This window comes from Flavobacterium sp. AC274, from assembly GCF_979258275.1.
This window is the reverse complement of the sequence record NZ_OZ409852.1, coordinates 4,844,400-4,902,070: the sequence shown is the minus strand read 5'-3', so window position 1 is coordinate 4,902,070 and position 57,671 is coordinate 4,844,400. Positions and strand designations below refer to the sequence as shown.

The following is a 57,671-nucleotide window of genomic DNA, read 5'->3' as shown; positions in this document are numbered from 1 at the left end:
AAGTATACTGCAGATCTGGAGCCTTACAAAGAATATAAAATAGTCTACAAAAAACCTGGATTAACTGAAAAAATACAAGCTGTACCGGCATTTAAACCAGCAGAAAAACGCGAATATTCATTTGATTTTATTAATGAAATGGAAGTAATTGTTGATAATCATAAAGTTACTCTTCAGGAAGGAGATGATCTTACAGATAAATTAAAACTAAATCCTATTTATTTTGATTACAACGGATTTAAGATTAGAGAATCTTCTAAAATAGAATTGAACAAAGTGGTGGAATTAATGAAAACCCGTCCGAGTATTTCTTTAAAAATTAATTCGCATACAGATAGTAGAGGTAGAGATGATTTTAACATGAAGCTATCTGAAAACAGAGCTAAGGTAACTGTGGACTATATCGTAGCACATGGAATTGACGAAAGCCGTGTAACTGGACAAGGGTATGGTGAAACCCGCTTAATAAACAGATGTACGAATGGAGTAAAATGTTCTGAAGAGGAACATCAGGAAAACAGACGTTCTGAGTTTATAATTCATGTAAACCATTAATATTGGTGATTAAAAAAGGGTATTGTAAAAAATACCCTTTTTTTATTTAGAAACGAAGTTAAATTTTTTACTACATTGAATATTACAGAATATATTATTTAGTTTTTTTAATAAAATCATCCTTAGGTTTACGTTCAAAGATTTCAAAATACTTAGTTGTGAAATAACTAGTTTTGCTGTAACTCACTGTGTAAATAACATCATTTATAGTTTTATATTCGCCGCTTTTAAGCAATGTTTGAGCGAGAAGCATTTTTTCTTTTATAAAAAAATTATTTGGAGTATCATCAAAACATTTTCTAAAGAGAATTTTGTATTTCGATTCAGATACTCCTGCCATTGCTGCTATAAAAGTTACCGAAGGAAAAGGTCCGTATAAATTATTAAGCAAATATTCTTTAGTTTTTATAACAGCATCAAGATCCATCTGTGTAATATCTCTGGTATTGTCAAAAGATTTATAAAATTTATTAAAAAAATTCCCAAGCAATTTTAAGCAAATACCTTTAACTAAGGAATCAAAAGAAATATCATAGATAGATTTATTTTTAATTGATTGAATAAGTAATATACTGTTGCTGTCTATATTTCCATAATGATATAGAGAATCACTGTCAAATTGAACAGCGTTTTTTTTAATTTCTTTTTTAGGATATTTTTCTACGAAATCGTCCAGTAAAGTTTTATCAACCAATATACGTAATGCTATTATTCTTTCGTTGATAGCGGGCTGAAAAACACTGTCTAATTTATTGTCAATAATAGCTAGTTCTAATTTTTCAAAAGAACCAATTTCATAATTTATATTGTTGATTTTTATTAAGTTGATTTGTTCACTTATATCGTAATGAAAAATATATAAATGATGATTTGAATTTAATCGGGTTATTTTTAAAGAATCGGTTAATTCAAAATCAAAAAACAAAGCTGAAATGCTTGGTGTAACTTGTGTAAAATAGGTATGACCTTTACCTATTGTTTCAGGAAAAATCATTATTTTATTATCAATAACTTTTGTTCCTAATCCGTTTGCAAAATCTTTTTGCCATTCATGACTTAAGCTGTAATAATGTGTAATGTTTTTCATTAAAAAAATATTATAGTTGTCTGAGAAATGTTTTTGAAAAAAAATCATAGTATTTTTTTTAAATTTGAAACAGTAACTTATTGTTGCTGGTAAAAATGTAACTGATTAAATAAATCTGCATTGGAGAAGACCCTGTTTCTGAGGGAAACCTAAAGCAATTAGTTAATTTCTGCTTGCATCAAAATTTTTCTGCAAAAACAATCGAACCATCTTAAAATTTGAACCATAAATAGCGCTGAGTTATTAGCAATATTTTTTGTTAATTATTATAAAATTAATAATTTTTTTAATTACTTTTTTGATTTGCAGTCGTTTATGTTGTAGTGTTGTTTCGGTTTTTACTTTTTGAATGAAATATCTTAACTTATAAGAAGTTTAATCTGGCAGTTGTATTCTAAAATCACTCTTATTTTAAGTAGCCAAATTGTTTGATGAAGAAATTCGTAGCGAGATGATAAAAAGAATTTTTATATTAAAAAACCCCAAAAAGTTTGTAAAAACTTTTTGGGGTAAAAATAAATGTGATAGGTAATATATGTTTAAACCTGTTTGTAGTCACTATGCCAAACAGCTTCTTCAGGACCATCTCCTTTATGTCCATCTAATTGAATTACAAAGCTTTTAGCTGGAAAATATGGTGTGATATGGATATCTAATAAAATTCTGTCCTTTTGAGTTTTATCTTGTTCAATTTTCATCACTGTAAATTTTTCAATAAGATTAGTTGGACCTTTAATTCCATCTAAAAACTTAATGATTTGGCTTCTTAAATCAGCTTCTGTTCTTGTTGTCCAGTTTTCAAAAGCTCTTCTGTTTAAAAAGTCGAAAAGTACTTTTGTAATGTGGTCAAATACTCTTACTACAGAGTAAGTTTGTAAACCTAAGTTGTCTCCGTTAAATAATGTTTTAGCAGAGAAAGCCATAATTTTACTATACTCATTTACCATTGGTACAAGACCCATTTTTTCAAGTTCAGAAATTTCGCTCTTTTTCAAATCAAAACGAACACTTTCTACTTCGTTTAGACCTCCAAATTTTTTACCAGCAACAACCTGAGACATTAGCGTTTTGTAGATTTTACCGGCTAAAGAAGTGGATGGCGGTACATATAAATTATCTTCCTCTCCAACTTCATCATATTTACTTCTTCCCAGTAAATAGTTACAAGTCATGATTGTGTTAGATTTAAATACATCACCACCAGTATGATTTGCATTAAAGAAAATATCTATAACGTCATCTGGAGTTTCAAGATCTTGAAAATCAGTTAATAATACCGTTTTGTTTTCGTGTGCTATTTTAGACCATTTATCTAAAACGGCATTAGAACCTAAATAACCGGGTACTGAAAGAATGGAGTAGTTTTTTCTCAAATCTAGTCTGTCAAAATTTTGTTTTAATTCGTTTGAAACATAATCAATAAACAAAGTATTATCTAAATCTTTTAATTGAGATATATCTGCATTTACGATAGTTACATTTTTAATTTTATCGCTCTCAGCATTTTTATAGAATAAAGCGACACTGCGGTAAGATGTTTCCAGCTCTCTTGAAACATTTAATGCGTATTTTAAATTCCTGTTTAATGTTGAATCTGCAGATGTGGCTTTTGCATTTGCCACTTCAATCATTGATTCAACAGAATCGTTGCCTTTTAATAAATCCAACCATAACTCAAGTCTATTGGTTAGAGTTGTTCTCTCATTTTCCCATTGTGCATCATTAAGAAAAATATTTTTTCTCGCTTTTCTCGTAGGGTTTAAGTTTGACAATCCGTCGATTACATTTTCTAAAAAGGCAAAACCGCCATATTCATTTAATAAATTTATTTTGCTGCCTTGTTCCTGTAGCAATTGTTCGGTTGAAGAACCATGACTTTTTTGTTCTTTAGTTTGAGTTGCCATATTTATAGTTTATTGTTGTTAATTTCATTCTTAGCGTTTTCAAGTAATTCAATTATAGCCTCTTTAACAGCAGGGTCCTGAATTGCTTTAATTAATCCTCTGTTACTGGAAAGTTGACGCACAATTTTATAAGCTTGTTCTTTTTCAGTGTTTAATTTATTTAAAAAAGGACTATTCTCCTTAATTGATTTTGCTCCAAAATCGCCTAAGTTTTGAAATACCATAGATTCATTTAAATCTGAACCTTCTTCAGTAGTAAATTCAAAATCTACACTTGGTTTGTACTTTTCAAACACAGCTTCTACTGTCTGCAAATCATACACAGCTTCGGGTCCCACCGGTTGCTCATTTGTAAGTTTTTGAATTAGTAATGTTCTGTTTGAAGGAATTTCTAAAATTGATTCATTGGCATCAACCTTCACTTCATTGCCACCAATACCATAATTGAACATGCTCATAATTTTATAAGATTTTTAGTTAATTTTGTAAAACTAATAAAAAAAACTTCTAAATAATATTGATTTGTAAGTATTTTATTTGGATTTTTGTCGTACTATGTTAAAAAATTTAAAACACCATAATTTTGTTAAAAAACAACTTAATATTTTTTTAAGATGAAATATCTGAAATACCCCGTTAATTTTAAGTCTTTGCTTAAAGGTTCACAGGAGAATTTTTGTAAGATTGACGAGTCGATTGCGTACAATATTATGATGATAATTACAACTTCTTTTGGTGAGATTCCAGAGACACCAAGCTATGGCACGATTATTTGGGATTTAGAATTTAATCAACATATTAAAAAAAGAGACTGGGAAGATTTGGTCAGAAAATCATTATATGATTCAATTCAGGCTTTCGAAAAAAGACTAATTCTAAGTGAAGTTTCTATTTCTTTAGATGAAATTAATGATAAAGAACTAGGTTCAAGTATTAGAAGAAAAGCCAATATAGTCGTAAAAGGTTCCATCATAGAAAGTTTAATTCCATTTAATTTTCACACAAAGTTGAATATAAGCCCAATTTCGCAATAAAATAAAATATGAAAGACGTTAAGTTTATCGAAATAAAGAACAGGATACAAAAAAATGCCTGGAAATTTGGGGAATTGAAGATATCAATATGGCAGATCCTTTGGTGATGATGTTATTAGATGTTTTTGTTCATGAACTTTACTATTTGTATCAGGAAGGCGTAGAATCTGATAATAAAATTATCGAACGAATTGCTCAGGAGATTGTACCAAGTCAATGGAATTTGCCAATGCCGGCTCATACCCTGGCAAGTACAACAGCTACCAAAGGAATTGTTATGCTAAATAATGATACCGAATTTGTTGTAAAATCAGGAATGGTCACCAATGTTGATTATGATATCTATTTTACACCTTTTACCAATGAAAATATTGTAGAAGGAGAGATTAGTTTTCAAATGTATGACTCATTTTTAATAGATTCTTCAAAAACGGTACAGCATTTATCTGCACAAAATAAGGTTTTAGATCATCGTATTTGGGTTGGATTAGATGTTTCGAAAGAAAATCTGGAAAAGCTTAATTCAGTGAAATTTACTTTTATAACAGAAAACTCATCATTAGATAACTTTTTGCAATTTATAAAAGTAAAGGATTCTTTGGGGAATAATATTGAAATCGAAAATGAAACTTTTGATGAAGTTCAGGATAATAAACATTACGCCGAAAATATAAAATCATTCTATAAAAATTCTATTTACAAAGTAAAGCTTAACGCAGAAAACGTGATATACGAATCGATATTAGACAGATTTGAAATAGACAAAGAAGAGCTAAAAACCAGCAAAAAAGATACAGGATTGATTTGGTTAGAATTTATATTTCCTGAAATTTTTACTAAAACAGAATTCGATAAAATTCAAATAAAAATAAATACGTTTCCAATTGTCAATAGAAAGTTAAACAACAGAGTACATAATGCTCAGATCGAAGGGCGTCTTTTCCCGATGAAAGCGGAGAGGAATACCCATTTTCTTGATGTAATGAAAATTTTTAACGAAAAAAATATTGAGTTTACAAATGGTATAAAACAAGCTAATTCTCTTACCTCAAATACATTTACTATTTTTTATGGCGGATTAGAAAATTATGATTCAAGAAATGCAAAGTTTTTTCTTAAAAAATTAGCTAGGGCATTACGAGAAGATATTGGTTCTTTTTCTAATATAAATGCAGATTATATTGATGCTACAATGACCAGAATCAACGAAGAACTTAATTCGATTGAAAGTAAAATTAATAGCAGTTACAGTCAGGTTAATGAGGAGGAAGTATATGCTTTAATTCATGAAACTGAGAAATCTAAAATTCTTTATTACTCGTATTGGACTTCGAATGGACAAGTGGCCAATAATTTAAAAAAAGGCACCATTTTAAAACAAACCTCTATATCCGAATTAGCTCAGGATTCCACCATTTTTGAAACAAGTTCAATTGGAGGGATTTACAGGAATAACAAAGTCGAAAAACTAATTAATCTACGTTACGGTTTTTTGTCAAAAGAGCGCTTAGTAACCAAACAGGATATAAAATCAGCGGTGCACTATCATTTAAGAAATATTACTAAAGATGTTTTAATTACAGATGGAGTAGGGATAAGCAGCAATAGAAAACAAGGAGTATACAGAACCATTGATATCGAAGTTGTTTTACAGGAAAAATATGCTTTGCAGATAGAAAACAAGAAAAAAATAGAGATGTTTTTAAAAGAAACATTAGAAAAACAATCGGTTATGAACATTCCGTTTCAAATTACAATTAATTAAACTTATGAACGAATTAGATTATAGTCCAAGCTTATTATCTGCAATTAAATCAGCTAAATCATTAGCAATTCAGGATGGTCACAGTACATATGGGGTAGCTCATTTAGCGTATGCATTGTTATTTGAACCAACAGGATTAGTAGAAGTATTAAAATCACTATCTAAAGATATAGAGTATATAAAAGAATGGTTTGACGTGAGAAAAGAAGTGTACACTTCATCTCAAACCAATGATAATAGTATTACAAGTGATACCGAAGTTGAACACGTTTTTACAGAATCAAATTTCAATAAAATTAGATTAGGGGCCGATTCTATTGATGCATTTTGTGTTTTTATTGCCATCATTAAACCCGGATTGGTTTATAGCGACAAACAAATTGATGGCTTAAACTTAAGTGATAAGGAACTTTTGAAACACTTTGGACTTAGAAATAATCAAAAGAGTTTTAGTCTGGCAGACAATGCAGATGAGCAGGAAACGATCGACATTAGCTATTGCGATACTTTATATAAAAAAAATATTATTGAAGAAGGAAGCAGTATCATTGGCAGAAATAGAGAAGTTCGACTGATACTTGAAAATATAGAAAGGTATGAAAACCATGGTATTTTATTAATTGGAGAATCCGGTATTGGAAAAACAAGTATTATAAAAAACCTTATCCATAATTTACACGAAACAGATCCTAATTTCTTTGAAGAAACACTTGTTTTATCTTTAAATGTTTCTAAACTCGTTGCAAATTGCAGTAATGAAAATGAGATTTCGAAAAAGCTTATTGAAATTTTCGAAAAATTATCCAAAAACGGAAAAAGCATTCTTTTTATTGATGATATACAGGTATTGCTAAACTCATCAAACTCTAAATCAAATGCTGTCATCAATATTATTAATACACAATTAACCCAGGGCGATATTAATATTATTGCCTCAATTGATGCTGATTCTTATAGAAAATCAATTGAAGGAACTACAATAAACGGAAAATTTGAAAACATTTTTATTGAAGAACTGGATTATTCTTTATTGGTTGAATGTTTGGATATTTATAAAAATAAATTAGAAAAGCATTATAAAATAGCCATTAATGAAGAGGTAATACAGGAAGCAATTCATTTGTCTAAACGATTTTATAAGGAAAAAAACTGCCTTACGGAGCAATTGATTTATTAGACAGAACAGCTTCATCGGTAATTGTTTCCAATGCAAATTCATTAGTAGAAATTGTAAAAATAAAAGAACAGATAAAAGAATCTGATCCGGCTGATGAATCAAAAATGAGTTTGCTTGAAAAAGAAATATACAATCGAATAAGCTGTGTTGTAACCAGTAAAATTGATGTTACGGAAAATTCGAAAAGACAAAAAAATGAACCGGTTACTTTTGAAGATATCGAGAAATTAGCATCGAACATTGAAAATATAGCAAAAGAAAAAATTACAGTTGTAACAAAATCTGAGATTCTGGCAGTTGTTTCTAATGCGACCGGGATACCGTTAGGAAAAATAAGTGCGGGCGAAAAAGAAAAGCTTTTAACAATTGAGGATAAATTGCAGGAAAGGGTAAAAGGACAATCGCATGCTATAAAAACGTTATCCGAAGCTATTATCGAATCAAGAAGTGGTTTGAGTAATCCTAAACAACCTATTGGATCCTTCTTTTTCTTAGGACCAACAGGAACGGGAAAGACAGAATTGACAAAAACGCTGGCTGAATTGTTGTTTGATGATGAAAATGCGATGATTCGATTTGACATGTCAGAATTTAAAGAAGAACATTCGGCAGCTTTATTATATGGTGCTCCTCCGGGATATGTAGGGTATGAAGAAGGTGGTATGCTGGTTAATAAAATCAGGCAAAAACCGTATTCAGTTGTACTTTTTGACGAAATCGAAAAGGCACACAGCTCTGTTTACGATGTGTTTTTGCAAATTATGGATGAAGGAAAAATTCATGATAAATTAGGTCGTGAAGGTGATTTTTCTAATGCGATCATCATTTTTACTTCAAACATTGGAAGTCAATGGATTCAGGAGCAAATAGAAAGCGGTCATTTACCGACTTCTAATCAATTAATTGAGATAATGAGCCAGCATTTCAGACCTGAATTTTTAGGCCGTTTGACAGAGGTTGTTCCATTTGCCCCTATCAATATAGAAATTGCCAAAGCTATTTTTAAATTACACTTAAATCGCTTGCAAGAGCAATTGATAAGCATCAAAAATATTTCATTTGATCTATCAGATGGTGCTTTAGAATATCTGACAAATAAAGGATTTTCTAAAAAGTATGGCGCCAGACCTATTGCCGGAATCGTGAGAACGTATCTTAAGAAAACAATTTCAAAATTAATTATATCAGAAGCTATTCTTGAGAATGAAGCTATTGTTTTAGATATAAAAGAAGATGAGTTTATTTGGGAAAAAAGTAAGCTATGGAACAGGATATTACAGTTTTAAAACAACAGCTTAATTTTAATTTAAGAGGTGAAATCCTTTTTTATGAATTGCAGAATATTCTAAAAGATGATACCGAAGTCTTTGTTAGGCACAAAGGTCTTTCAAAAAGGAACAATTCCAGAGATGCTATTGATCTCTCTTCAATGTTATATCAGGAAGATTCCAGATTTACCAAGGAAGCGCTTGTTCTGCATTTGGCGAAAAACAGCATTTATCATAATTTACCTGAACTGCTTTTTCATCCCTTGTCTGTTAGCAATCCTACAATGTCAAACAAAGAGATTGTAGAGGCGGTTAAAGAAAATAAGGAAACAGAAAAGAATGCTTTAGATTTCTTTATGCCTTTTGATAATGAGATTTTTTTGCCAATACTCATTATGCGATCAGAAGCTTACACTTGTTTCAGGACAAGATTGATTTGTTTCTAAATATAGTAGATGAACTAGTTGGTATTGATTTTAATTTATCTAAAGAACAAAAAAAGAATCTGTTCATTTATCTGTGTGAGGCCGAAAAGCTAAAAGAAAATCTTCCGGAACTGGAAAAAGTTTTAGAAATGCTGTTAGGCAATGTAGTAAAACTAAAATATAAAAAACATGTATTTACGACATCTCCTTTTTTAAAACTAAGCGAAGGTACTTTAGGCTTTGATTTAGGACTTAGCGGAGCGGTAGAAAGTGAGATTGATGATGTTGAGGTGACCTTATATTTTGAAGGAAATATTAATTATCCCATTTTAGAAAACAAGATGGAACTCACGCGAAAAGTATTAGAATACTTTCTTATTAGCAACAGAAAAGTTGACATTGTTTTTTTTAATAACTATCAATTAGGGATAAAACTAAACGAAAACTATTTAGGTATAAATACCATTTTATAATTTTTAAACTATAATAAAAGAGATAACATTTACCTATGAATACAATACTACCCTTTTTTTAAAATACCTTTTAGCGCCGTTTTTGATACTTATTATAACACTCATTATGAGTCAGTTTTCGAGTATAAAAATAAAAGCCAAGGCGGCCATAATATTTATTTTATGCTTTTCGCTCATAGCAGCTTTACCTTGTTTGTTTGCCTTTTTTAACAATGAGTTTATTTGGTTTGGCTTATTGTTTTCAGTATTATGGTACTTAATACTCGGAGTTGGATTGTTGTACTTTATGGATTCTGCTTTGTTTCAAAAGATAGAAATACAAAATAGTGCCCCGGCAAAAGTTTTTCTTTTTTTAATCGTAGCAATTCTCTCCTCCTGGATTTACTATCTGGTGTTTAATTATATCGCGATTTCCAGTTATGCACATATCAGTATGCTTAATATCCTATGGTTATTTGCGCCAATCTTTTTTCAGGAATCAAAGAAAAAATATTTACAGATTCCGGAGTCATTTTATGAATATTGGAGGGTTGGAAAAGAACGTAAAGACATTGAGTATTGGGACAATATTGATAAGTTTCGTTTAATGCAGGTATCAATACATATAAAGAAAAAAGCAATTCTGAATTCTTTTCAAAATTTGATGTAAAAATTGCCCAGGATGTTAATCTGGGTAATTGGTTTGATAAGTTTATTGAAGATCAAAATTATAGATTTCCCAATGATGCCATTGAATCCAGTGCCGAGCATGAAGATAAGGGATGGACTTTTTATACGGCAAAATATTTCAGTTTCCCTTTATTTATTAGGAACCTAAGTCCTTATCAGACGATTTCAGAGGGTAAACTAAAAAACAAACAAACCATTTTTGCCAAGAGAGTTACTTTGAAAAAGCAAAATCCAATAGAGGAATAATTAAAATGAAGTATGGAATACTTCATTAACTAAAAAAACTAACTAATACCAGAATATAACACTTACCAATTATGAAATCAAACATACATTTACCAATTAACTGGACAGATGGTGTAAAACTAACAAAAGACCATTTTATCAATAATTATTTCAATTTTATAACAATTGTCAGTGATTATAATAAAGTTCAGTTAAACAACTTTAATTATGGGGCTATTCAGCCAGCAGGTAATATATCTATAGATGTTGAAATAAAAATTGAAGGCGGACAATTGGTTGCCTATTTAAAAAAATGCGATGTAATTGCTAAAAACGGATATGTAATTTCTTATAATCAGGATATTTATGGTACAAAACTTCCTGAAGCAAGTATCAATGCAAATGATTTAGACCGAAATTCTGCAGAGTATTATTATGTTATTGTTTCTATAAATCCTTACGATCTAATTCCTGTAGGTATTCCTGATCCGGAAATAATTCCGTTACATCATCCTCATGCTCTTCCGGAGATAAAGTTACATATTGTCAAAAAAATGAGGTGAATGATAATTTTTTATCCGGCTACTTTTTAATCGTAAAAAAATTAGCATTTCAAAACGGTACATTCCTTGACGACGGAAAATATATAGCTCCGGTTGTAAAAACAAAAAACAATGAAACTTTAAATCAATTCATTACAAAAGTTAATACCGAATTATATCAGTTAAACGATTTTTCGATAAAAATTCATAAAAAAAACGCGCACAGTTCCAGTAACAACAAATTAGTATCGAACACATTTAGTTTGTGTACCAAAATAATTGATTACTATGCAGAGCATTGCTTTTATCTTAAAAACATAGCTTCTGAAGAAGCTCCGGTGTATATGTTTGACAAAATAATTGTGTTGGCCAATCATCTTATCTCAACATTGACCCTAATGGACGACAAAGAGAAAGAAATGCTTTTACAATATTATTACGAATGGATTGATGTAAAACCTTCAGAATTACTTAGTGTATTGTTTGAAGCAAAAAGCGCTGTTTATGACCATAATGACATTGCGCAAACACTGGAAAAACTAAATCAGTTTCTAGGAATTTTAAAACGTTTATGGCAAAAATTAAGCGAATTAGAATACATCGGAATCAGAAAAGAAAATATTGTAATTAGTGAAGAAACCAAAGTGTCAGCCCCAAAAAGCAATACGTGGTCAATACTAGATTAAACATACAACTATGAAACCACTTAATCACGTTAAAATAGTCAGTAAAAAGCGCAAGTTTTTTATTATGTTTTTTATAACATTCGCTTTTGTTTTTGGTTGCCTCTATATCACGTTGATAACTGCAAACAAAGGCGTTGCCGAGTTAGAGCAAAAACATAAATATTACAATGATATCGCAGTAAAACAAGGCGAAATGAACCTGCTTTTAGATGAAATATTAATAGAAATCAACGATTTAAGATTTAAAGACAGAACTTTAAACGAACGCAAAAACCTTCAGTCTCTGATCAATGAGAAAAGATTTGCCATCAATAACGAGATTCAAAAATCAAAAACAAATTTGACAAATTCTTTTGTTTTATATGAAGAGTTTTTGGTCGAATTACAACATATACAGACTAAAATTGATGTTTTGAAAGAAGCCGAGACAAATTACGACATAAATAAAACTCAGCTAAAAAAATGTATTGATAAACACGATCAGGAAAATAAAAAAAATAATCCCATTTTATGAAGAAGGCAATAGAATTTGATGAAACATATTGGAAAAAGGTAAAATTCAACTTATTATTTATCATCAGTGCTTGTATTATATTTATTGTTGTTACCAAGTTTTTATTAAAAACACCCAATTTTAATAATACAGATATGCTCAACAGAATCAATGATTATGAAAAAATGCAGAAGATTAAAGTAGATTATGCTAATAAATCCAGAAAAATTTTCCAGACCATTGATACTATTAAATATGACATCAACCAGGTACAGCGTATTGATGAAGTAAAAAGAAGGATATCAGATTATAAGCGATTGTATAAGGATAACGAATTTCATTCGTCATATAACTTTTGTTTAATTGGCGGCAACCTGTTAAATGTTTTTTTAGAGATAAACCTTGAAGAAAGTACCGTGAAAAAAACGATACTCTTGTACAAACAAGTCTTAACGAATGTAAAGCAAATTTTAAAAATGAACATTAAAAATAAAACAGTAGTTATCGTTTTGTTTTGTATTGCAATAATTTTGTTTATAGTGGCATTATTATTCCCGTACAATAAAAGATTAAGTAATCTTGATTTTTCAATATTAGACGATAACGATAATCATCAGTATGAATTAAACGAAAAATTATCTTTTAAGATAAATGACAGTACATTAATATCAGATAAAAAAGCAGTCTGGTATTTTGGTAACGGTGATTCGATTGTTAGTAAAGGAAGCGTAAATTATATTTATGACCGATCAGGTAAATACTTAGTAACGCTAAAAATTGATAATAAATTCGATTTTTCAAAACAAATTAATATCGTCAATGGAAGAGCATTGACAGCAAAAGATTCTATTCCAAAAATATTTTGCTCAGAGTTTGGTTATGTGGGCGAAGAAATCGTGTTTACAGGATATTCTCCAAGTTCAAACAATTGGTATTGGGAATTTGGTGAAACCGGAACGATCGATTCTTATGAAAAGCAGGCTATTTATATTTTTACCCAGCCTGGTATTTATACCGTAAAATTGGAAACAGATAAAACCAGATATCCTATAACAAAAGAAATAGAGATTCTTCAATTGTACGAACCATTCAAAGAACCAGAAGTTGTAGATTCTGCAGGTATTGTTTTGAACGATATAAAAAAGCGCCTGCAAATTATTGCCAATCTGGGAGCAAGGGATACAAGAATGTATAAGGAACAGGTTAATTACTTGAAAAATAAATACATCTGCAATGATTTATCTGATGTTGTAGTAGTAGTAAACGAAGAAAAATACAATGATTTTTTAAGTTATTGTCAGGGACTTCATTACTTAGATGGAAATTCTACCATAATTCAGGAAGTAAAATTAGATACCATTAAATGCTTTAAGCAAATAAATGTTACTCAAAAAACTAAAAAACAAAGTAAATAGATGAAAATTAGTATTTTACTTCGATATACCTCGTTGATTTGCTTATTGGTAACAAATGGTGTTTTTTCTCAGGTTAAAAATAGTACAAGTGTTATCGAAAAAACAGGAAAAACAGTAAACACTTATGATAATGAAAAGCAAAAAGAAAGCGAAAAATCACAGCTTAAATTAGTTTTTTCAGATAGAAGTGATAATAATATTTACGAAGAACCTTATGGTGCCAAAGTAAACAATAAAGCAAATATTTTGTCTCCAATGTATGTGATCGATCAAGATAAAAACTATTATGAGGTTGTGGTTGCAGATAAAAAAATGATTGGGAAACCAAAAGGAACATTTTCTGTTTTACGCAGTAAAAAAATCATTTCTCTAATGCAAAAGAAGTGCAGTATCTGGGTTGGATTAAAAAAGAAAATGTCATTGAATACAGCAGAGCGATGCAAAATCAGGTCAATTTAAAGTATGTAAAATATTTTGTGGCTTCAAATACCTTAGACAACTTGTTTTCCAGTGGTAAAAATGTCAAAAAAAGCACACTTTTATTAAAGAACGATCCCAACTTAGAATCAGCATCTAAAAAAATATCAAACTAAATGATTTTGTATATGTATATAAAATCAACAAAACCACCAATTCAGCCTTTGTATCAAATTTTGATGATGTTATGCCAAAAGACACAACCAATCTTAAATATGGTTGGGTTCCTTTGCAATATTTGAATCCTATAGAAGATAATATGGTTGTCAGGCTGAATCCTACAGATACGCTGCATTTTTCTTCAGGGAAAATTAATTTTCTGGCTAATGAATTGTACAAGAATACTTTTTTTGTAAATGAAAATCAGTCAAGTGATCCAATCAAGTTCGAAAGCACAAGTAAAATATCGCTGCCTATAAATGTTTGGAACCACGACAAAAACAAAATTACAAATTTAAAAGGCGATGATATTTCGATTAAAACCATCGAACAAATTGCTTTGGAAAGTAAGAATATTAATTTTTATTACGTTTTTGAGAACAACAACTCAACAAAGCAATATTTAAAAAAAACACTTTCGGCATTACAGAATCTTAAATTAACGACCAGTAGTGAATTATATGCCAATTATAATTTTACATATTCGTTTATAGCAAAAGGGAAATCTAAAAGTTATTATTTAATAAAATCCCAATCTTTTTCAAAATGGTTTGATTTAATAGAGAAAAGCATTAAGACACCGGATGAAATTTTGGATGAGAATATTTTACGCAACAGCAATACAAATATTAGCCAGTTTTTGAGTTCAGAAACAAATTTTGAAAATAACTTTTTTATCCTGACAGGTTTAGATGGATCTATAAACAACGTTTTACCGGATAGTTTCAATATTTTGGCAAAAAATAATGCTAAAATATTATTCATTATTTTTAAAAATGAAAACAATTCCGATAACCAGGATTTCATTCTGCAGAGTAAAATGTATTTAAGCGAGGCAAGTAGTGCCAATAAAAAAATATCCAGAACTATTATGTTGACCCAAAACTGATTGCAAAAAACGATGAGTTTATATACAATGGCGATGTCGATAATGATTATATCTACGATGCACCATTAAAAAGTAATTTTAATGGAGGCATCATTTTTCCTAAATTAAATGGAGAGCTTACACCGGAAACTATCAATAAATCCATTGACAGCGTTATTAGTAAAACTATTAAAACAAATAATACATTATTAAAATCACTGACACAATACAAAAATGAGTTTAGCTTTTTAAGAAGTCAGCCAAGCGGAACGATCAATAATCTTATTCAAAATTATCCGCGAAAAGACAGTACAAGCACCGACATACCTAAAAACTATAAAAGCGAAACATTTGTAATAAATGCAAAAGATACTCTTAACAGTAGTTTAGAAAACAAAGTCCATATTTTACTGACTGAGAGTGAAATTAAGCAGCTTATAGAAAACTACAGAGAATTAATTAGCAAAGAATATACAAACGCAAATATTGATAAAGTCGAGATTTTAAGCTTTAGAGACAGATGTAAAATGTTTGCTAGTAAAATTAGACAAACAGAGTCAATAAAAAACAGAAGTTCTTTGGCAGATTTACTTTATTTCAAGACAAGAGTATTTGTAAACAGTCCTGATTTGCATGAAATAAGGATTAAAGATATTCGAAAGTTTAAGAAAAAGCCGGACCAATTCAGAACAATTTTTACAACTTTAAACAGTAAGGTTGAGGTTTTAGAAAAAATGCAGCGCAATAATACTTTTGAGGTTTTTGACGATGAATCTCAGACTAAATATTATTATATATCAAAAAAACTTCTATTATAAAATAAGGATTATGGAGATTATGAATACGATAGAAATGACAAAACCTTTGCATGAAATAATTTTAGAGTTATTTTATTTTGAAAGCAAAGGAAAACCGTGTGAACTCACAAAAAATGAAATTTTATGGAGACTTAAAGATCCGGGTATTACTGAATATCAAATGGAAGAAGTGCTCAATTGGATGGTACATCATAAAAAACTAACTGAAAGTCTGGGGGTTTATTCCCTGGATCGCTTTGAACTGATAGATTTAGAAGAAAAATTTAAAAACGAAAGATTGAATAAAGAAAAAAACAAGAACCTATTTTTTTACTAATTACAGTACCATAAACAATATTCATAGTGCGGTGAGACCAAAACCCATAGAGATAATTGTTCAGTACATTTTACCAACGTTTTTACTTTCCTATATTGTTTTTATCTTTTTTTGGTAAACAAGCTAAATAAAAATTTTGAAGTCAATAACAGCAAAATTGAAGATGTAAGTGAGTTAACACTTAAAGAACCTAAAACCGGAGTTATTAAGAAAAAAGCAGCTTTATCAGACAAGGAAGTTAAGCGCTTGTTTTCTAATCAGCATCAAAACATTTTATATTTAAATAAAACGATTGATTCTTTACAAAAACAAGTAAACAAAATAAATGAAATCCATACAATTGCGACTTCTGATATAAAAACTCAGATAAATTCATTGCAGCCTCAGGTCAATGCTATCATCCTGCATATTACGGTTGTGCTTCTGGGATTTATTTTATTATTTTTTATGAAAAATATTATTAATTAATATTTCACATTTAAAAATCCATATAAATTCTCTGCAAGCCCTGCAAATACTGTATTCTTACATATTTAAATTGCTTCTCGGAAAAATATTTTACTATTTTTGATGAAAAAGATTACGTATTAACTTGTTTATTTAATTTGTATTTGTATATTCGTACAAATTATTGATTGCGAATCACCCTCACCTTCCTACAAGAAGCAATTAAAAAAAGTACATTAGTACAAAAAAGAGGTATTCTAAAATCATGTAGAATACCTCTTTTTTTGTTAATACTAGTCATACAAAATAAAGAGGATTCTAAAAAAACATTTTTTAACTTAATTATTTTTATTATGGCATTTAAAGCAATTTTAGAATTCGAAGGAAACGAGTACCAAGTATTATTCTCAAAAGTCGATATGTTAAGACATACTGATGGTAAAGGAGCAGTTTCATCTGAAATTAAAGGAGGTAGATTAAACCTAAAATTAAAATCTACAGACAATACTACTGTTATCGAACAGGCAGTAAACAGTCAGCACAAACCTGTAAGCGGAAAAGTAAAATTTTTCAAAGCAGATTCTGAACAAGTAATGAAAGAACTTTCTTTTGAAAATGCATTTATTGTATTCTTCAGTGAGCAACTTGATGCTATGGCAGAAACTCCAATGACTACTGAGATCACTTTCTCAGCAGAAAAAATTACATTAGGTAATGCAACATTAGATAACAATTGGGCTAAAATCTAATTTATCTCAATTATCAGGAAGCGGTCAAGCACCGCTTCTTGTTTTTATAAAATCTTAGTGTTTTAAAATAGTAATATTTTTTACTCATCTAACTTATAGGAGTTTTCTAACTATAAAGAAAATATCTGTAATTTTTTGAGAACTATTTGTGTGGTGATATTTTTTTCTTCTTTTTTATGCGGATGAGAAGAATAAAAATAAATTAGAATTACAAGATATCAAACAAAAATTAGGCTAATCATTACTAAAAATGAGTAGTTATCTAGCTGTAATTTTATTTGTTCTTAATGCCTTGAATTGAAATGTATAAGGTAACTGATACTAAATAATAAGATATGCAACAACAAGATTTTCTTTATAGTAATTTAGATAAGAACTTTTTATTGAAAAAGATGTTGTCTGGTATTTTATTCTTGATGCTATTTGGAATTTTTTACATGTATTCTTTTATTATATTGATGACTATTGAGTCTATTGACAGGAATTTTTTAGCTGAATATTTCTATATAATGAGAGTAGGAATAGCAACATCTTTAAGTTGTTTATTCATGTTTTTATTTTATGATAAAAAAATCCTCTTTTATCTATTTCAAAATTACTTCTGCTATTATTTATTGCCAGTTTTTTTCAGCTGTATTTGCCTATCTGTTTAAGAATAGTCCTTTTTGGGTTTTGAAATATTCTATTGGTATTATAACAGGACTTTTTTTAATTCCATATATAATGAAAAAGAAAAAAGAAATAGCTTCTCAGGAGTAGTTTCACTATTTGCACTTTTATTATGCGAAAATCTGGAGCGTTTTTTAATAATGGATCCCCCAGATTATCCATCAGTTTTATATATCAAATCATTTCCACATATATTTCTTTGGTGTGGAACAATTGTATTTGTTTTTTCTCGTCGTATTTTTTTGCAAAAGGATTGTTGATCAAAAATAAATTTGTTAGTAGAAGCTCTAAAATATTGGTAAAATGAAATAAAACCAACCTAAACCTAGTAAACGACCAAAATAATATTCTGAATAAACCGAAATAAGATATATGATTTAATGTGTATTGAAATATTTCAAATTAATAAATTTTACCATGGCCAAATCTTCATCCTCAGGAAAACATAAAAATGCCAGCTCATTAGGTGTTAAAGGTCCTCAATATAACAGGCAAACAGGTCAATGGGAAAATACAGATAAGTTGTCGGCGATGATGCAGCGAAGAAGCGTACAAGGCTATCGTGTTGCAGAAGATGTTAAATCTAAAAATTTAAGTTCATCATTTAAAAAAGAAAAACTTCTTCATCATGAGTTTTTGACAACAATTGCCATTGATATTTATGATTTTGCAAAAGCAAAAGGAGCATCTGGTAAGGGTGCATTATTAGTTTTAGCGCAGGCAAGTTTAGAAAGCGGATATGGAGTATCTGCAATAAAAAACGGCGATTATAATTTATTTGGAGTAATGGGGAAACCTTCTAAAAGAAGTACTACTCACGGTAGTGTGAAAGATTATTCAAGCTTGGGAGGTTATCAGGCGGCTTTGACAGATTATTTTAATAAAATAAATAAAAACTGGAGTTATTTTTCAACAATAATAACTCAGGATAATATAACAGCAGATGATATTGATAAAGCTTTCAATACAGGAAAATATTATCCAACAGAAAAAGAAAGACATGCTGGTAAATATACCTATAATGCCGATAAGGATAGTGCAGGTAAAAATCATTATGGGGAACATTTATTAAATCAGATAAGCGATTTTAAAAAACGTTTTAAAAAGAGTTTAGACTATCAAGTTGAGGAAAATAAAGAAAGATTAAAGGAAATAAATGCCCTCTTAACAAACAACTCCATTTTATTCACAGATCCGGGAAAAATTAAACTAGAGGATGAAAAGAGATTACTTATTAGACAAAACGAAAAATTCAATTCTATTTCAAATGAAATTAACTAATTTTTTTAAACTCAAAATAATTTTAATTGTTTTTGTTTTTTTTGGATGTAATGCAAAGACCAAAGAAAAAGATATTTCAAAACAGATAGTCAAAAATGAGCAAAATAAATTAGAAATTGACAGCCTTGAAGTTAAAGACAAGGTAGGAGCTTTATATACGATTAAGTATTATAATGATAGTATTCATATTAGTCAAAACAAAAAAGATATTATAAAAATAGGATATCTAAATCGATTCGATAAAGTATTTCCTTTAAATGGCCTGATTGTAAATGATAAATCCAGAGATTGTTATATCACAGATAATGAAATGCTTTTATTACCATTAAGTGAGGTTAATAATAGAATAAACCTGATAGTAATTGATCTAATAAATAAAAAACAAATTAACTATCAATTTAAAGAGACATCCGATGATATCCTGACAACAGCTATCAATTCTTTTTATTTTAATGAAAAAAGCCAGATAATTATAAGTACAAATAGCTTGAATTATGAAGGAAAAACAACCGTTCATTATTACAAACTAGGAAAAAAACAATAACACATCAAGGAACTAAAGACCTGGATTTAACCGCTGAAATGCTTGAAAGCAATGAAGCTTTTTTTAAGTTTTTAAATACAAATAACAATAATATTCCTTAAGATTTGCTACTAATACAAAAAAATAAACTATGACACCACCAACAATAATTTTTGGAATAGATTCTAAAAAAATAAGCCACTTTACCAGCATTGAGTTGGTACAAGTAATAAATGACCATCATCGATTTGAAATCCTTGTTCCACATGCTGCTGTAGAAAGTCCTTTGGCATATACGCTCGAAAATGCACAGGCATGGTTAGGTAAGGTAGTACACATTGTGCTGGAAGAGAATAATAATTTTTTGGGAGTTGTTACCAATATAGATTTCGATCAGGAAGACGGACATTCAGGAAATCATATTGTGGTTTCAGGCTATTCTAAAACCATATTATTAGAGTCTGGTGAAAAGTTGCATTCCTGGGAAGAACTGCCTTTAAAAGATATCATAAAAGAGGTAATAAAAAATGGAGCAGGAGAACAGTTGCAAAATGATATCAATCCTGAATATACCAGTAAGATGGATTATCAGAATCAATATCTCGAAACAGATTTTCAGTTCATCCAGAGATTAGCAAAACAATACAATGAATGGTTGTATTATGATGGTGAAAAATTAATATTCGGTAAACCTAAAAGCTTTGATAGTCCTATATCGTTAACTTACAATAGTGAGATTTCCAAACTAAAAATATCAGTGCAGGCCGTCCCTAATAAATTTAGTGCTTTTACATATAATGAAGGTGCTGATAAACGCTATACTGCAAAATCAAAAGACACAGTAAGCGGATTGCCAAAATTAGGTAATGAAGCATTTGCAAGCTCAAAAGAAGTGTTTGCAACACCTGCGTTTACGCATGGTATAGTGAGTACCGGTGATGATTTGGTTTTAGAATCTTTCTTAAAAAAGAAACAGGAAAGCGCAGCAGCCAATACTAATTATGTTTCAGCAACTACAAAAAACTCAAAACTAAAAGTAGGAAGCATTGTTACCATACAATCAAGTGTTTTAGAAAACTCAAGTATGTTGACACAAGAAGTAGGCTCTTTTATAATTACAGAAATTAGTCATTATGCGACACATTTGGGAGAGTATGAAAATAATTTCAGGGCCATACCTTCAAAAGTACTGAGTTTACCGGAACCGGATGTTGCGTATCCAATTGCTCAAACACAGCAGGCTGTAGTAGAAAGCAATACAGATCCTCAAAATAAAGGTAGAGTCAGAGTTCAGATGCTTTGGCAGCAAGGCACTCAAATGAAAACCGCCTGGCTGCGTGTCATGACGCCTGATGCTGGTAGTAGTGATAAAGTAGGAACCAATCGAGGAATGGTATTTATTCCGGACGTAGGCGATCATGTAATGGTACATTTTCGTTATGGTGATCCTAACCGACCTTTTATTTTAGGAAGTGTTTTTCACGGAAAAAGCGGCGGTGGCGGTGGAAAAGACAATAACAAAAGAAGCTTTGCCACAAGAGGCGGAACTTCGCTTATTCTCGATGAAGAAAAAACACCTTTACGGCGACAGATCCAAGTGGTAATATGATAATGCTTAACGGAGACGGAACAATGACTATTTATGCGCCAAATAAGGTCGATATACAATCAAAAGAAATAAACCTTATTGCTGATGAAAAAGTAAGCATTAGCGGAACTAATGAAATAAGTGTTGACAGTAAAAAAGTACTCGTTTCCGGGACAGATGAAGTGACCGTTAAAAGTGATACTCAAATTACTGATGAAGCACCAAGTATTAATATTAAAGGGAAAAATACAATTCTGGCAGAAGGAATGGTCGTTGATATAGATGGTAAAACTATGACTAACGTTAAAGGTGGAATCGTAAATTTAAATTAAAAATTAGAAATGAATAACGCTCACAATCCTATTGCCGTAAGAGTCGAAAACATTCAAAAAATATGGAATAAAACCAGAAAAGACAAACCAAAAGCACAAATATTCAGCATGGTTTGTTCTACAGAGGATTTCCCGTTGCTGGATGGTTTTATTCGCTTAGAATCTTCGGTATATGGCAAATCAGATGATTCGTTTGTTGCTTTTATGATTGATTTTTATGATAAAAAAGTTTTTACGCCACGATTATAGAACAATGGATACTGACTTTTGAAGAAGACCTGAAAAAAATCCCGGTTGGAAATGGGAAGACTTTGAGTTTTTTAAGCAAATATTACCGGAAATCGATAAGCTAAGCATCGAAAATCTTAAAGATTTTTATATTAAAATGCTGGTAAGTTTTAAAAAGTTTGAGGCAAAAACCGGCAACCTTTTAATCGTTAGTTTTTTAATAAAAAAAGCCACTAATCCTGATTTATTAATAGAGAGTATAAAAGAACTTACAGTCTTATTACCAGACAATATAGGGTTCTTATTTCTTGATTATAAGGAAAGAAAACTGTACAATAAACTAATTGATTTCGTAAAACAAAAAGGAACCATAATAGAAATCCCTAATCAGGAAATAAATAAAGCGTATAAGGAAATAGCCTCACAAGGAAACCCAAACGATCCGCAGGTGCGCTATAGAAAATGTTTATTTGAAATTGGTGAAGCGGCAAAAGATAAAAAGCAGGAAAAAGTAAAAAAACTGGGCAACGAGCTTATAGACATTAGCAAGAGTACAGGAGAAACCAGTTTTTGGGCTTCCTCTTACCTTGTTTACGCCAGTTTTTTATTTCAGTTTAAGGATGAGCAGGAACTTATTCATCAATTATTGGATAAAGGGATAAAAATAACAACGCCTTTTTATAAAGACAAGCAAGATATTGCAGGCATCTTGATGCAGCTGCTCATGTACAAAGGTTCACATTACAGCATCATGGGAAAACGCGATACTGCTATAGATTATTTTTTAAAGCAAACCGCTATAGCTAAAGAAGTCCAGCAGGAAATGCAGGTAATAAACGGCTATAATTATGCACTGTTATTGGCTGCAAAAAAAGAGACCAACAATATACCGAAATTTTAAACGATGCTTTCGAATACGGATATGCTTTGACAGATGAAACACTCAAAATCATCAATTTTACTTTTATTGCCAACAGTTATTTAGAAAACGAGTCAAAAATTAATTATTCAGAAAAAGAAGCTATTTCGAATAGAATGGTATTAATTTTTGGAGAAAACTGGAAAGACAATCCAAAACAAATTGCAAAACAAATACAAGAGGAATATCAATTAAACAATACGTAATTAATTATGTTATTAACCGATAATCATTTAACCATTGTAATAGGCATAGACATTCATTTTGTGACTATTGCCCCGGCAAATCCCTTAGGCATTCATCCATATGTAGGTATGGTTATTGATCCGGCAGATTATATTCCTTTTATAGGAACCAATGTGCATGTTAACGGATTTAAACGAGGAAATTCAGATACAGGGGGAATGTTGGTGACTTTACAGCATATTATGCTTTTTTCACCTTGGATTCTAACCCCTATTATTGGGCACGAGAGTATGAACTTTTTTGCTTCAGAAAAAGTATATTCAGATGGTACACGTCTTAGTCCAAAAGGATATATGCTGATGACCTGCAATGATATCGGGATTCCATTATCAATGTCTATCGGTAAAACCAAAGTAGGAAAAAAAATGCTTCCGTTTGCACCTACACTTTTTGCGCCAACTTCTTTTTCATTACCAATCCCTACAGGTAAACCGGTAATGGTAGGAGGTCCTTATTCTCCGGATTGGGCAGGAATGCTAACGGGTTTGGCAGCCAGTATAGGTTTTAGCACCTTATTGAAAAAACTAAGAGGCCTTGTTAAAAAATTCAATCTTAGCGGTAAATGCCCCGATGGACTCAAAAAATTACTTTGTCGATTTGGGTTCGAACCTATAAATCTTGTTAACGGAGCCGTTATTTATGAAGGAAGCGATTTTGATATTGCAAGTCCGATACCGTTAAATTGGCAACGCAACTGGTACTCAGATTCTGGGTATATCGGATGGCTTGGTCATGGCGTGCATTGTGTATATGACAGGGCTGTAGAGTTATATCCGGATGAAGATGCTTTGGGACTTCGTATGGACGATGGACGACTAGTAGGGTTTTCTGCCCTGATGCCCGATGAAGAATTTTACAATCGTGAAGAAAAAACAACATTAAAAAGAACCCCAGACGGATATCAGGCTTACGACCACACCGGCAAACTTTTTATGATTTTACCCTTTTTGACGGCAAAAAATACCAACTTACACAAATAACCAATCAAGATGGGCTGTGCATTATTTTTGAATTTACAGGATATCGCCTGAACAAAATTATCGATGCAGCAGGCAGGGAAATAAAAGTAAGTACCATAAACGGACTTATCCAGAAATTAGAACTGCAGGGGCCCGAAGGAGACGAACTTTTGATAGCATACGAATATGACGAGCACCAAAACATGTCTGCCATTATAGATGCTTTGGGTAAACCAACCGTTATTAAATTCCAAAACCATCTTATGGTGGAGAAAACCGACCGTAACGGACAGACTTTTTATTGGGAATATGATTCGCAAAACCGCTGTGTACACACTTGGGGCGATGGCGGATGGCAGGAAGGCTGGATCGAATACCATCCCGAAGAAGGCTATAACCTTGTAACCGATGCCAACGGAGCCGTAACCACCTATTATTATGAGCCAAGCCAGTTGGTAACACAGGTAAAAGACCCTATGGGCAACAGTGTTTTTTATGACTATACAGAGTTTATGGAACTCTATCGCGAAATTGATCAGGAAGGAAGAATTCTGGGATTCAATTACGACGATATGGGCAATAAAATCGCCACGACCTATCCTGATGGTACCGAAGAAATGATGCTCTACGATGACGAAAACCGACCATCGATAGCCATAGATCCCGAAGGGCAAAAAACAATATATTTATACAAAGACCAAAACCCGCACCAGCTAAAAACCATTATAGCACCAGACAAAACCAGTACCCATTTTACCTATAATACTGACGGACTTTTGGCGAGCGTTGCCAAGAACAACAACGAACTCGAACTGGTTTATGATGAGCAGTATAACCTTATTGAATGGCGCGAAAACGACCAAAAACTAAAAACATGGGAGTATGACCATCGTGGTCGCGTACGTGCGATCTATACCCCAATGCAAATGGCAGATTATTTCAGTTATGATGCGCTTGACAGGGTAAGGCAAATTGTAGAGAAAGACAGCAACATAGTACAATTTAGTTACAATAGTTATGATGATGTGGTAGCCTTAAAAGACAACAAAAACAGCATTAAGTTTACGTACACACCATTAGGAAGCCTTTCTACAAGAGAACAAAATGGCGTAAAAGTACGTTTTGACTATGACAAGATGGAACAGCTCGTAGGGATTAAAAACGAAGACCATGAAGCTTATTATTTTGTTCGAAACAAAGCCGGATACATTGTAAAAGAAACCGCTTTTGACGGTATCGAAAAAAATACAGCCGCAACCTTGCCGGAGAAGTAACCCGAATAGATCATGGAGACGGAAAATTTACAGAATACGAGCAGGATGCCTTAGGACGTATTACCAGAGCCGATTATCATGACGGAACCTGGGAAACCTATACCTACAATAAAAATGGATTACTAATTGAAGCAGTTAACCAAAACGTAAGCATACACTTTGAGCGAGATGCTGTGGGACGTGTAATAAAAGAAACCCAAAAACAACAGCTTGATTCTAATAAAAATGGGATAACTCTAATAGCAATTTATAATACCTTCGGACAACGTACTAATATAAGCACAAGCCTTGGTGCTGATATTAATACTAGTTATGACCAAAAAGGAAGATTAGAGCGAATAGAAGCACAAAGTAACGAACTTAAGGAGCAGCACCAGTCTTGGGAAACTACCTTGAGAAGAGACGAGTTAGGGCGTGAAATAGAACGTTTTGCTACAGGCGGACTGCACATAAAAACGAGTTACAACAATAGCGGCAAGCAAAAGGAGCAGGAAGTATTTGCTAATGGCAGACGCACCGGAGCGCGTTTTTATAATTGGGACACCAATCAGCAATTAAGAAGCGCAGTAAACCAAATGACCCAAAGTTTGACCTATTTTGATTATGACGATTTTGGAAACCTTGCCAAAGCCAGTTATGATGGAAAAGAAGAGTTGTACAAAACCCCTGATGCAGTGGGTAATTTATATAAAACGGCCGACCGCAGTGACCGTAAATACGGCAAAGGCGGAAAACTACTGAAAGATGAAAAATATTATTACAAATACGACAAACTGGGGAATTTAATACACAAAAGCCCCCGTGATATTACCAAACCGCTTGTTTTTGAAAAAGCAACAAACTTCTTTGATAAACTTATAGGCAATAAAGCCGAAGAAACAAGCTTACAAGAAGAACATGAGCAGTGGCAGGACGGAGATACCCTCTATAAATGGTTGGCAAACGGGATGCTTGAAAGCGTAATAAGCCCTGATGGAAAAATAGTAAGTTTTGAATACGACGCACTTGGAAGACGTACGGCAAAAATTGCAAACAAAGAAATTTTTAGGTATTTTTGGGATGGAAATGTTCTTATTCATGAGTGGAAATACAAATTAAAGGAAAGACCTAAACTTGTTGTTAACGGTGATGATTTGGTTTACGATAAACCTGAACCAATTGAAAATTTGTTTACTTGGGTGTACGAGGAAAGATCCTTTGTACCAATTGCTAAGATTGTAGAAGACAACAAATTTAGTATTATAAATGATTATATTGGCAGACCTGTACAAGCTTATGATGAATTAGGAAATCTAGTTTGGGAGACTGATTATGATATTTATGGAGGTTTAAAAAATTTAAAAGGAGACAAATCATTTATACCTTTTAGACAACTTGGCCAATATGAAGATGTAGAGACAGGTCTTTACTATAATAGGTTTAGATATTATTCTGTAAGCACTGGATTATATTTGTCTCAAGATCCAATTAGACTTTTGGGAGGGAATGCATTTTATGCGTATGTAATGGACTCAAATAGCCGGGTTGATAAATTTGGATGGTATTCAGATTTATTAGGTAGCGGTATGGGACATCATCTTATGCCTAGATCTGTAGCTAATAATTTAGGTATAACCGAATTGGCACAGACAAATTCTATTGCTTGGTATCCTAATGATGGAGCAAATACCGCAGCATTACATGGCGAGATGCATACAAATCTGATAAATGAAGGAGTGCCTTATCATGGTTCTAAATTTACTGGAACTGCTGATGATTTTTTTGATAAGGGAGCAAAAGCTTATAAAGACATTGATACCAAAGGATATATGAAGATACCAGGAACAGATGATATTTTATATGAAAATATGACACCTGGCGAAGCGTTAGATAAATTAAAAGAATTATATAAAAGCAAAAAAATACCTTGTAAATAATATTATTATGTTAGAAAAGAAATTAACTATTACAGATTACGGAATATATATAATGTCAGTAGATAAATTACTGGTTTTTTTGAAAGAAAATAAAATAAAGAGTAAAAAAATATTGGAAGTTTTTCAAAAGAATCATGATTTGTATATAAAGTCATTGCAAGAAGGTGTTTGGATTCCTATTGTACCTATTGAATCAACGAAATATATTATTAGTGAAAACGATATTTATTTCAATAACGATTGGGAAAAGCAATTTAAATATGAAAATTTTAATCTTGATTTGAGTGATAATACATTTTGGGTTGGATCGTTCGGGAATTTATTAAATTTAAATGTAGAACAATTTACAAATTCTACTAACGATAGTATATCATATCAAACATTAGATGGGATTACTTTGTATAAATCATTTAAATTCAAATTAGAAAGTGGTAAATACTTAGTTAATATAATTGGTTATAAAAGAAAAAATAAGTTAGAATATCCTGAGGCTAATTATGGTTACTCATTTGAATTTAAAAAAATTCAGGAATTTAACGGTTATATGGATCCTAGAGAAGATGATAAGTATTTGTTTAATTTGTCAAAATATTAGATGATAATTATAAAATAAAAATAAAAAGCAGGGTATTATTCTCTGCTTTTTATATTTAATAAAAGTTTCAAAATGATTGATTATTAAATATTTTTGTAGTAAATTTCGTTATTTAAAGTCAGGTAAAGTGCTGTTCTTGGGTTGAAAATGTTCTTATTCATGAGTGGAAATACGATTTAAAAGAAAGACCTAAACTGGTTGTTAACGGTGATGATTTGGTTTACGATAAACCGGAACCAATCGAAAATCTCATTACCTGGGTCTATGAAGGTGGAAATTTTGTGCCAAGTGCTAAAATTGTAGGAGAAGAAAAATTCTCAATTATAAACGATTATATTGGTAGGCCGATACAAGCATATAATGAAAAAGGCGATCTAGTTTGGGAAACTGATTATGATATTTATGGTGATTTAAGAAATCTAAAAGGAGATAGAAGTTTTATACCTTTTAGGCAACTAGGGCAATATGAAGATCAGGAGACAGGTCTTTATTATAATAGACATCGTTATTACTCTCCTGAAACTGGGGCATATATATCCCAAGATCCAATTGGGGTAAATGGTGATAACCCAAATTTCTATGCGTATGTGTTTGATACGAATTACGAGATTGATTTATTTGGTTTAACAATTTGGAATTATGGAAATATGCCTAAAATTGATGGATATCAAAATCATCACGTAATTCCTCGATCAATGGCAGACCACCCGGCAATAAAAGCAGCTGATTTTGATGTAGATAAACCAAGTAATCTTATTTATTTACCAAAAGAACAAGGTACTCATCCTACTAGAAGTCAACATAAAGGATGGAATAAACAGCATGCAGCATATAATAAAGATATGAGGAGACAATTAGATGTACTTGATCAAAAAGGTATGGCACAAGGATGGGACCAAGCAAAATACAAAGCAGAAGTTGAAAAATTAAGAGGAAAAACCCGTAGTGGGCTAAGAGAAGGAAAAATTAAATGTCATTAAAATATAATTATGTATTACGAATTATCAGAATTTTACAAAAGAGATGTGTACTTTGTTTTTGATATTGAAAACAACTCTATTAATAGATTTAGCCTTGTGAATGATGAATTTATACAAACTAATTCTCCATTAAAATATAAAGTTAACAAAATAGATAACTATATAAATGAATATGATATACTTCCAACTTTTGATGCTCCATTAGTTAGTTCAAATTTTAAAAACAGTTTTGAAATTTTAGCTAATAAAAATGAAGTTCAATTTATTGAAGCTATAATTTCGGATGACAAAGGAAATGAGAATAATAATTTTTTTGCACTTATTATTCTTAATTCTAATCTTGCTCTAGATAAAGAACGTTCAATATTTGAAGTTGATGAAGATAATTTTTATACTATTAAAAAAGCATATTTTATTCAAAATGCTTTGGAGGAAAAATCAATTATTCGAATGAAAGAACATAAATCTTATATAATAGTAAGCGAAGAGTTTAAAAAGATTTGTGAAGATGCAAATTTAAAAGGATTTAATTTTATAGAGGAAGGGCATTCCATTTATACAGATTTATAATAAAATTTATTTCAAAATATTAAGAACAAACCCGCTAATTTAGCGGGTTTTGTTTGAAAATCATTTTCATGATCTCATTATATTTGCACATCAATATAAGCATAAAGTGAATCGGGAGAGCTGGTTTGGGAAACTGATTATGACATTTATGGTGATTTAAGAAACTTAAGAGGAGACCGAGATTTCATTCCTTTTAGGCAGTTAGGTCAATATGAAGATGTAGAAACAGGTTTATATTATAATAGACATCGTTATTATAGTCCTGAAACTGGAAGATATTTGAGTCAAGACCCAATAGGACTTGAAGGTGGAAGTGCTTTTTATTCTTATGTTAGAGACACGAATTTCTGGATTGATATTTTTGGTCTTTCAACAGTATATTTAAGAAATGCAGAGGTCTATGTTGGCAAAGCAAAAAATAATGCTGCTGGAAGATATGGAAACAAATCTACTGCAACTGATATTTTTAAAGATATTCCAAATACAGATACAGCTCAAGGAGTTGAACAAATTACATATGAGAGAATGAAAGAGATGGAAAGGGCTGGCGATTTAGATCCTATGACTAATGCACAAAGACCTGTCGATATGGGAAATAAAAAGAAAACATTTCGTAGAGATTTAGGAGAAAAATGGTTGAAGGATACCTTTGGTGACAATTATGAAGATATTATAGATAAGAAAATTAAAGATCATTATCAGCCTTTGTTAAAATGTAAATAAAAAAATTATGAAAATAGATAATCTTGAAATTGATGATTTAAAAAATAAATTTAATTCAATTTTAGAAAAAAGAATAATATTAATTGAAAAAGGATGTAAAAAAGAATTTTTAATTGCTTTAAATGAGCAAATTAGAAATAAAGAAATAAAATTGGTTTTAGTTTGTGATTATAATAAAACAGCAGAAAATTCTTTAATAAGAAACCTTGAAGTTTTAGAGTATTTAACTAATGTTAATGGGGTTGATGTATTATCTAATTCTTCAAAAGAATTAGAACAAATAAATAACGTTCAAAATATTAGTGACTTAAAAAGTTTTGCATTATTTGGATTTTATAATAAAAACATTAACATAGAGGTTTTAAACAAGTTTAAAAATTTAAAAATATTTGAAATCGAAGGATTAAGCGATGGTAAGAAATATAAATTACTAGAGAATTTTAATCTTGAAAAATTAGCAATAGAAAAGTTAGACTTAGCAAAAGTTGAAGTAAATAAAAATTTAAAGCATCTAAAAATTTCTAAGGAACTGATTAATGAAAAATTATTAGTTGAAAAATATCCAAATATTGTTAATATTGAACTTGTTAACTGTAAAAAAATCATAGAATTTTCTTTTCTGACAGATTTAACACACTTACAAACTATAATAATAAACAATACTAACATTGAAGTTTTTCCTGAAGTAAGTAGTAATGTTACTAAGATACAACTGCTGACAAACAAAAAATTAAAAGATATCGAAATGATTTTTAAATTGAGTAATTTAAGCAAAATTGCTATTACAGATTCTGCTGTAAATTTTGAAGATATAATTAAGCTATCTAAATTAAATTTCATCAATTTTTATTTTAGAAGTAAATCAAGAACAGAAAATGATGCTTTTGAAAAAATTGCCATTGAAAGAGATTTTTGTAATAATTTAGCTAATTGGTAGAGGAAATTAGGTAAACTATATTAAGTTGATTAAAACAAAACAGGCAACTTTTTTAGTTGCCTGTTTTGTTTTATAAATATTTTGCAATAGATTAAATTAGTAAAATCAAAGTCTATTTTTCTTGTTTTAAATAGTATTTTTATTACATTTATGATTGTATTGTTCATAATGCACAAGGCTTATAGTGAAAGGGGAAATGTGATATGGAAACGGATTATGATATTAAACAAAGTTATCTCTAAAAGAAAAGAAAGACTAAGTCTTACGATAAAAAACTAAGTGAATTACCGCACTTCAAGAATTGGGTTTGACAAAAAAATAAAGGTTGTAAATAATTATTATGCAAGAAGAGTTAGAAAATGTCCATGATATATGGAATATTAAATTATTTGAAGAATATGAAAAATGCGATAAAAAAATTATTGTTGATTCTTTTTTAGCGAGTTTTAGTTCAAATAAACGCGAATTGCGATCTGCGCTACCTGTTTATGCAATTATGCAAACATTTCCTAATCATAAATTTATTTTAAGAGAAAATCAGATTTTAGCCCGGGAATCCCCATGTGGGATTTGTTCGACTGCTTATGGTTATCCGAAGGAGCTAAGTAAAAAAAGTTTAGAGATACTATACTTATGTATAAATGAGGGAGGATTAATAGGTCATGGCTTATCAAATTATTATAATTATTTACATGTATTTAATAGCAATGAGATAAAAAATGCAGAAGTTAAAGATGAAGATTTTCGTATTTTTTCTGAAATATTAGATATCATTTTAAATACTGAAGAAAATGATACATTAAAAAAGACAGTACTTAAAAATATTGGAAAAATTAAAGGTTTAAAAATAACAGTTGAACAGAGACAAGTATTGTTAGAAACTCTAGGTTATTGTAGTATTTTAGAAACAGATAAATACAAAGGTTTATTAGAAAAATATACAAACCTTTCAGTTGCCCCAAGGAAAACCCATAGTTCTGATTGGAATTACCCTGTAGATTTCTGGCTTGGTAAAGATGGTATTAATAAAGAGGCTTTTAAGTTTTGGTTTGGAGATTATAAAGAATTAGAAAAGTATTGGAAATAAATCATCCATTAGATGTTTTTTAGTAATTAAAATAAATTTGATTATGTCATATGTCAAAAAGAGCAACACCTTGGAAAGAAGGTAAAATTATTAGTATAGAAACAAGAAAGGCATATTTGTATTGGCTCAAATGTTAAAAGAACCTTATATAAGGTTTTATAAAGCCTTTAGAGAAGATGAGAATTGGGGGAAAGTTGATACAAGTATTTTTGATTCATTAACTGTAACTGCTGTAATAGCACAATTTCTAAAATCTAGTAATATATCAATAATAAAAGAAGCAATACTTGATACTAAAAGAGAAGATTCAGATACTTGGATAAAGCAAAATAGTGGATTCAGGAAGGTTAAAACATGGACTGGAACAGAAAATGAATTAGAATTTACGATAATAGGGGAGGAATCAGGAGGTAGTTTAGTTAAAAAAATTTATGGTGGTCACCAACACCTGGTAATCCCACAAGACCCCATCCAAGCGGTGTTATTGATTCTGTAATATTGGAGGATATACCATTAAATGCGAATGATATTATTGATAAACATGATTTAACAAATTTAGCTGTTTATCCTTCATTAAATGAAAGACTTTATTTATGTTATAAACTAGATAAAAATGTAGATCCTTATAAAGATTTAGTTTTCAATAGAGAAATCCCTGAAGAATATAGCGTAGCGATAGATATTTTGTCAGCAGGAGGGAATGCTGAAAAAAGAAAGTATATTAAATACTTATTTTAGATAATTTAGTTGGCTCAAGCTTTTATAAGAGAATGAAAAATAACAAAACCCGCTAATTTAGCGGGTTTTGTTATTACTAGGCACTTTAAAAGCGTTCGGTAGTTTTGTATGAGGATGTAGAGACTGGACTTTATTATAATGGGTTTAGATATTGCAAGCTTATTTACTTGTAAGATAATGATTGTAAAACTCACTTACTTAGCGGGCTTTGTTATTTATAAGACTAACAGTTTTAAAATTTTAATTTTTTTTACGTTTTTTCATGTTAAAATTTAAGATTAATGTTTATGTTTGAAATGAAATGTCATTAATATGGAGAAAATAATTAGTGTTAAAATAAAAAAATCTGATCATTCTAAAGCCACAGGATTTCAAAAAAGAGTAAGAAACAAAATTAAGTGTCAATAATCAATTATGAAATACAATAATTTTATACAAGAACTATTAAAATTTGATTGGCAATTTGAATCAATAGACAATGATATTGAAGTTGATCTGAATAATATTGCTAATGGTAGGTTATTAAATACAAATCAAGACCTAGTCGAATTTGTAAAATCATTTAAAACATTGGCAAATCAAGAGGACAATGTTTGGTTTCTTTCTATAGAAGATTACTCTAAGCCAAATGAAGGTGAGGGATTTGCTTGGAATGAATTTGAATTTGATAGCATGGAATATGCAGAAGATGAGGAGCAAAAAGCATATGTAAGTAATTTTTGGAGCAATCATTTACCGTTTATGATGAGTGTTAAAAATGGATACGCTTACGTTGCAATAGTGCTCAATGGTGAAGGTAAAGGATCAATTGTATCTGGTAGTGAACCTGAATATGAAGAACCTGTTAAAATAGCATCTTCTTTAGATGAGTTCTTTGATAAGTATATTTTGGTATTGAAAAATGAGATTGATTTACCATCATTAAAAATATTATCTTCCTATAGCAAATGAAGAATATTGGTAATGTTGTAAGTAAAGCAGAAGAATTAGGCGTTTTTTCAGGCAATGCAGTATTCTATTTAACAGATTCAGAAGTTGAAATACCAAAGCCATATAAAGTTTCTTATAATGATTTAAGTTATATTGGAAAATTCAGAAGTTCCCTTAAGTAAGAAACAATTGTTTAGTATTAGGCACTTTGAAAATTGTTCATAGTTTTGTTAGAGCAGAATTAGGATGTAGAGAGAGTCTTATTATAACCGCTTTAGATACTATAATCCAGAAACTGGGTTGTACTTTACCCAGGATCAATGTATACGATGAATTAAAAGACATTAATAATAAAATTGATTTTGAGGATAAATTGATGGATATAGCTGACAGACTAGATAACGGAACTTTTGGAATTTAAATAATTAAAAAATATGTTAGATAGATTGCAATTAAAATTAGATTTAGAAAAAGCAAAAGATGATTTCGATATCATTAAAGAATTAGTCAAAGAACAATTAATTAATATTAAATATTCTAAAGGACCTTATTTTGAACATTACCTTATTCATATCAGAGGAAGAGTTTTAAGCAAGGAAAATTAATTGATAACATTGAAAGAATTAAAACTACTAAAGATTTGTATTCTTATGGATATGATAAAAATAATCGATTAATTGAAGTGAAAGAAGGAATATCAATCGAAAACAATTTTTATTATCAGTTTTTTATTTACGAAAAAGAATATACTAAATCATTTTTTTGATAATGAGAAGGCATTAATGAATATTAGTTTTTATTATTACAATGATGATAATAAAATTCAAAAAGTTTTATCACAAGGAAGAAGAGGAGGGTGTGAAGAATCATATTTTTATAATAATTCTAAGTTTATTGATAAAATTGAAGTGAAACAATTTGACAGAAATGGTAATGAAGCTAATCCTTTTTTTGAAACTTTTATTTATGATGATTTAGGAAACCTTAGTTCAATTACAAAATCTTTTGAAAATAATTATTCTGAACAGATATATCCTAAATAAGGGTTTAGCGAGGAAATACTCGTTAATGCTGAAGGAGAATTGATTGACTTATTATAATAAATGAAAATTTACAGTGCCAAAAGGGAATCAAAGTATTTGGACTTTCTAAATAAAAAAAGAGGCTTTTTAATAGCCTCTTAATTTTAGTGTTTTCCGTTTCCTTTACCGTTTCCGTGGCCGTTGCCATTTCCATTATTTCCTTTGTCTTTTCCTTGTTTATTATTTCCTTTTCCCGGTTTTTGTCCAATCGTTTTTTGAGGTTTTCCTTTATAACCTTTTCCGTATTTTACTTTATGCGTTTTAAAATTGTCATACGGGGTATTTCCTCTGTAGTCTGTTAATACTACTTTATATTCGTTGTAAAGATCGTAGTTTCTATAAACAGAAGGCAATGTTCTGGCTCTTAACCATTTTCCGTTACTGATGTAAATATAATTTGAAGTGTTTACATCATAATACGTTTCAAGATCCGGCAAATAATAATAACGTGCCTCACTATATCCAACTGGTCCCCATGCCGGAGGTGTACCAATATTGACATTAACATTCACTTGAGCATTTGAAAAATGAATAGTCAAAAGGAAAAAACCTATGAATAAATATTTTAATGATTTCATAATTTTATTTTTTTAAATTATTAATAATGATAGTGAAACAAAAAACGTACCTAAAAATATTATGTTACTTTTTAAACGATGGCTATTTTAATGATTACCCCTAAAACAGCAGCAATAAGGATGATATAAGGCGTCTGATTTTTTTATATAAAGTAAAGAAAAAATAGTTGCAATAGCTATTTATAATGGTTTGAATATCAATAATGTTCCTCTTTTGCAATGATAATTACAGATCCTGCTAAAGCTCCAATGATGGCAGCAGTTTTCGCTCATGATACTAGTATTTAAAAAGCAATCCCAAATTGAAAACCTATTGTAAAAGAAGCCGGATGATCGTTGCCAAATCGAACCGGCAATGGTACGGCTGCATAGTAACTGCAGGTTTTATTTTTTACGATGGTTTTATTAAATACGGGAGTAACACCATACCTGCCGCTGGTTTCAAAAGCGGCCCTCCCGGCAAAAGTATATCCATTGCCTAGAGCCACAAGAACACCGGGATGAAATAATAAGTTAGTTACTTTGTCTGTTCCCTGATCGTCTTTTATGTTGGGAACTATTTCAAAAGAAAATCCGATTTTTTCACTTTTCCAGATGTTAATTCCGGTTGGAAAACCAACAGCATAATAATCTCTAAAATTGACATTGGTTTCATGTTCACTAAAAGTAACCGCCGGATGCATTATCCCAAAATAACCAGTAATTTTTGGATAAACTGTTTGTGAAAATAAAACCGGGCTTGTAATCACGGCAAGCAAAAGGAGTGAATATCTGAGTGACATAGTTTTGTTTTTAATAATAAAAACAAAACTATAACGATCAAATCACTGTAAATAGAATCTTATTTACCTTTTGTATCTGGATTACTTTTCTTTATTTTTTTGTGGTAATAAATAGGAGAGATTGATTTTAATTTTGCTTGAAATTTGTTTTAAATCAAATAGAAATTAAGTGTCAATTTTAATCCTGAATCCATTTCTTTTTTTGAAAAGATTTGGGCTTCATTCCGATATGTTCTTCAAAAACTTTAGCAAAATGACTTAAGTTAGAAAATCCCAGACTAAAACCAACTTGTGAAACAGACATTTCATTTTCTTTTAGTAATCGTGCAGCTTCTTTCATTCTAAATTTTTGGTAATAACTAAAAAAACTGTCGCCAAATATTTGTTTAAATAATCTTTTAAACTTTGATTCGCTCATTCCTATTTGAGAAGCAAGATCTTTAATAACCGGAGGTTCATTAATATCGGTTAAAATCAGGTCTCTCACTTTATAAATTTTTTGAACATCGATTTGGTTCAGGGCGTGCGTGGTAGGATTTTCTCTTTTAAAAAGCTCTTTTAAAGTGAGATATATTAATTCCTCGGCTTTGATTTTAAAGAAAAAATCACTCAAAGAATCCCGAATTTCGGCTTGAATAATTTCCAAAGCTACTTGTTGAATTTTTGGAGAAATTAACTCTTCAAAAAGAATGGATTGTTCGCTGTCAATAATATTTTTAAAAATTTCATTATCAATATGTAATCCTAAAGTTTTGGCTAATTTATCTGAATCAATTCCAATAAAAATAGAATTGAATTTGGTTCTGCCCGGATAAAATGTTTCAATATTTAGTTTTCCTTTAAAAATTTGAATTGAAGGCAAATCTTCTCTTGAATATTTATTTTTTGAATGAGCATCCGGAAAAATATTATTAAAAGAAAATAAAATTCTATTTAATGTATTTTGACCTCCAAATCTCTTGGCAAGCAGATTATCATTAAACTCATAAAAACTGACAAGCATATTTATTGAATTTTCTAATCTAAATCCCATTAAATATCCTTTGCCTTTATTTTCTGGTATTACTAATATTCCATTTTTTACTTCGGTACCTAATAAATCAGCAAAACCTTCTAAAAAACCGAATTCCTTCCTAACATTCAATTCCATTATTTTGACCTTTTAAAGCTGTTTTTGTGTCAAATGTAGCTATTTTAACCCTTATTGATTAGATAATTTTGGCAAAAAATAATTTAAAAAACTACAAAATGACTAATACTAAAAAGTAAGGCCATCATAAACGCGAATGTGTTTGACGGTAAAAATGTGATTGGTAAAAAAAACGTTGTTTTTATTGACGGTGTAATTGTTTCAGTTTCTAATAAATTGCCGCAGAATATAGATGAGGTGATCGATGGAACGGGATGTACTCTTCTGCCGGGTTTAATAGATGCTCATGTTCATACATCAGTTGAATTTTTAAAAGATGCATTAAAATTTGGTATAACCACCGAGTTGGAAATGATGGGAGGTTTTACCAAAAAAGGACGTGATACGCAATTAAAAGGAATCACTGATACTGCTGATGTTCGTTCTGCCGGAATGGGTTTGACAGCTCCCGGGGGGCATCCCGACGAGCTGATTCCAAAAGGAAATGGAATTCCTGAGTTTGTGTTAAAAGAAATGGAGAAAATGAGCGAAGAAGAAAAAGCCATATTTATAGCTGCGCACCAGGCTCAGAAAGAAGAAGAGGAATTAGGTCCCGATGTTACTTCACTTGAAGGAGCGATAGATTTTGTGAATCGTCAGGTAAATAATGGTGCAGATTATTTCAAAATAATGATTGAGGAAGGAACCGTAATGAATGCACCAGGCTTACCTGTTATTGAAACTCACGTACTAAAAGCAGCAGTAGAAGAAGCTCATAAATTAGGTAAAATTGCCATAGCACATGTTTTAACAGCCGAAGCAGCAAAAACAGCTGTCGCAATTGGTGTTGATGGTCTGGCGCATTTATTTATCGATAGACCGGATTGGACACAAGATCTTATAGAATCCATTGCCAGCAAAGGAATTTTTGTAACGCCTTGTCTGGTATTGAATTCATCGATTATTGGGAATTCTGCCTGTCATGTCGCCCATGACGAAAGAGTTGAAAATAAATTGAATGAAGACTGGAAAATGACAATGTGTTCTTGTTTCAATACTTTTCCGGAAGGCAATATGGAAGATAACTTTAATAACGTGAAGGATTTACGCGATGCAGGCGTAGATATACTTGTAGGAACAGATGTATCAGTACCAATGCCCCATTTAGGCGGTCTTGCACACGGCGTGAGCGTTCATCATGAAATGCAGCTGTTGGTAGAAGCCGGATTAACCCCAATTGAGGCATTAAGATCTGCAACATCAGTAACTTCCAAAAGATTTAATTTATCAGACAGAGGATTAATTGCTGAAGGAATGAGAGCTGATTTACTATTAGTTAAAGGTGATCCTACCAAAAATATTTCAGATTCTCTATCTATAACGGGTATATGGAAAGAAGGTGAATCTTATCACAGCTAGTCTTGCAGGATTTTATAATCCATAATACTCATAACTCCACTTTTGTCCACTTCATTACTCCGTTTGTCCATTCGGGCTATGTTGTCATTTCAATGCAGGTAATGCCTTGGTACTTTTGACAAGGAAATTAATAAAACAACAAATTAAATAAAACTAAAAACATGAAAACTTTAAATTTTGCATCGACCGCAGTTTCTGCCCTTAGCTTTTTAGCATTAATTATTACAAGTACTGCTTCTGCCCAGCAATCAGGAATAAAACGTACTGATTTACAACGTTATGATCTTAGTGTTCCCGGATACGAAACGGTTCAGGCACGTATCGATTTTGAAGCTCATACCGCTTTTGGAAAGCACTCTCACCCGGGTGAGGAAGTTATTTATGTCCTTGATGGCGTATTAGAGTATGAAGTTGAAGGTCAGTCTCCTGTTACTTTAAAGGCTGGAGAAGTACTTTTTATCCCGGCAGGCGTAGTTCACTCTGCAAGAAACAACAGCCATGCAAAAGCTTCGGAACTGGCAACATATATAGTAGAAAAAGGAAAACCAGTTCTGGTAATGAAAAAGTAATAAGAAATAATATTATAAATATAATTTATAAATATTAAAAATTATTAATTTGATTTATAATTAAGAAACACGCAATTTTGTCCTGTCAATAAGAAATGACAGAATAAAAAATCAAAATTTTAAAATAACAATTAAAACACAAAAGAAATGAAAACCAATTTAAAAACAATCGTAACAACAAGCTTCGCCATTTTTTTATTAGCAGTAACAACTGCATTCTCTCAAAGCCAAAGAAAACCGGCAAGCCTTGGAAGAGAAGAGTATATTGAAGTAGAAAAAAATGTAAAATTGCATGTTACTGATTTAGGAGAAGGAAAACCAGTAGTACTAATTCACGGATGGCCATTGAGTGATGCCATGTACGAGTACCAATATGCAGAACTTATCCAGAAAGGATACCGCGTTATCGGAATTACCTTAAGAGGTTTTGGATTATCAGACAAACCGGGTGGGGCATATAACTATGATGTTTATGCAGATGATATTAAAGTGATTCTGGATAAACTTAAAATTGAAGGAGCAACCATCGGCGGATTTTCTATGGGAGGCGCAACAGTAATTCATTATGTAGCCAAATACAATGCAGCCCATGTTTCAAAACTGGCTTTGTTTGGTGCAGCGGCTCCGTTATGGACTAAAAGAGCCGACTTTAATTATGGTTTTTGGACAAAAGAAGATGTAAACGGTCTTATTGCCCTTAATAATACTAACAGACCACAATTGTTTGAGAATTTCGGAAAAATTTTCCCGGCCAATGAAACAAGCGTATCTGCAGGACAAGGTGCATGGCTTGGAACTATTCAGGCACAGGCTTCTCCATATGCAATGGCAGAATCTATGAAAGCGCTTCGTGATACTGATTTAAGAGAAGATTTGAAAAAAATCAAAATACCAACTCTTATCCTTCACGGAACACAAGACAAAATATGTTCTTATGAATTGGCCGAGCAAATGCATAAATCAATTGCCAATTCAACTTTGGTTCCATTCGAAAAAAGCGGTCATGCCTTGTTTATTGAAGAGCTTCCAAAATTCAATGCCGAATTGATCAAATTCATAAAATAAATAAAAACAAATCAGGAAAGCTGTCTTTTAAAGATGGCTTTCTTTTTTAAAATAAATAAAAAGAAACAATGAAAAATATAGCAGCCTTTGTATTAGTACTATTGAGTTTTAATTTGTTTGCACAAACTCCGGAGCAAAAAATAAAGCAGTTGGGAATTGAGTTGTCACAAATACCAGAATCGTTAGGAAGTTATCAGGATATGGTAAGAGTTGGAAATCTTGTTTTCCTTTCGGGAAGAGGACCGCTTAAAGCAGATGGTAAATATATTACCGGCAAAGTAGGACAGGACTTAACTACCAACGAAGGGTATCAGGCCGCCAGGTTAACGGCTATAAATCAGCTGGCGATACTTAAGCAGACTTTTGGAAGTCTGGACAAAATAAAAAGGATAATCAAAGTAAATGGTTATGTACATACTGCTGATTCTTTTACGGAACAATCTAAAGTTATGAATGGTTTTTCGGATTTATTAATTGAGATTTTTGGTGAGCAGGGAAAACATGCCCGTACTTCAGTAGGTGTATTTACACTGCCACAGAATATGGCAATAGAGGTAGAAATGATTGTTGAGGTGAAATAATAGCTACTAAAATAACTGCTGTTAAAACTAATGAAGAATATCAATAATATCTTGTTTGATATAATTGAAAAATACTAGATAGTATTTGTTGTTTGTTTTAAAGGCAGGGTTACTATAAATTCAGCCCCATTATCTTTTTCGCCTGTAGCAGTAATGGTGCCGCCATGTCTTAGTACAATTTTTTTGCAAAGTGACAACCCAAGACCGTTTCCTTCATATTCATCTTTAGAATGCAGTCTTTCAAAAGCATTAAATATTCTTTCGTAATGACTTGAATCAAGTCCAATTCCATTGTCTTTAATGTTTATTTGAATAAACTCCCTTTGGTCTTTGTTTATAATAAGAGATGATATGGTAACTCTGGGCGGTTGGTCTGCTTTTGAAAATTTTAAGGCATTGTGTATCAAATTATAGAACAGCTGCTGAATTAAAATTGTAGCCCCTTCTATCTCAGGAAGCTCGCTTTTGATTAGTATGGCGCCTTTTTCTTTTATGATGAGCTCAAGATCAACTTTTATGTTTTCAATTACTTCATCAAGATTTATGTTTTCTATAGGCTGAGTTTTTTTATCCAGAGTAGAATACGCGAGTATTCCTTCTATTATTGTCTGCATTCTTTGAGCAGACTGATCTACCTTAGTAAGATACTTGTTGGATATATCATTAAAATAGGCACTGGAGTTATTCCTTAAAAGACTGATAAAGGTTTTGATTTTTCGAACAGGTTCTTTAAGGTCATGACTTACAATATTAGCAAAATGCATAAGATCTTCATTTGATCTTCTAAGTTCCTGAGTGCTTTCATCCACTTGTTTTTTTAACTCCTGCTCAAATTGTCTTTGCTGGTCAATATCCTGAACAATTCCAATAATAGTAATTGGAACACCGTTCTGATCATTAATTAATTTACCGTTAACCTTTATCCACTTAACGGTCTGATCCTGATTTATAATTCTTGCTTCGTAATTTATTTTTCCGGTGACATGTGCCTCCTGGTGTGCTTTTTCGCGAAGAGGCTGATCTTCTGGATGCAGTTTTGCTATGAGTTGCTCATTCGGAATTTCCTTGTCAATGGACCATATTGTATTGAAATTTCCATTAGTATTGATTTTTTTTGTGGAAAGGTCTATTTCGTAAGTTCCCATTCCAGAAGATTCAATAGCCATTCTGAGCCGCTCATCTGAACTTTGAATTTGTTTATGTGCTTCATAAAGATCAGATACATCTGCCCCTGTATTCATTATGCCATAGATTTTTTTCTCATTATCAAAAAGAGGAATAAAACTATAGTTGAAATAAAATGTTTTTAATACGTCGTCGATTACCAACTCTACTTTTTTGTTTTTGGCATGAAACGGAATTCCGGTTTGAAACACCCTTAATGCCTGGTCAAAAATCTCCTGTTTTTCGATTTCTGGAACGACCTCAAGATATTTTTTACCAATTACCTCAGTCCCTTTTCCCCATGCCTTAATCATGGCAGGATTAGCCAATTCTATTTTAAGTTCATTTCCTGTGTAAACAGCTATTGGCAAAGGGGTATTATCCACAATGTTTTTCAAAAGCATTAGGTTGTCGTACATCAGTATTGGTGGTTTAGATTTCTGACGAAACTAGTTATAAGTTTTCATCATTTTGTTACGTAAATATAAAAGAATGTTTCAAAATTACAATATTAGGTTCTTTTGGATTTTCTATTTAGAAATATAACGCTGCCTGAAATTACCCAAAACTGTTCGCTAATATTAATTTAGCTTATTAGAAGTAGTAAATGAAGAATGATAACGTAAAAGATATTATCTGCATATTTAAACTTTTACAGGATTAACTTCCTGAAAAATTTTCTTTTTGTGGTTTAATCCCCAATCTTTCATAGCATAGATAATTGGTGTTAAGGTATCCGCATAAGGTTCAAGACAATAAGATATTTTGACAGGATAATCGTTTGTTATAACTCTTTTAATCAGTTGGTGTTGCTCAAGTTCCTTAAGTTCTTTAGAAAGCACTTTTGGACTTAAACCTGGAATGCTTTCTTGAATTTCTGTAAATCGGCTGTTACCTACACCTACAGAAATAATGATGGATAATTTCCACTTTCCATTTATTACTTCCAATGTGTCACGCACTGGCTTGACGGTATTTAGGCATTCACAATAAGGTTTCTGTTTTGACATAATACAATTGCTTATTTCGCTTTCCTTTGGGAAAGTACTATACAAAGGAAAGTAATTTTAATTTAATTTTGCAACATAATCTCTTCAAAATTTGCAAATTATGAATTGCAAATTATAACAACTAAAATTTACGTAAAATGAAAATAGGAATAATAGGTACCGGCGCAATAGGCGGTACAATCGCAAAAAAATGGCAGCAGCGGGGCATAATGTGAAAGTTACTAATTCAGGAGATGCTGATAAATTAAACGCTCTTGCAGGAGAATTAGGTGTTGTAGCAGCAACGATTAAAGATGTTGTAAAAGACGTAGATATCATCATTTTATCAGTGCCGACAGTAGCAATCCTAACTTTGTCCGAAGATTTATTAGCAAACGTTCCCGAAAATGTAATTGTGGTTGATACATCAAATTACTATCCTTTTCGTGATGCCGATATTGAAGAAATCAAAAAAGGAAAAGTAGAAAGTGTCTGGGTGTCTGAGCAACTGGGAAGACCAGTAATAAAAGCTTTCAACAATTTATTGGCAGAAACATTAGCAAACGGAGGAAAAGAATCTAATGCTCAAGACAGAATAGCGATGGCTGTTGCAGGTGATAGTACAGAGGCAAAAAAAACAATTACAGAATTAATTAATGATACCGGTTTTGATGCCGTTGACTCTGGAAATCTTTCCGGATCCTGGAGACATCAGCCAGGAACACCCGCTTACTGCACGGAACTTACTGCAGAAGAATTAAAACAGGCACTTTCTAATGCTGTAAAAGAAGAAGCACCTTTGTTAAGAGATAAAGCTATTGCTGATCTTTCTTCGCTGCCATCATATCCATCTCATCAGGATATAGTAGAATATAATAGAGGATTGTTTCAAAAAAATCCTAAGTCTGTTTAAAAAACCGATTATAAATAGATCTTCCCTTTTTGATCAGGAAAGATCTATTTTGATTTTTTTGTAACTCAATATAAGAACAATCCAGAAGAAATAGCAAGGAAATTATGTTGATATCTGTTACAAGTGCCGAGTTCGACAGGGATAGAATTTCGTAAAAACGTTTCATTATTGCCTACTTTTGTATCACAATAGCTATTGCTGATTAGCAGAACTTTGTCATTATAATATTAAAGATAAAATAATGGCAAAAACAATTTTTATAACAGGTGCATCCCGCGGATTCGGGAGGATTGGACAGAAGCATTTTTACAATGTCGGGATAATGTAGTTGCAGCTGTCCACAACGCTGAAACATTAACCCAACTTACAACAGAATTTCCATCAAATCTATTGGTTGTAAAGTTTAGTTTTCTGGATTCAGAAAATCTGCCAAGGTTACTATTGTGAAAAACTGCTTATTATTGGTAAAACACACCTACCCGAATCTAAATAACCCGATTCTTTTTTAAATTGAGAACAATGAGACATTTCAAAAAAATTAGCGATCTGCATGAAGCTCTTGGTGTAAAACCTCCGGAAAATCCGCTTTTTAGTGTGGCTTACGGTGAACGTGGTACATGCAACGGTAGTAATATTCTCGAATTTTCTTCAGAATTTTATATCATAGGATTTAAAAAATTGAAATCCGGCAGTATGTTGTATGGAAAAACAAAATATGACCATGACCTTGGTTCAATGTCGTTTGTAAAGCCTCAGCAGAAAGTGGTTTTTAAAAATGTAGAACTAGAGGAAAAGGGATTCCTGATTATTATTCATGAAGATTTTTTACCGGGAACAATGCTTTACAACGAAATCAGGAAATATGGTTATTTTGATTATGAGGTCAATGAGGCACTGCATCTTTCACCTGCAGAAGAAGATATCATCTGGAATTTGTATTTCAGCATTGAAAAAGAATACCATAATAATACTGACGAACTAAGCAAAGCTATTATTGTAAGTCATCTGGATTCTATGCTTAAATATGCACAGCGTTTTTATAAAAGACAGTTTATTAACCGTAAAGAACTAACCGGTTCTACAGTCACAAAGTTTAATGCACTGTTGGCCGCTAATTTTGAAGAAAGAAAAACAAAAAACATTGGATTGCCAACGGTATCCCTTATGGCAGAGAAGCTAAATATATCTTCGCGCTATTTAACCGATTTGCTCAAACAAGAAACAGGAAAGACGGCATTAGAATTGATTCATCTTTTTTTGATCGGTGAGGCAAAAAACTTATTGACCGAAGGGGAATTGAATATTTCTGAAATTTCGCACTTACTTGGTTTTGAAAATACAACCTATTTTTCACGTCTGTTTAAAAAAGAAGTCGGTAGCACACCGAATGAATTTAGGGGAAGCAGACTAAATTAACAACATATCTCATAAGTTATAAAGAAATAGTTTTTGGCTGGTATAATTGAAATTATACGGGCTGGACTCTGTAATGATTAATTTTTAAAATACTAACAAATATAAAAACAATAAGAATGTCAAATAATCAAAATAAAATAGCATTAGTTACAGGAGCAAGCCGTGGACTTGGAAAAGATTCGGCTTTAAAATTGGCCAGAAAAGGATTTGATATCATCCTTACTTATCAAACCAAAAAAGAATTTGCAGACCAAGTGGTAAAAGAAATTGAAGCTCTAGGAAAAAAAGCGTTTGCTTTGTCTTTGGATATTTCAACAACGGCAGGTTTTGACCAATTTGTAATTGAAGTAAAAGATGTTTTAGAAACTCAATTTTCTTCTGCAAAATTGGATGCATTGGTAAACAACGCAGGTATCGGAATCAATGAAAATTTTGAAGTCACAACAGAAGAAACTTTGGATGCAATGACAAATATCCATTTTAAAGGGCCTTTTTTCTTAACACAAAAATTGCTTCCATTATTAAATGACGGAAGCAGTGTCGTGAACACGTCTTCAGGTTTGGCAAGATTTTCTTTTGCCGGATATTCCGCTTATGGCGCAATGAAAGCGGCAGTCGATTCATTATCAAGATATCAGGCTTTAGAATTGGGAAGCAGAAAAATAAGAGTCAATTCTGTAGCTCCGGGTGCCATTGAAACAGATTTTGGAGGTGGTGCTGTTCGTGATGTTTCAGATTTGAATACGTACTTAGCTTCAGAAACAGCTTTGGGAAGAGTTGGTTTGCCCGATGATATTGGAAGTGTGGTAGCATTCCTTTGTTCTGATGATTCCAAATGGATTAACGCACAACGAATAGAAGTTTCTGGAGGATTTAAAATATAATAGAGTTTTAAATTTTAAAAAAGCCTTTAAATACAATATTTAAAGGCTTTTTGTTTTTTAACTTCTACAGAAAAATTATCTTCAGAATTAAACAATGCTTATTTTTTAGAATTTTCCTTTTGCAAATAGGTAATAAAGTCTAAAGGTGAAACTCCTGTGATTTTTTTAAAGGTTATTGTAAATCTGCTATGTGATGAAAACCCTGATTGATCTGCAAGATAACTGATCTTATATTTTAAATAGTTGCTGTCATTTTTCAAACGATCAACTATATAATTAATTCTTAACTCATTGATGTAACCGGCAAAATCTTTTGATTTATGTTTGTTTATAACATACGACAAATACCTATGATTGATATTAAGGTCTGCCGCTACAGAATTTAGCGATAAATCTTTATTCAAATAAAAATGTGACTTTTCAAATTCTTTTATACTTTCCAAAATAGTATTTTCAGTAGCCTCTGACATATATTCCCTGGCAATTTCCTTCTTTGGTTTTGCATCAACCTGAACCTCTGGAATTTCCTGGCTTTTATTGATAAAGCTTTTGAATTTTTTATAGTCCTGCTGTCTTCTGTAATAATTAAAGCAAACGATGAGGATAATGATAAAAATGGAAATACCTATAATTATTAAAGTAGTCTTTTGATATTCTGATTTGTTTTCGACTTGCTTTTTGCGGAGCGATTTGATTAAATCATCTGCAATAATTTTTCGGCTATGCTCTTCATTTTTATTTAGCTCCAGATTTTTTTCATTATAAAGAATGTATTTTTTATTATCGGTCTTTTTATAAAATTCCAAAAGAGAGCTGTATACTTCCTGTTTTAAAGCGAAGAAATTTGATTCATTAGCAATTTGTTCTGCTTTCTGATAATTTGAAATTGCATTTTTATAATCAGCCTTGGAGTAATAAACATTTGCAAGACCATTATATAAAAAACCTTTTAGCGGACTGTTAGAAGATTGCGATGCATTAAGTTCTGTCATTGCTTTTTGAAAGAATATCATAGCAGAATCAATCTTTTGCAATGAAAGATAATTTTTTGCGATAAGTTCGTCATTCACTGCAAACTGAAAATTTTCATCAATACTGGAACTGGCCTTTTCAAATAACTGATTCCCATTTTTAAGATGTTCAATTGCCTTAGCGTATTTCTTATCGTACATTTCATAGTAGGCTATTTCCTGAGATAAATTTCCCTGAAATTTATACATCTCATTTTTATCCTCTATTTTTTTACTTACAGCCAATGCTTTTTGTAAATGAATTTTCCCAAGGCTATAAATTTCATTCTCACGGTAAAGCGTTGACAAAAAGCCATTTATTCTTGCCTGCAGATTGTAATTTTTATCAATTGTGACTATACTGTCTGCGCGTTTTAAGGATAAAATAGCTTCATTACGTAAACCGTATTGACGTAAAAGTGTTGCTCTAAGCATGCAGGCTTTAATTCTTTCTGCATTATTACTTGAGATTTTATAGAGATAATCGGTATTTTTTAGTGCTTTTTTTGGATTTGAACTTAGAAGGACTTGTGCTGTTTCAGAAAAAATACTATCGTATTTTGATTGAGAAAAACCTGTATAGGAAGAAACAACAATTAATAGCAGTAGGAGAAAAGATTTTAGGTGCATATAAATAAGTATGGAAATTAAAGTATAATAGATTTCTAGGTGGATATTTTAAATTTTAAGATAAGCAATTATTTTCATTATGATACTATTTTATCTGCATTCTAACAATATTATATTGTTAAGTTAGAAAATAGTAGTTGACATGCTTTTGAAGACCTAACAGGATTAACATTTTATATCATCATTTTAAACTTCGTCATCTTATTGCAAAATTAAAAAAATGTTGGATTTAAAATATCATTTTCTCTTTGTACCTGCCTGATCTCAATTTAGATATTATTGTATCAGGATGGCGTACAAATATATTTATACATCTTGTCTCGCGTTTTAGGACGATTCTTTCTTGAGGTTTATCCATAATATAACAGTTGTACGAGCAACTTATATACAGATATTAAGAATTAGCTATGAAAAGTGTAAATAATACTCTTTTTGTAAATATCTGTTTTTTAGATATTTATGTCTTTTTAGAAGAGCGGATGTTTTTCTTTTTACGTAATTGGTAAAGGTTTAAGGTAATTTTCGGTGGTCAAATAATTTAGTTTCGCAGCCATATTCTATAAAGCTATTTTAAACTAAATTTTCACTTATGATCAGAAATATTTATTGGAAATACATCTGTTCCAACCTTAGAAAACAGTTAGTCTGTTCTTTATTTTTAATCTTATTTATACATCAATCTCAGGCTCAAAACCAAATCAATGGTGAAATCAAACAATTTTATGCAGTGATTTCATTTGATGAAAAAATGAATTTTGGACATTTTGATTCAGATGTATCTTGGAAGATTACAAATTCTCAAAACAACATTAATGTTTCTTTACAGGGTAATGAAATTAACGATTATGTATTCCAGCAGGCCGGAGATTATGAAATAAATTTTACGGAAAACAGAAAGCATAATCCAGATGAATGCAGTCATCCGGCAATGCCCGAAAAAGTACTTGTGAAAGTGCAGCCCGTTAAATTGGTTTTCGATTTTTCTAAAATTCAGTTTTCTGAGAAATTGCAAAAAGGGAGAAACTATTCAGATTTAATAATTACTGTTCCTGCAAAAGTTATATCAAAAGATAATTCGATCACAAAATTACCGGCGCCGGGACTGTCAGTTAACGGTATTGGGGTTGCTTTGGCAGCTAAACCTGTGAATACTGAGATTGTCTTAAATAACAAAATTCAATTATTGAAATATAAAATTTCAGGAAAAGCAGACAAAGAAGCTTATCTGATGTTTGACTTCTATGATTTCAATAACCAAGTGCAGACTTACAATCTTTCTGAGAAAATAAAATAATAAGATAACTTATGATAAAAAACTACTTTACACTAAATAAAATATTGAATTTCAAAAAAACAATCTTCTTGTTTTTTTTGTTTTTTATATTCAATCAGGTTTCCAATGCGCAGTGCTCGACGCCCATTGTTGGATGCTCAAATACTGATTTATCGAATTTTGGAAGCGATTCAAATAACAATGCAGCCACTATAGAGTATGATAATTTTGTTTCTAGTTTTCATACAACAGTAGTAAGAACTTCAGATGGTTCTTTTCAGGTATGGGGAGAAGATATTGGAAATGACGGACTTGCAGATGTACTTTCGCCATTAACAATAAATGTAGCAAATTTTCCTGCTTTAACAACTGCAACGCCTTTAAAGGTCGGATTAGGAAGTATTTCTGCGAATAATGTTCAGGGTATTGTTTTAGCTACAGATGGTTTATATGCATGGTCAAAAGAAGGAATTGTTCTTGACGGGTCAATTACTTCAGGTACTGCTTTTCAAAAAATTACTATTGGTGGAAATGCAAATGGTTTACCAACAGGAGTAACTCCCGGAGATGTTAAAATGCTGTTTGCAACCTACAAGACATTAGCCATTACGACCTGTAGTGGAGATGTTTGGGTAATTTCACAAACCGCAAGTGTTCGCGGTAATGGGGGAGCAGGAAATGCAACCACCTGGTATAAAGTTACAACTGATGGGACAGGTAATCCATTTTTAAGTGATGTAGTAGTCTGTAGAGGAAATTATGACGGACTTATGGCTTTAAAATCAGATGGTTCAGTCTATGTGTGGGGAGTAAATGTATTATTAGGAGATAATACAGCTATAATTCCGAGTCAGACAAGAGCTATACAAATGGCACTGCCTGGTGGAACACCAAAAATGATTGGTTCATCTGGAAGCGGTACCGAAAGATCCTATTATATTTTAGCGACCGACGGTAACATGTATGCTGTAGGTGAAAATACAAACAGACAATTGGGAGACTGGACAACTACTGATAGATTAGGATGGGTTCAGCCCCGATATACATCTGTTACGGGCCCACTTATGGAGAATATGGATGATATTAAATGGTTCAGCGTACAGGAGCATGATAATTTATATGGCAGTGTTAACGTGATTAACAGCAATAAAAATTTATATGCTTTTGGACAAAGTAATAACTTTTTGCTTGGTACTGCTTCAGATCCAAGTAATCCGTCAATTCCAGCCGGACTAACTCTTGCAGATAAAATTCTTGCTGTTGAAACAGGAGGGCATACATCAATGATAGTTAAAAGCTGTCAGACTAATTTTGGTTATGTTGGTCATAGAATAAGAGGAAGTATGGGTAATGGTTCTAATGGTACCAGTGACGAAAAATCTTATAATTTTGCTACTGCAGCTGTACAAATTTGCGGTGCAGAGTCAAATCCTGTTATCCAGCCTATCTCAACAGGAGGAGGGCCTGGTTCAAAATACTGTGTTGGCGATCCTGTTTTGCTAAATCCAACTCCCGCCGGAGGTACATTAAGCATAGTAAGCGGTCCGGGAAGCCTTACAGGAAATACTTTGAGTTTTACATCAGCCGGTACCGTAGTGGTTCAATACTCCGTAACCACCGAGTGTGGAGGTACTTCAGTTACTACTAAAAATTTTGAAGCGGCTCTTTGTCCTATAGATTTAGAGGTTTCAAAAACAGTTGATAATATTAATGCAAGTGTTGGTAATAATTGTGTATTCACAATTACGACAACTAATAAAGGACCTTATAAGGCTACAGGAGTTAACGTAAATGACGTTCTTCCTGCTGGTTATACTTTTGTAAGTGCAACACCATCAGTAGGAACATGGTCAGCACCAAATTGGACTGTTGGCAGCCTTATTAATGGAGAAAGTGCCACCTTATCAATTGTAGCTACAGTTAATGCTTCAGGGCCTTATACGAATACGGCTATTATTTCCGGAAATGATCCTGATACTAATTCTGCAAATAATACAGCAACTGTAACACCTGTAGTTGATACTAATCTTTTGGTGACCAAAACGGCAAGCACTGGTACACATAATGTTGGGGACAACGTTACATTTACTATCACAGCTTCTAACTCAGGACCAAGCAATGCTACGGGAGTTAAAGTAACCGATACACTTCCTGCAGGTTATACCTTTGTAAGTGCAACACCTTCAACAGGAACATGGTTAGCACCAGACTGGACTATTGGAAATCTTGCCAATGGAGCAAATGCAACACTTACGATTATTGCAAAAGTAAATGCTACGGGTTCTTATGCCAATACAGCCAGTATTACAGGAGAACAGAATGACCCGACACCTGGAAATAATTCAGAATCTGCTACACCAACAGTAAATCATGCACCAGTGGCGATTGATGATGATCTTAGTGCTTCTCCTTTAAATGAAGATGGAGCTAATGGTACGGTGAATGTACTTTCTAATGATACTGATCCAGATGGTAACCCGATTGCTCCGGTAAATGGAGTTGGGCAATTTACAGTAGATTTAGATCCTGCTTTGTCAGGTATTCAAACAACGTATTCTGATGCTAAAGGTGTTTGGACATTAAACCCATCTACAGGAATTGTAACTTTTAATCCTGCAGATAATTATAACGGAACAGCAATATTAACTTATACTTTATGTGATCCTTTCGGATTGTGTGATAATGCAGATATTACTTTTGTTGTGGCAGCAGTAAATGATAATCCTGTAGCGGTTGATGATGTTTATACTGTTGCAGAAGATGCTACGGTAACCTTAAACCCATTAGCGTTGGATTCTGATCTTGATGGCGATACGTTAAGTATTACTTCAATTGGTGGAACAACACTTACAGGTGGAGCACAAACTATCCCTGTAACTAACGGAACAGTAAATATCTCAGCTACAGGTGTGATTACTTTCACACCATCGGCAAATTTTAATTCAGCTACGGCTATTAGTATTCCTTACGTAATCAATGATGGTCATGGCGGAACAGCCACGGCAAATCAATTAATTACAGTTACGGCAGTAAATGATATTCCGGTAGCGGTAGATGATGTTTATACTGTTGCAGAAGATGCTACAGTAACCTTAAACCCATTGGCATTGGATTCTGATCTTGATGGCGATACATTGAATATCACTTCAATTAATGGAACAACACTTACAGGTGGAGCACAAACTATCCCTGTAACTAACGGAACAGTAAATATTTCAGCTACAGGCGTGATTACTTTCTCACCATCGGCAAACTATAATTCGGCAACGGCTATCAGTATTCCTTACGTAATCAATGATGGTCATGGCGGAACTGACGCGGCAAATCAATTAATTACAGTAACGGCAGTAAATGATAATCCAGTAGCGGTAGATGATGTTTATACTGTTGCAGAAGATGCGACGGTAACTTTAAATCCATTAGCGTTGGATTCGGATCTTGATGGAGATACATTAAGTATTACTTCAATTGGAGGAACAACACTTACAGGTGGAGCACAAACAATTACCGTTACTAACGGAACAGTAAATATCTCGGCTACTGGCGTGATTACTTTCACACCATCGGCAAACTTCAATTCAGCAACAGCTATCAGTATTCCTTATGTAATCGGCGATGGTCATGGCGGAACTGACACGGCAAATCAATTAATTACAGTAACGGCAGTAAATGATAATCCGGTAGCGGTAGATGATATTTATACTGTTGCAGAAGATGCTACGGTAACTTTAAATCCATTAGCATTGGATTCTGATCTTGATGGCGATACGTTGAGTATCACTTCAATTGGAGGAACAACACTTACAGGTGGCGCCCAAACAATTCCTGTAACTAACGGAACAGTAAATATCTCAGTTGCAGGCGTGATTACTTTTACACCATCGGCAAACTTCAATTCGGCTACAGCTATCAGTATTCCTTATGTAATCAGCGATGGTCATGGCGGAACTGACGCGGCAAATCAATTGATTACAGTTACGGCAGTAAATGATAATCCGGTAGCGGTAGATGATATTTATACTGTTGCAGAAGATGCGACAGTAACTTTAAATCCATTAGCGTTGGATACGGATCTTGAAGGCGATACTTTGAGTATTACTTCAATTAATGGAACAATATTGACAGGTGGCGCACAAACAATCCCTGTAACTAACGGAACAGTAAATATCTCAGCTGCAGGTGTGATTACTTTCACACCATCGGCAAACTTCAATTCAGCAACAGCCATTAGTATTCCTTACCTGATCAGTGATGGAAATGGCGGAACAGCTACGGCAAATCAATTAATTACAGTTACGGCAGTAAATGATAATCCGGTAGCGGTAGATGATATTTATACTGTTGCAGAAGATGCGACAGTAACTTTAAATCCATTAGCGTTGGATACGGATCTTGATGGCGATACATTGAGTATTACTTCAATTAATGGAACAACACTTACAGGTGGAGTACAAACAATTCCTGTAACTAATGGAACAGTAAATATCTCGGCTACTGGCGTGATTACTTTCACACCATCGGCAAACTTTAATTCAGCTACGGCTATTAGTATTCCTTACGTAATTAATGATGGTCATGGCGGAACAGCTACAGCAAATCAATTAATTACAGTTACAGCAGTAAATGATAATCCGGTAGCGGTAGATGATGTTTATACTGTTGCAGAAGATGCGACGGTAACCTTAAACCCATTAGCGTTGGATACGGATCTTGAAGGAGATACTTTGAGTATCACATCAATTGGCGGAACAATATTGACAGGTGGCGCCCAAACAATCCCTGTAACTAACGGAACAGTAAATATCTCAGCTGCAGGTGTGATTACTTTCACACCATCGGCAAACTTCAATTCAGCAACAGCCATTAGTATTCCTTACCTGATCAGTGATGGAAATGGCGGAACTGCTACGGCAAACCAGCTTGTAACAGTAAATGCTGTAAATGATAGTCCGACTGCAGCTGATGATATAAATACCCCAATTTCATCAACGGCAGGAGCTACAGCCTTAAACGTATTAAGCGCAACAGATATTGACGGAACTATATCAAACTATACAGTTTTAACATTACCATCTCATGGAATTTTAGCATTAGCAGGGGTTCCGGTTACCGTAAATCAGATTTTGACGCCTTTAGAAGCAAGCATGCTTACTTATGAACCAAGCGGAACATTTACAGGCAACGATACCTTTACTTTTACGGTAACAGATGACCTTGGTGCGATAGATTTATCAGCGGGAACAATTACAATTCCTGTTGGAAATAATGCACCAGTTGCAAACGACGATACTAATGCTGGTATTCCGTCAACAGCAGGAGCAACAGCTATAAATCCTTTAACAGCAACAGATACCGATGGAACTGTTGTAAGTTATACAATCCTGTCATTACCAGCTAATGGAACTTTAGCATTATCAGGAACACCTGTAACGGTAAATCAGGTATTGACACCTTTAGAAGTTAGTATGCTTACATATGATCCTAGCGGAGCATTTTCAGGGAATGAAACTTTTACTTTTACAGCAACAGATAATAACGGCTCTATTGATGCAACGCCGGCAGTAATAACAATTGTGGTTGAAAAAACAATTTTGAATGCTGTAAATGATCTGGTAAATCCTGTGGTAGGAATTGATAAAACAGTTACAATTGTAAATGTATTTGATAATGATACTTTAAATAATAATCCTCTAATACCTTCAGAAGTTGATTTACATGAATTGACTCCTGATCCAACAGGAACAATTACATTAAAACCTGATGGAACTGTAGAACTGATTCCAAATGCTCCGGCTGGAAACTATACTTTAACATACGAAATTTGCGAAAAAGCGAATCCTTCAAACTGTAGTCCTGCTACCGTTACAGTTTCGGTTGTAGCGCCTACTATGACAATAACGGCAAATAGTTATTGCGATAATAATACACCGTATGTTTCTTATAATGTTGTTGCAGATAATTTTACTCCAACAGGCTTACTAACTATTAATTGGATAGACAGCGCTAACAACATTGTGGCAACCCAAAATAATATGCCATTAAGTGGTACTGTTTTATGGCCGGGAGCAGTCGTTGATACTAATAATAAACCAACAGACTGGCCGGGATGGGTATTAGTAAACGGACAATGGGCACAAGGAAATGATGGGTTTGAATTAACAAGACCTGCTGTTACCATGCAGTTTACATTAAACCCTACACAATCTGTTGTAGTTAATTATCCTGCAGCAGTAGCTGGGTGTAACGCGATGCCAACATTCGGAATTCATGCAGGTAATGAAGATGATGTAACTCTTGCTGACGGACTTAATGGTTCATTAGAAGTAATCAATGTTTTAGATAATGATACCTTAAACGGTGTTCCTGTTAAACCTTCAGATGTTATAGTAAAAGGTATTGACTGGCCAACAGGAATTACCCTTAATAATGATGGTACAATCAATATAGCACCAGGTACAAAAGGAGGAGAGCATACACTAACGTATCAAATATGCGAAGTAGCCAATGGATCAAATTGTACTACTGCCACGGTTAAGATTTTTGTTGAAATTCCTGCAATTGCAATAGTAAAAACAGTTGTATTGAATGATGATAATGGAAATGGATTTGCCGAAGCCGGAGAAACTTTAACCTATAATTTCGCGATAACAAATAAAGGAAATGTTGCTCTTGAAAAAATAATGGTTTCAGATCCTTTACCTGGAATTGTTATGAACGGAGGCCCTATTAATCTGGCAGTTGGAGAAACTGATAATTCTTCGATAACAGGATCCTATACTTTAACTCAGGCAGATGTCGATTCCGGAAGCATAAGCAATCAGGCAACAGCATCAGGTACGACGAAAAGCGGAATAATTGTTTCGGATAAATCAGATTCTAGTGATACTGAAGGAGATAAACCAACTATTTTAGAATTAGGTGGTTGTGTGATTAAAATCTTTAATGCTGTTTCTGCAAATGGAGATAATCAAAACGAAAGATTCTACATTCAGGGCTTAGAATGTTATCCTGACAATAGCGTACAGATCTTCAACCGTTGGGGAGTTTTAGTATTCGAAAGAGAGCATTATAACAATGCAGAAATTGCTTTTAGAGGCGTTTCAGAAGGACGCGCTACTATTAAAGACTCAAACGGATTACCTGAAGGTACTTATTATTACATCATTAGATATAAAGATAAGCAATCTAACCTACAGCAAGAGGCTGGGTATTTATACCTTACCAAGTAACATACTATACAAATTAAATGGCTTAGTGAAAGCTAAGCCATTATTTTAAAAATAAAATAAATGAGAAAATTAGTTTTAGTTTTATTGTTTTGTTCGGTTGCAAGTTTTGCTCAGCAAGATGCGCAGTTTACACAATATATGTATAATACCATTAGTATAAATCCGGCTTACGCGGGTTCAAGAGGAGTCATAAGTGTTTTAGGACTTTATCGTACACAGTGGGTTGGGTTAGATGGTGCACCCGAAACAAGCAGTTTTTCTGTAAATACACCTGTAGGTAATAACGTAGGACTTGGAGTTTCATTAGTAAATGACAAAATTGGTCCTACAAATGAAAACAACATATCAGCAGATTTTTCGTATTCTATCCCAACATCGGCTACTGCCAAACTTTCTTTTGGTATAAAAGGATCAGCAAATTTATTCAAACTGGATCCCACAAAGTTAAACCCCGAAAATCAGGGAGATCCGCAATTTCAGGATTTTAAAAATAAATTTTCACCTAATGTTGGTGCTGGTGTATACTTGCATTCAGACAAAGGATATGTTGGTTTATCTGTACCCAATTTTATCGAAACAAATCGTTACGATGATAATGAAACTGCGATTTATAAAGAACAGATAAACTACTATTTGATTGCCGGATATGTATTTAATCTGGATCATTATGAGCAAATAAAGTTCAAACCCGCAGTTTTGGCCAAGATGATAGAAGGTTCACCGTTTCAGGTTGATGCTTCGGCAAATTTTATGTTTAATGACAAGTTTGTTGTTGGTGTTTCGTACAGATGGAGTGCTGCAGTAAGTGCACTGGCCGGATTTCAGATCACAGACAGTTTATATCTGGGTTATGCCTACGATCGCGAAACAACTAAGTTAGTGAACTACAATTCAGGATCGCATGAAATATT

At 32.1% G+C, this 57,671-nt stretch carries 58 protein-coding genes and 2 pseudogenes (2 of these 60 cut by a window edge); 51 read left to right on the top strand and 9 right to left on the bottom strand.

Annotated elements, in window-relative coordinates; genetic code table 11:
- Positions 1-555, top strand: partial view of an OmpA family protein gene (locus tag ACZZZT_RS22220; RefSeq protein WP_463461977.1) — the 3' portion only. 1,428 nt of this gene lie to the left of the window's left edge; only the last 555 of its 1,983 coding nucleotides appear in the window; its start codon lies beyond the left edge, outside the window; it ends in the stop codon at positions 553-555.
- Between the two features lie 94 nt (positions 556-649).
- Here ACZZZT_RS22220 and ACZZZT_RS22215 read toward each other — a convergent pair whose 3' ends face one another.
- The 3 genes from ACZZZT_RS22215 to ACZZZT_RS22205 form a co-directional block, all read right to left on the bottom strand.
- The gene (locus ACZZZT_RS22215; RefSeq protein WP_463461976.1) at positions 650-1,642 is read right to left on the bottom strand and encodes a helix-turn-helix transcriptional regulator; all 993 of its coding nucleotides are present in this window, start codon (positions 1,640-1,642) and stop codon (positions 650-652) included.
- Between the two features lie 539 nt (positions 1,643-2,181).
- Positions 2,182-3,546: a DUF5458 family protein gene (locus ACZZZT_RS22210; RefSeq protein ID WP_042566699.1), complete on the bottom strand. Its 1,365-nt coding sequence runs from the start codon at positions 3,544-3,546 to the stop codon at positions 2,182-2,184.
- Positions 3,547-3,548: 2 nt separating this feature from the next.
- Complete coding sequence (locus ACZZZT_RS22205) at positions 3,549-4,004, bottom strand: hypothetical protein (protein ID WP_042566698.1); 456 nt, start codon at positions 4,002-4,004, stop codon at positions 3,549-3,551.
- 192 nt (positions 4,005-4,196) lie between these two features.
- Between ACZZZT_RS22205 and ACZZZT_RS22200 the strand changes: the two genes are divergently transcribed.
- The 40 genes and pseudogenes from ACZZZT_RS22200 to ACZZZT_RS22005 all read left to right on the top strand — a co-directional run bounded on the left by ACZZZT_RS22200 (position 4,197) and on the right by ACZZZT_RS22005 (position 35,090).
- A complete protein-coding gene (locus tag ACZZZT_RS22200; protein ID WP_463461975.1) occupies positions 4,197-4,580 on the top strand; it encodes a GPW/gp25 family protein in 384 nt (127 codons plus the stop codon).
- Between the two features lie 88 nt (positions 4,581-4,668).
- Positions 4,669-6,345, top strand: coding sequence for a hypothetical protein (locus tag ACZZZT_RS22195; RefSeq protein WP_463461974.1), 1,677 nt, complete (start codon positions 4,669-4,671; stop codon positions 6,343-6,345).
- 4 nt (positions 6,346-6,349) lie between these two features.
- Complete coding sequence (locus ACZZZT_RS22190) at positions 6,350-7,522, top strand: AAA family ATPase (protein WP_463461973.1); 1,173 nt, start codon at positions 6,350-6,352, stop codon at positions 7,520-7,522.
- 104 nt (positions 7,523-7,626) lie between these two features.
- Positions 7,627-8,808 carry an AAA family ATPase gene (locus tag ACZZZT_RS22185; RefSeq protein ID WP_463461972.1) on the top strand — a complete coding sequence of 394 codons (1,182 nt, stop codon included), beginning with the start codon at positions 7,627-7,629 and terminating at the stop codon, positions 8,806-8,808.
- Positions 8,784-9,236 carry a hypothetical protein gene (locus ACZZZT_RS22180; protein WP_463461971.1) on the top strand — a complete coding sequence of 151 codons (453 nt, stop codon included), beginning with the start codon at positions 8,784-8,786 and terminating at the stop codon, positions 9,234-9,236. The genes ACZZZT_RS22185 and ACZZZT_RS22180 overlap by 25 nt, the downstream gene beginning before the upstream one ends.
- Positions 9,227-9,688 carry a hypothetical protein gene (locus ACZZZT_RS22175; RefSeq protein WP_463461970.1) on the top strand — a complete coding sequence of 154 codons (462 nt, stop codon included), beginning with the start codon at positions 9,227-9,229 and terminating at the stop codon, positions 9,686-9,688. Before ACZZZT_RS22180 ends, ACZZZT_RS22175 begins: the two co-directional genes overlap by 10 nt.
- A 106-nt stretch (positions 9,689-9,794) precedes the next feature.
- A pseudogene (locus ACZZZT_RS22170) lies at positions 9,795-10,603 on the top strand (TssN family type VI secretion system protein).
- Between the two features lie 71 nt (positions 10,604-10,674).
- Positions 10,675-11,145 carry a hypothetical protein gene (locus tag ACZZZT_RS22165; protein WP_463461969.1) on the top strand — a complete coding sequence of 157 codons (471 nt, stop codon included), beginning with the start codon at positions 10,675-10,677 and terminating at the stop codon, positions 11,143-11,145.
- Positions 11,142-11,810: a hypothetical protein gene (locus ACZZZT_RS22160; protein WP_463461968.1), complete on the top strand. Its 669-nt coding sequence runs from the start codon at positions 11,142-11,144 to the stop codon at positions 11,808-11,810. Before ACZZZT_RS22165 ends, ACZZZT_RS22160 begins: the two co-directional genes overlap by 4 nt.
- A gap of 10 nt (positions 11,811-11,820) precedes the next feature.
- Positions 11,821-12,324 carry a hypothetical protein gene (locus ACZZZT_RS22155; RefSeq protein WP_463461967.1) on the top strand — a complete coding sequence of 168 codons (504 nt, stop codon included), beginning with the start codon at positions 11,821-11,823 and terminating at the stop codon, positions 12,322-12,324.
- On the top strand, positions 12,321-13,718 hold the full coding sequence (gene tssO, locus ACZZZT_RS22150; protein WP_463461966.1) for a type VI secretion system TssO: 1,398 nt from the start codon (positions 12,321-12,323) through the stop codon (positions 13,716-13,718). Before ACZZZT_RS22155 ends, tssO begins: the two co-directional genes overlap by 4 nt.
- The gene (gene tssR, locus ACZZZT_RS22145) at positions 13,719-14,177 is read left to right on the top strand and encodes a type VI secretion system protein TssR domain-containing protein (RefSeq protein WP_463461965.1); all 459 of its coding nucleotides are present in this window, start codon (positions 13,719-13,721) and stop codon (positions 14,175-14,177) included. It abuts the gene before it with no gap.
- 124 nt (positions 14,178-14,301) lie between these two features.
- A pseudogene (locus tag ACZZZT_RS22140) lies at positions 14,302-15,398 on the top strand (hypothetical protein); the annotation flags it as partial.
- Entirely contained in the window at positions 15,375-16,040 is a 666-nt protein-coding gene (locus ACZZZT_RS22135) for a hypothetical protein (protein WP_463462482.1), read from the top strand. The pseudogene ACZZZT_RS22140 and the gene ACZZZT_RS22135, both read left to right, overlap by 24 nt.
- A 10-nt stretch (positions 16,041-16,050) precedes the next feature.
- The gene (locus ACZZZT_RS22130; protein WP_463461964.1) at positions 16,051-16,356 is read left to right on the top strand and encodes a DUF5457 domain-containing protein; all 306 of its coding nucleotides are present in this window, start codon (positions 16,051-16,053) and stop codon (positions 16,354-16,356) included.
- Between the two features lie 111 nt (positions 16,357-16,467).
- Entirely contained in the window at positions 16,468-16,824 is a 357-nt protein-coding gene (locus ACZZZT_RS22125; protein WP_463461963.1) for a hypothetical protein, read from the top strand.
- Positions 16,825-17,156: 332 nt separating this feature from the next.
- On the top strand, positions 17,157-17,552 hold the full coding sequence (gene tssD / locus ACZZZT_RS22120; RefSeq protein ID WP_042563897.1) for a type VI secretion system tube protein TssD: 396 nt from the start codon (positions 17,157-17,159) through the stop codon (positions 17,550-17,552).
- 1,086 nt (positions 17,553-18,638) lie between these two features.
- Positions 18,639-19,502: a glucosaminidase domain-containing protein gene (locus ACZZZT_RS22115; RefSeq protein ID WP_463461962.1), complete on the top strand. Its 864-nt coding sequence runs from the start codon at positions 18,639-18,641 to the stop codon at positions 19,500-19,502.
- Positions 19,489-20,046, top strand: a complete 558-nt coding sequence (locus tag ACZZZT_RS22110) for a hypothetical protein (RefSeq protein ID WP_463461961.1) — start codon at positions 19,489-19,491, stop codon at positions 20,044-20,046. The genes ACZZZT_RS22115 and ACZZZT_RS22110 overlap by 14 nt, the downstream gene beginning before the upstream one ends.
- Positions 20,047-20,176: 130 nt before the next feature.
- A complete protein-coding gene (locus ACZZZT_RS22105) occupies positions 20,177-21,634 on the top strand; it encodes a type VI secretion system Vgr family protein (protein WP_463461960.1) in 1,458 nt (485 codons plus the stop codon).
- The gene (locus ACZZZT_RS22100) at positions 21,631-21,945 is read left to right on the top strand and encodes a hypothetical protein (protein ID WP_463461959.1); all 315 of its coding nucleotides are present in this window, start codon (positions 21,631-21,633) and stop codon (positions 21,943-21,945) included. The genes ACZZZT_RS22105 and ACZZZT_RS22100 overlap by 4 nt, the downstream gene beginning before the upstream one ends.
- A 9-nt stretch (positions 21,946-21,954) precedes the next feature.
- Positions 21,955-22,194 (top strand): hypothetical protein, encoded by a 240-nt coding sequence (locus ACZZZT_RS22095; RefSeq protein WP_463461958.1) that lies wholly within the window; start codon positions 21,955-21,957, stop codon positions 22,192-22,194.
- Positions 22,195-22,330: 136 nt separating this feature from the next.
- Positions 22,331-23,074: a hypothetical protein gene (locus ACZZZT_RS22090; protein ID WP_463461957.1), complete on the top strand. Its 744-nt coding sequence runs from the start codon at positions 22,331-22,333 to the stop codon at positions 23,072-23,074.
- Between the two features lie 26 nt (positions 23,075-23,100).
- On the top strand, positions 23,101-23,298 hold the full coding sequence (locus ACZZZT_RS22085; protein ID WP_463461956.1) for a hypothetical protein: 198 nt from the start codon (positions 23,101-23,103) through the stop codon (positions 23,296-23,298).
- A gap of 6 nt (positions 23,299-23,304) precedes the next feature.
- A complete protein-coding gene (locus tag ACZZZT_RS22080; RefSeq protein ID WP_463461955.1) occupies positions 23,305-24,318 on the top strand; it encodes a DUF6531 domain-containing protein in 1,014 nt (337 codons plus the stop codon).
- Between the two features lie 149 nt (positions 24,319-24,467).
- Complete coding sequence (locus tag ACZZZT_RS22075) at positions 24,468-25,571, top strand: hypothetical protein (RefSeq protein ID WP_463461954.1); 1,104 nt, start codon at positions 24,468-24,470, stop codon at positions 25,569-25,571.
- 173 nt (positions 25,572-25,744) lie between these two features.
- Positions 25,745-27,487, top strand: coding sequence for an RHS repeat domain-containing protein (locus ACZZZT_RS22070; RefSeq protein ID WP_463461953.1), 1,743 nt, complete (start codon positions 25,745-25,747; stop codon positions 27,485-27,487).
- A gap of 7 nt (positions 27,488-27,494) precedes the next feature.
- A complete protein-coding gene (locus ACZZZT_RS22065; RefSeq protein ID WP_463461952.1) occupies positions 27,495-28,082 on the top strand; it encodes a hypothetical protein in 588 nt (195 codons plus the stop codon).
- 215 nt (positions 28,083-28,297) lie between these two features.
- Complete coding sequence (locus ACZZZT_RS22060) at positions 28,298-29,062, top strand: AHH domain-containing protein (protein ID WP_463461951.1); 765 nt, start codon at positions 28,298-28,300, stop codon at positions 29,060-29,062.
- 9 nt (positions 29,063-29,071) lie between these two features.
- Positions 29,072-29,632 (top strand): imm11 family protein, encoded by a 561-nt coding sequence (locus ACZZZT_RS22055; RefSeq protein ID WP_463461950.1) that lies wholly within the window; start codon positions 29,072-29,074, stop codon positions 29,630-29,632.
- A 120-nt stretch (positions 29,633-29,752) separates the two neighbouring features.
- The gene (locus ACZZZT_RS22050) at positions 29,753-30,355 is read left to right on the top strand and encodes an RHS repeat-associated core domain-containing protein (RefSeq protein WP_463462481.1); all 603 of its coding nucleotides are present in this window, start codon (positions 29,753-29,755) and stop codon (positions 30,353-30,355) included.
- Positions 30,356-30,362: 7 nt separating this feature from the next.
- Positions 30,363-31,292 (top strand): hypothetical protein, encoded by a 930-nt coding sequence (locus ACZZZT_RS22045; RefSeq protein WP_463461949.1) that lies wholly within the window; start codon positions 30,363-30,365, stop codon positions 31,290-31,292.
- A gap of 340 nt (positions 31,293-31,632) precedes the next feature.
- Positions 31,633-32,379, top strand: a complete 747-nt coding sequence (locus tag ACZZZT_RS22040) for a hypothetical protein (RefSeq protein WP_463461948.1) — start codon at positions 31,633-31,635, stop codon at positions 32,377-32,379.
- 130 nt (positions 32,380-32,509) lie between these two features.
- Positions 32,510-32,875, top strand: a complete 366-nt coding sequence (locus ACZZZT_RS22035; protein ID WP_463461947.1) for a hypothetical protein — start codon at positions 32,510-32,512, stop codon at positions 32,873-32,875.
- A 2-nt stretch (positions 32,876-32,877) separates the two neighbouring features.
- On the top strand, positions 32,878-33,117 hold the full coding sequence (locus ACZZZT_RS22030; protein WP_463461946.1) for a hypothetical protein: 240 nt from the start codon (positions 32,878-32,880) through the stop codon (positions 33,115-33,117).
- A gap of 414 nt (positions 33,118-33,531) precedes the next feature.
- The gene (locus ACZZZT_RS22025; RefSeq protein WP_463461945.1) at positions 33,532-34,068 is read left to right on the top strand and encodes a hypothetical protein; all 537 of its coding nucleotides are present in this window, start codon (positions 33,532-33,534) and stop codon (positions 34,066-34,068) included.
- Positions 34,065-34,229: a hypothetical protein gene (locus ACZZZT_RS22020; protein ID WP_463461944.1), complete on the top strand. Its 165-nt coding sequence runs from the start codon at positions 34,065-34,067 to the stop codon at positions 34,227-34,229. The genes ACZZZT_RS22025 and ACZZZT_RS22020 overlap by 4 nt, the downstream gene beginning before the upstream one ends.
- Positions 34,230-34,255: 26 nt before the next feature.
- On the top strand, positions 34,256-34,468 hold the full coding sequence (locus tag ACZZZT_RS22015; RefSeq protein WP_463461943.1) for a hypothetical protein: 213 nt from the start codon (positions 34,256-34,258) through the stop codon (positions 34,466-34,468).
- A 13-nt stretch (positions 34,469-34,481) separates the two neighbouring features.
- The gene (locus ACZZZT_RS22010) at positions 34,482-34,652 is read left to right on the top strand and encodes a hypothetical protein (protein WP_463461942.1); all 171 of its coding nucleotides are present in this window, start codon (positions 34,482-34,484) and stop codon (positions 34,650-34,652) included.
- Positions 34,653-34,829: 177 nt separating this feature from the next.
- Complete coding sequence (locus ACZZZT_RS22005; protein WP_463461941.1) at positions 34,830-35,090, top strand: hypothetical protein; 261 nt, start codon at positions 34,830-34,832, stop codon at positions 35,088-35,090.
- Between the two features lie 143 nt (positions 35,091-35,233).
- Here the strand turns inward: ACZZZT_RS22005 and ACZZZT_RS22000 are convergent, their stop codons facing one another.
- From ACZZZT_RS22000 to ACZZZT_RS21990, 3 genes are all read right to left on the bottom strand, one after another.
- Complete coding sequence (locus ACZZZT_RS22000; protein WP_073392800.1) at positions 35,234-35,707, bottom strand: hypothetical protein; 474 nt, start codon at positions 35,705-35,707, stop codon at positions 35,234-35,236.
- A gap of 284 nt (positions 35,708-35,991) precedes the next feature.
- Positions 35,992-36,489, bottom strand: coding sequence for a hypothetical protein (locus tag ACZZZT_RS21995; protein WP_463461940.1), 498 nt, complete (start codon positions 36,487-36,489; stop codon positions 35,992-35,994).
- Positions 36,490-36,667: 178 nt separating this feature from the next.
- Positions 36,668-37,639, bottom strand: coding sequence for a helix-turn-helix transcriptional regulator (locus ACZZZT_RS21990; protein ID WP_463461939.1), 972 nt, complete (start codon positions 37,637-37,639; stop codon positions 36,668-36,670).
- Positions 37,640-37,777: 138 nt separating this feature from the next.
- Here ACZZZT_RS21990 and ACZZZT_RS21985 point away from each other — a divergent pair, with 138 nt between their 5' ends.
- From ACZZZT_RS21985 to ACZZZT_RS21970, 4 genes are all read left to right on the top strand, one after another.
- Positions 37,778-39,037 carry an amidohydrolase family protein gene (locus tag ACZZZT_RS21985; RefSeq protein ID WP_463461938.1) on the top strand — a complete coding sequence of 420 codons (1,260 nt, stop codon included), beginning with the start codon at positions 37,778-37,780 and terminating at the stop codon, positions 39,035-39,037.
- A 161-nt stretch (positions 39,038-39,198) separates the two neighbouring features.
- A complete protein-coding gene (locus ACZZZT_RS21980; protein WP_042566668.1) occupies positions 39,199-39,606 on the top strand; it encodes a cupin domain-containing protein in 408 nt (135 codons plus the stop codon).
- A 147-nt stretch (positions 39,607-39,753) separates the two neighbouring features.
- Positions 39,754-40,671, top strand: coding sequence for an alpha/beta fold hydrolase (locus tag ACZZZT_RS21975; protein ID WP_121320388.1), 918 nt, complete (start codon positions 39,754-39,756; stop codon positions 40,669-40,671).
- A 68-nt stretch (positions 40,672-40,739) separates the two neighbouring features.
- The gene (locus ACZZZT_RS21970) at positions 40,740-41,252 is read left to right on the top strand and encodes a RidA family protein (RefSeq protein WP_463461937.1); all 513 of its coding nucleotides are present in this window, start codon (positions 40,740-40,742) and stop codon (positions 41,250-41,252) included.
- A gap of 74 nt (positions 41,253-41,326) precedes the next feature.
- On the opposite strand, the gene ACZZZT_RS21965 is transcribed toward ACZZZT_RS21970, so the two are convergent.
- Both ACZZZT_RS21965 and ACZZZT_RS21960 read right to left on the bottom strand, forming a co-directional pair.
- A complete protein-coding gene (locus tag ACZZZT_RS21965; RefSeq protein WP_463461936.1) occupies positions 41,327-42,835 on the bottom strand; it encodes a PAS domain-containing sensor histidine kinase in 1,509 nt (502 codons plus the stop codon).
- Between the two features lie 225 nt (positions 42,836-43,060).
- Positions 43,061-43,471: a winged helix-turn-helix transcriptional regulator gene (locus ACZZZT_RS21960; RefSeq protein ID WP_463461935.1), complete on the bottom strand. Its 411-nt coding sequence runs from the start codon at positions 43,469-43,471 to the stop codon at positions 43,061-43,063.
- A 145-nt stretch (positions 43,472-43,616) separates the two neighbouring features.
- Between ACZZZT_RS21960 and ACZZZT_RS21955 the strand changes: the two genes are divergently transcribed.
- The 3 genes from ACZZZT_RS21955 to ACZZZT_RS21945 all read left to right on the top strand — a co-directional run bounded on the left by ACZZZT_RS21955 (position 43,617) and on the right by ACZZZT_RS21945 (position 46,618).
- The gene (locus ACZZZT_RS21955) at positions 43,617-44,318 is read left to right on the top strand and encodes an NADPH-dependent F420 reductase (protein WP_463461934.1); all 702 of its coding nucleotides are present in this window, start codon (positions 43,617-43,619) and stop codon (positions 44,316-44,318) included.
- A 519-nt stretch (positions 44,319-44,837) separates the two neighbouring features.
- A complete protein-coding gene (locus tag ACZZZT_RS21950) occupies positions 44,838-45,734 on the top strand; it encodes a helix-turn-helix domain-containing protein (RefSeq protein ID WP_463461933.1) in 897 nt (298 codons plus the stop codon).
- Between the two features lie 116 nt (positions 45,735-45,850).
- On the top strand, positions 45,851-46,618 hold the full coding sequence (locus tag ACZZZT_RS21945; protein ID WP_463461932.1) for an SDR family NAD(P)-dependent oxidoreductase: 768 nt from the start codon (positions 45,851-45,853) through the stop codon (positions 46,616-46,618).
- Between the two features lie 98 nt (positions 46,619-46,716).
- Here ACZZZT_RS21945 and ACZZZT_RS21940 read toward each other — a convergent pair whose 3' ends face one another.
- Complete coding sequence (locus ACZZZT_RS21940) at positions 46,717-48,258, bottom strand: helix-turn-helix domain-containing protein (RefSeq protein WP_463461931.1); 1,542 nt, start codon at positions 48,256-48,258, stop codon at positions 46,717-46,719.
- A 589-nt stretch (positions 48,259-48,847) separates the two neighbouring features.
- On the opposite strand from ACZZZT_RS21940, the gene ACZZZT_RS21935 reads away from it, so the two are divergent.
- The 3 genes in view from ACZZZT_RS21935 to ACZZZT_RS21925 are tightly spaced (at most 60 nt apart) and all read left to right on the top strand, a layout consistent with a single transcriptional unit that may run on beyond the window.
- Complete coding sequence (locus ACZZZT_RS21935) at positions 48,848-49,552, top strand: hypothetical protein (RefSeq protein WP_463461930.1); 705 nt, start codon at positions 48,848-48,850, stop codon at positions 49,550-49,552.
- Between the two features lie 11 nt (positions 49,553-49,563).
- Positions 49,564-56,760: an Ig-like domain-containing protein gene (locus ACZZZT_RS21930; protein ID WP_463461929.1), complete on the top strand. Its 7,197-nt coding sequence runs from the start codon at positions 49,564-49,566 to the stop codon at positions 56,758-56,760.
- A 60-nt stretch (positions 56,761-56,820) separates the two neighbouring features.
- On the top strand, positions 56,821-57,671 hold the 5' portion of the coding sequence (locus ACZZZT_RS21925; protein ID WP_042566655.1) for a PorP/SprF family type IX secretion system membrane protein. It continues 58 nt past the right edge of the window; 851 of the gene's 909 nt are visible here — the first part of the coding sequence; its start codon is at positions 56,821-56,823; the stop codon falls past the right edge of the window.

Bases quoted from the DNA above. Each gene is read 5' to 3' on its own strand.
- ACZZZT_RS22000 (WP_073392800.1), bottom strand. From the start codon at position 35,707: ATGAAATCATTAAAATATTTATTCATAGGTTTTTTCCTTTTGACTATT.
- ACZZZT_RS21975 (WP_121320388.1), top strand. From the start codon at position 39,754: ATGAAAACCAATTTAAAAACAATCGTAACAACAAGCTTCGCCATTTTT.
- ACZZZT_RS22090 (WP_463461957.1), top strand. From the start codon at position 22,331: ATGCTGGTAAGTTTTAAAAAGTTTGAGGCAAAAACCGGCAACCTTTTA.
- ACZZZT_RS22080 (WP_463461955.1), top strand. From the start codon at position 23,305: ATGTTATTAACCGATAATCATTTAACCATTGTAATAGGCATAGACATT.
- ACZZZT_RS22215 (WP_463461976.1), bottom strand. From the start codon at position 1,642: ATGAAAAACATTACACATTATTACAGCTTAAGTCATGAATGGCAAAAA.
- ACZZZT_RS22020 (WP_463461944.1), top strand. From the start codon at position 34,065: ATGAAGAATATTGGTAATGTTGTAAGTAAAGCAGAAGAATTAGGCGTT.
- tssO (WP_463461966.1), top strand. From the start codon at position 12,321: ATGAAGAAGGCAATAGAATTTGATGAAACATATTGGAAAAAGGTAAAA.
- ACZZZT_RS22165 (WP_463461969.1), top strand. From the start codon at position 10,675: ATGAAATCAAACATACATTTACCAATTAACTGGACAGATGGTGTAAAA.
- tssD (WP_042563897.1), top strand. From the start codon at position 17,157: ATGGCATTTAAAGCAATTTTAGAATTCGAAGGAAACGAGTACCAAGTA.
- ACZZZT_RS21930 (WP_463461929.1), top strand. From the start codon at position 49,564: ATGATAAAAAACTACTTTACACTAAATAAAATATTGAATTTCAAAAAA.
- ACZZZT_RS21970 (WP_463461937.1), top strand. From the start codon at position 40,740: ATGAAAAATATAGCAGCCTTTGTATTAGTACTATTGAGTTTTAATTTG.
- ACZZZT_RS21990 (WP_463461939.1), bottom strand. From the start codon at position 37,639: ATGGAATTGAATGTTAGGAAGGAATTCGGTTTTTTAGAAGGTTTTGCT.
- ACZZZT_RS22035 (WP_463461947.1), top strand. From the start codon at position 32,510: ATGTTAAAAGAACCTTATATAAGGTTTTATAAAGCCTTTAGAGAAGAT.
- ACZZZT_RS21980 (WP_042566668.1), top strand. From the start codon at position 39,199: ATGAAAACTTTAAATTTTGCATCGACCGCAGTTTCTGCCCTTAGCTTT.
- ACZZZT_RS22105 (WP_463461960.1), top strand. From the start codon at position 20,177: ATGACACCACCAACAATAATTTTTGGAATAGATTCTAAAAAAATAAGC.
- ACZZZT_RS22195 (WP_463461974.1), top strand. From the start codon at position 4,669: ATGGCAGATCCTTTGGTGATGATGTTATTAGATGTTTTTGTTCATGAA.
- ACZZZT_RS22185 (WP_463461972.1), top strand. From the start codon at position 7,627: ATGAGTTTGCTTGAAAAAGAAATATACAATCGAATAAGCTGTGTTGTA.
- ACZZZT_RS21995 (WP_463461940.1), bottom strand. From the start codon at position 36,489: ATGTCACTCAGATATTCACTCCTTTTGCTTGCCGTGATTACAAGCCCG.
- ACZZZT_RS22045 (WP_463461949.1), top strand. From the start codon at position 30,363: ATGAAAATAGATAATCTTGAAATTGATGATTTAAAAAATAAATTTAAT.
- ACZZZT_RS21950 (WP_463461933.1), top strand. From the start codon at position 44,838: ATGAGACATTTCAAAAAAATTAGCGATCTGCATGAAGCTCTTGGTGTA.
- ACZZZT_RS22040 (WP_463461948.1), top strand. From the start codon at position 31,633: ATGCAAGAAGAGTTAGAAAATGTCCATGATATATGGAATATTAAATTA.
- ACZZZT_RS22025 (WP_463461945.1), top strand. From the start codon at position 33,532: ATGAAATACAATAATTTTATACAAGAACTATTAAAATTTGATTGGCAA.
- ACZZZT_RS21945 (WP_463461932.1), top strand. From the start codon at position 45,851: ATGTCAAATAATCAAAATAAAATAGCATTAGTTACAGGAGCAAGCCGT.
- ACZZZT_RS22190 (WP_463461973.1), top strand. From the start codon at position 6,350: ATGAACGAATTAGATTATAGTCCAAGCTTATTATCTGCAATTAAATCA.
- ACZZZT_RS22210 (WP_042566699.1), bottom strand. From the start codon at position 3,546: ATGGCAACTCAAACTAAAGAACAAAAAAGTCATGGTTCTTCAACCGAA.
- ACZZZT_RS21965 (WP_463461936.1), bottom strand. From the start codon at position 42,835: ATGTACGACAACCTAATGCTTTTGAAAAACATTGTGGATAATACCCCT.
- ACZZZT_RS22095 (WP_463461958.1), top strand. From the start codon at position 21,955: ATGAATAACGCTCACAATCCTATTGCCGTAAGAGTCGAAAACATTCAA.
- ACZZZT_RS22010 (WP_463461942.1), top strand. From the start codon at position 34,482: ATGTTAGATAGATTGCAATTAAAATTAGATTTAGAAAAAGCAAAAGAT.
- ACZZZT_RS21935 (WP_463461930.1), top strand. From the start codon at position 48,848: ATGATCAGAAATATTTATTGGAAATACATCTGTTCCAACCTTAGAAAA.
- ACZZZT_RS22205 (WP_042566698.1), bottom strand. From the start codon at position 4,004: ATGAGCATGTTCAATTATGGTATTGGTGGCAATGAAGTGAAGGTTGAT.
- ACZZZT_RS22130 (WP_463461964.1), top strand. From the start codon at position 16,051: ATGGAGATTATGAATACGATAGAAATGACAAAACCTTTGCATGAAATA.
- ACZZZT_RS22005 (WP_463461941.1), top strand. From the start codon at position 34,830: ATGAATATTAGTTTTTATTATTACAATGATGATAATAAAATTCAAAAA.
- ACZZZT_RS22055 (WP_463461950.1), top strand. From the start codon at position 29,072: ATGTATTACGAATTATCAGAATTTTACAAAAGAGATGTGTACTTTGTT.
- tssR (WP_463461965.1), top strand. From the start codon at position 13,719: ATGAAAATTAGTATTTTACTTCGATATACCTCGTTGATTTGCTTATTG.
- ACZZZT_RS22100 (WP_463461959.1), top strand. From the start codon at position 21,631: ATGATAATGCTTAACGGAGACGGAACAATGACTATTTATGCGCCAAAT.
- ACZZZT_RS22155 (WP_463461967.1), top strand. From the start codon at position 11,821: ATGAAACCACTTAATCACGTTAAAATAGTCAGTAAAAAGCGCAAGTTT.
- ACZZZT_RS22180 (WP_463461971.1), top strand. From the start codon at position 8,784: ATGGAACAGGATATTACAGTTTTAAAACAACAGCTTAATTTTAATTTA.
- ACZZZT_RS22115 (WP_463461962.1), top strand. From the start codon at position 18,639: ATGGCCAAATCTTCATCCTCAGGAAAACATAAAAATGCCAGCTCATTA.
- ACZZZT_RS22110 (WP_463461961.1), top strand. From the start codon at position 19,489: ATGAAATTAACTAATTTTTTTAAACTCAAAATAATTTTAATTGTTTTT.
- ACZZZT_RS22065 (WP_463461952.1), top strand. From the start codon at position 27,495: ATGTTAGAAAAGAAATTAACTATTACAGATTACGGAATATATATAATG.
- ACZZZT_RS21955 (WP_463461934.1), top strand. From the start codon at position 43,617: ATGGCAGCAGCGGGGCATAATGTGAAAGTTACTAATTCAGGAGATGCT.
- ACZZZT_RS21940 (WP_463461931.1), bottom strand. From the start codon at position 48,258: ATGCACCTAAAATCTTTTCTCCTACTGCTATTAATTGTTGTTTCTTCC.